Genomic DNA, 56,262 nt, shown 5'->3' with positions numbered 1-56,262 from the left:
TGGCCCGGTTGGTTCGGGGCGCAGGGCGATTTCCACGTGCGGCTGGATCCCGCCCGCGGCTGGGATGTGCGGGCCGACCTAGCTGGCCTTGACTTGGCGGCCCTGGCCGGTTCGGCGCGCCTGCCAATGGATTTGCCCGTGCATCTGGGGCAGGGCACGGCGGATCTCGCGCTGCACTGGCGTGAACGCGGGCGTTCCGAGGTCACCCTGACGGTGCATGATCTCGCATTCAGCGACGATCTGGGCCTGCAGGCTGGGGAAGAACTGGGCGGTCGGCTGCGCCTCGCGGGCGATGCCGACGGCTGGGATGTTGATCTGGCACTGACAGCGGGTGTGGTGTTCGTCGATCCCTGGTTTGTCGATCTGGATGCCGAGGGTCCGCTGGCCCTGGACGCCCGCGGGGTGGTGGTGGACGGCGAGAGCCGAGCGATGCGAGCGGAGTCGCTGTCACTGGATTATGGCGAGGCGGCCTCGCTGCAGGGACAGGGTCTCGCCTTCGCGCCCGAACGTGGTCTGGATGGCCAGTTCCGGGGTGAGGTCGGGGCACTTGGTGTGATCTACGAGACGGTGCTGTCGCCGTGGCTGGTGGGGACAGCCCTGGGCGAACTGGATGCCGCTGGGCGTATGACCGGCGAGGTCGAGGTGCAGGCCTCCGAGCCGCACTACGCCCGGCTCGAATGGTCCGGGGTCGAGGCCCAGGACCGGCGTGGGCGGTTTGGTGTGAGCGGTGCGCGGGGCGAGCTGGACTGGTCTGCCACCGTGCCGGGTGGTCCCGGCCGCATCGGCTTTGATGCCGCCCATCTGTACGGCCTGCCGTTCGACGGGTTTTCCGCCCGGGTGCGTGCGCGGCCGCAGGGGCTGGAGTTGCTGGAGGCGACCGAGATCCCGATCCTCGATGGCGGCCTGCGGGTCGGGGCCTTCAGCGTGCAGCAGACGGAGCCGGACGTGCAGTTCCAGGGCGGGATTCGGGCGATCAGTCTGGAGCCGCTGACCGAGGTCCTGGGCTGGCCCCGATTCTCCGGGCAGGTCGCCGGGATGATCCCGCGCGTGCGCCTGGAGGACGGTGATCTGAACGTGGATGGGCGGCTGCTGGTCCAGGTGTTCGATGGCGAGGTGGTGCTGCGCGATGTCTATATTCACGATCTGTTCGGGTACGCACCGGAGCTCGGGTTGTCGACGCAGATCCAGCGTCTGGACCTGGAACTGGTCACGCGGGCCTTCGATATCGGCCGGATCCAGGGACGGTTGTCGGGACACGTGAACGATCTGGTGATGGTGGACTGGTCGCCGGTGCACATGAACCTGGAGCTGATGACACCAATGGACGATCCGGGACGGCGGCGCATCAGCCAGCGGGCGGTGGAGAACATCACCGAGCTGGGTGGCGGTCTGCAGGCGGCGGCCTCGTCGATCTTCCTGCGCTTTTTCGAGAACTTCAGCTATCGCCGCCTGGGCTTTCGCTGCGAACTGCGCGGGGACGTGTGCACGGCCTCCGGGGTGGCAGATCGCCCGGACGGCGGGTTCGTGCTGGTACAGGGCGGTGGCCTGCCGCAGATCGAGGTGATCGGCTACAACCGCCGGGTGGACTGGCCGGAACTGATCGACCGCCTGGCGCAGATTCAGGGCGGCGAGGGGCCGGTCGTGCAATGAGTCAGCCGCGGTGTTTGGTTACGGTTCAGGATGATGGTGTAGATTGGACACATGCGGGGTTCACCCGCCCGAACAAGGGATGACAGGCATGAAGGCTTTGTGGAGTGTTCCGGGACTGGCTCTGATGTTCGCGCTGCTCGCGGGCTGCGTGACCATCAATATCTACTTCCCCACCGCAGCGGCGGAGGAGGCGGCGCGCGCCATCGTGCGGGATGCGCTGCAGGTGCCCGAGGCGGAGCCGGCACCGGAGCCCGAGTCCGGTGTGCAGCTGCCGCCGTCGGAGCCGCGCCACACGGGCACGGCGAGCGCCGCGCCGGTGCTGGTGTGGGTGCTGGAACGCCTGGTGAGCCCGGCCGCCGCGCAGAGCCCGGACCTGCAGATCGAGACCCCGGCCATTAACCGCATCCGGGCCTCGCTGCGCGAGCGGGGGCCGCAGCTGGCACCGCATTTCCGCAGCGGTGCGATCGGATTCGGCAACAATGCGGATGTGGTGATCCGTGATCTCTCCGAGGTTCCTCTGCGCGATCGCAGCACCGTGCAGCGACTGATCAGCGAGGAGAACTCGGATCGGGATTCGCTCTACCGCGAGATCGCCCGGGCCAATGACCGTCCGGACTGGGAACGCCAGATCCGCGAGACCTTTGCCCGCGTCTGGGTGGAAGAGGCCCCCTCGGGTTACTGGTACCAGGACGGCAACGGCCAGTGGCAGCAGAAGTAACGGCGCGTGAGGGAACCCCCCATCCACGGGAGTGATGCGTGGCCGGCATAGCCTGGGCCGAGCGCCTGGATGCCCGGCGCCGCCAGTTGACCGAGCTGGTGAATGACACGGATCTTTCGGCGTTGCCGCGCTGGAAGGCCGTTCCGCTCGGGATGGTACGCGGTGTCTTCGCGTTGGTGCGCGAGGTCTCCGAGGGGCAGCTGACGCTGCGCGCGATGAGCCTGGTGTTCACCACCCTGTTGTCGATGGTGCCGCTGCTGGCGCTGTCATTCTCGGTGCTCAAGGCCTTTGGTGCCCACAACGCGGTGGAGCCATTCTTGCTGGGCGTGCTCGAGCCCCTGGGCGAGCAGGGGGTGGAGATTGCCCACAATGTGCTCGAGTTTGTCGACAATATGCGCGTGGGCGTGCTCGGGTTCGTGGGTCTGCTGTTCCTGGTCTACACGGTCATCGCACTGGTGCAGAAGATCGAGCTGGCCTTCAACGCCATCTGGCGGGTGGAGAACAACCGCAGCCTGGCCCAGCGCTTCTCCAACTACCTGTCGGTGATCCTGATCGGTCCGGTCCTGGTGGTCTCCGCTCTGGGGGTGACCGCCACCGTGATGTCGTCGGCGGCGATGCAGACGGTCGCCGGGATCGGGCCCGTCGGTATGCTGATCACCGAGATCTCGCGGCTGGTGCCCTATCTCCTGATCATCGCCGCCTTTGCCTTTATCTATGTGTTTGTGCCGAACACCCGGGTGAAGGTGATCCCGGCGCTGCTCGGGGCCGTGGTGGCCGGGTTGCTGTGGCAGAGCGTTGGCTGGGTGTTCGCTAACATGGTGGCGGGTTCGACCCGCTATGCGGCGATCTACTCCAGCTTCGCGATCATGATCATGCTGCTGATCTGGCTCTATCTCGCCTGGCTGATCCTGCTGATCGGCGCGAACGTCGCCTTCTTCGTGCAGCACCCGGAATACATGAACGTGCGCGGTATCCGCCTGCGCTTGTCCGGCGCGGGGCGCGAGCGCATGGGCCTGCACCTGATGCAGCAGGTCGGACAGCGCTTCCATGACGGGCATCCGGCGCCGACGCTGGACGAGGTCGCCGCGGCGCTGGCCGTCCCGGGCAATGCCCTGGGAGGCTCCGCGCGCCGGCTGGAGGAGGCCGGGCTGTTGCTGAAGGCGGGCGAGGACGGGCAGCAGCTGGTCCCGGCGCGGGATCTCGACGCCATCCGTGTGGACGAGATCCTGGAGGCCCTGCGCGCGGACACCGACGACCGCGCGATCCGCCGCTTGCGCGGCAGTACCGCGGTGGAAACGACCCTGAAGGAGGTCGATTCCGCGCGCCGCGAACGCCTGGATGGACGCACACTGCGCGATCTATTGAACGAGACTTCCGGCGATTCCGGGGCGGTGGAAACCGCCTGACGGCTCGCGTGAAGGGCCGTCAGGCGCGTGGCGCCTCGGCGTCCAGGCGCTGTTGGGCGCGGTCCATCAGCTGCCCCGATACGCGCTCCACCAGCGACTGGGCCACGCGTCGCACGGCGGCATCTAGGATCGGGTTCAGCTTGTACTCCAGTTCGAAGTCCACCCGGGTATGGCCCTCGCCATCAGGGGTCAGCCGGTAACTGCCGCGATTGTGAATCCCGCGGATGGAGCGCCAGGCGAAGTGTTCGGGGGCGATGGCGCTGCAGACTTCGACGTCGAAGCCCATGCGCATGCCGGCGGCGCGAATGGTCCAGCGGTAGCAGTCATCGCCCAGCGGCTCGATATGTTCCACGTGGTCGCACAGGTCCACGAAATTGGGGACGTGGCTCAGGAGCTCGAAGACCCGATCCGGCTCGGCGCGCAGGGAGGTGGAGTGGCTGATCGTTCGCATGGCGGATTCGTCTTCGCTGGCGGCTCTTTGGACTAAGAGCCTGGCGCGGGTTCGGGGTTCCACGCAAGTGTGGGTCGGATCGGTTTCCACCGGCTTGTCGCATCCGGGGTGGGGGCCTACGATGTTTGCTTATGCTGGCGACCCCCGGATGCCCTTGATGTCCACCGCGCAACAATGTCCCGAACCCGACTTCCTGCAACGATTCGAGGCCGGTTCCACCGGCATCCTGTACTGGGAGCAGCTGGATCAACTGTGGGAGCGTCTGCGCGAGCGCGCGGACGCCGGATGGTATGTCTATGCGGTGGGCGACGACGTCCCGGATCAGCCGGTGCCGGAGGAGACCTTCCGGCGTTTCGTCGACGAGGTCGACGCCCTGCTGCGGCGTGATCACGACGAGGATTACTGCGGGATCGTGTACGTCGACGACCGCGAGCATCCGGAGTTCGTGAAGATCTTCGATCCCAACAACCTCGGCTCCAGCTGCGGCTCCTCCGGGCTCCGGGTCCTGCCGGGCTGGGTCGTGTCGCGGGTGCCGCCGGTGGACCTCGAGGTCGCGGTGCCGCCCACCGGCAGTCGTCGGCGCTGGTGGCAGCGGCTGTTCGGTGGTGCACAGTGAGACCCAGGGCCGGGTTGCTGGTGCGGTTCGTCCGGGCGCGGCTGGAAGCGTAGCGTGAGCGAGTCTGTCTGGCAGCGCCTGCGCGCCCAGTCCCGGTTGTTCATCGCCCTGGGCATTCTGATCCTCGTGGTGGTCTGGATCGTCTCCGGGATGCTCGCGCGCGAGACGGAGGAGGCGCCGCGGGCAAGCGATCCCCAGCCCATGGCGGTGGCGGTAACGGCGCTCACGGCCGAGCCGGTAGAGCGTTTGTTGGTGCTGCAGGGGCGGGTGGAACCGGACCTGCGCGTGATGGTTCGCGCGGAGACCGCCGGCCAGGTCGCCGAATGGGCCGTGGCCCTTGGGGCGCGGGTGGCTGTGGGGGATGAACTCGCGAACCTGCGCATGGATGATCGCGAGGCGCGGCGGCGCCAGGCAATTGCCCGGTTGCGCGGGGCGGAGGAGGTGCGGTTCGTTTCGCGCGTGGCCGAACCGGGCACGCAGACCTTTCGCGTCGAGATCGCGGTGCCGAACCCGGACGAGGCCCTGCCGTCGGGTATCAGTGCCGGCGTCGAGATCCCGACCGCCGTGGTGCAGGCGCACAAGCTGTCCCCGGCCTGGATGGGGCTGGATGACGCCGGGCGCGTGGGGGTGAAGACGGTCGACGCGGCGGATCGGGTGGTGTTCCACGCCGTGGAGGTGATCCGGGCCGCGGTCGATGGCGTCTGGGTGACCGGTCTGCCCGAAACGGCACGGGTGATCACCATCGGCCACGGTTTCGTGACCGATGGCGAGCGGGTGCGCCCGCAAGCGACGCAGGCGGACCCCGGGGCGATGGTGCCGGAATCGGTGGACGAGGCGGCGCCGTGAGGTCCCTGATCGCCTGGGCGGTGGCACATGCCCGGACGGTACTGCTTTTTCTTCTGTTGATCCTGGTGCTGGGGGCGACCGCCTACCACATCGTGCCCAAGGAGGCGGCACCGGAGATCGATGTGCCGATCTTCTTTGTCTCGGTGCCGTATCCCGGGGTCAGCCCGGAAGACGCCGAGCGCTTGATGCTGCGGCCGCTGGAGCGCGAACTGCAGGCACTGCCCGGGGTGGACGAGATGCAGTCCTGGGCGGGTGAGGGTTTTGCCCTGGTGCGTCTGGATTTCGAGCCGGGCTGGGACAATCGCCGGGCGCTGTCGGACCTGCGCGAGGAGGTCGACCAGGTGCGCCCCGAGCTGCCGGCGGGTGCGGAGGAGCCGAGCGTCTCCGAGGTCGATCTGTCGCTGTTTCCGGTGCTGACGCTGAATCTCTCCGGGCCGCTGGACGAGCGGGCGCTGGTGCGCCTGGCGCGCGAGCTGCGCGATCGGGTCGAGGCGATCCCCGGGGTGCTGGAGGCGGATGTCGGCGGGGATCGCGAGGAGCAGATGGAGGTCCTGGTCGATCCGCTGGTGCTGGAGACCTATGAACTGTCCTTCAGCGAATTGACCCGCGCGATCGAGCGCAACAACCGGCTGGTGGCGGCCGGCGCGCTGGACACCGGGGCCGGACGTATTCCGCTACGCGTGCCGGGCACCATTGATGATGTCGACGACGTGCTGGACACCGCGATCCGTGTGGAGGGCGATGCGGTGGTGCGGGTGCGCGATGTCGCGGAGGTGCGTCAGACCTACCGCGACCCCGAGGGCTTCACCCGCATCGATGGTCAGCCTTCGGTGTCCCTGGAAATCCGCAAGGCGTCGGAGGCCAATGTCCTCGAGGTGGTCGCGGCCGCCCGCGCGACCATCGAGGCTGCCCGCGCCGACTGGCCGGAAGCCGTGGAGGTGACCTATCTGCAGGACATGGCGCGGGATGTAGGTGACCTGTTGGGGGACCTGGAGAACAGCGTGATCACGGCGATGCTGATCGTGGCGCTGGTGATTCTGGCGATGATGGGGGCGCGGGCGGCGCTGCTGGTAGGAATGGCGATTCCCGGGGCCTTCCTCGGCGGCATCCTGGTGATCTACCTGATGGGTTTCACACTGAACGTGGTGGTGCTGTTCGGCCTGATCCTGGTCGTGGGCATGCTGGTGGACGGTGCCGTGGTGGTCGTGGAGCTGGCGGATCGCTATGTGGCCGAGGGCATGGCCCGGGCAGATGCGTTCCGCGCGGCTGCCCAGCGCATGGCCTGGCCCATCACCACGGCCATTGGGACCACGCTGGCGGTGTTCGCGCCCATGCTGCTGTGGCCCGGCATGGTCGGCGAGTTCATCGTCTACCTGCCGGCCACCGTGATTGTGACCCTGATCGCCTCGCTGGCGATGGCACTGGTCTTTATCCCGGCGCTGGGTGCCGTGATCGGGCAGAGCCGGCCAATCAACGCCGCGCAGACGCGCTACGTGCGCGCGGCAGAGGAGGGACGCTACGACGAACTGCAGGGGATTACGCGCGCCTATATCCACCTGCTGCAATCCCTGGTGCGGCATCCCGGCTGGACGCTGGCCGGGACGGTCGCGGTGGTCGTGGTGGCCTACGCGCTGTATGCCACGCAGGGCCGGGGTGTGGAGTTCTTCCCGCAGGTCGAGCCCGACTTCGTGCAGGTCCAGGTGCAGGCACGCGGCGATCTCTCGGTATGGGAGGCGGATGTCCTGGTCCGCCAGGTGGAGGGCACTCTGCACGGCGTACCCGAGATCCGCCACGTCTACGCGCGCACCATCGGGACCCAGCTGGGTCGTCTGCAGGGCGACTACGCCGAGGACGTCATCGGGGTGATCCAGCTGGAACTGATTGGCTGGCGGCAGCGGCCACCGGCGGAGTCGATCATCGAAGATCTCCGCCGGCGGACCGCGGACCTGCCGGGGATTCGCCTGCAGTTCCGGGCCCAGGAACGTGGACCGAGCGAGGGTCGTCCGATCGTGCTCGAGGCCGCCAGCGCTGACCCCGAGCGGATCGCACCCGTGATCCGGCAGCTGCGCGCCGAGATGGACGCCCTCGGCGGGTTCGTGGACGTGACCGACGACCTGCCCTTGCCCGGGGTGGAGCTGGAGGTGCGCTTTGACCGTGAACAGGCGGCTCGCTTCGGGGTTGATGTCCCGTTGCTGGGCGAGGGCGTGCAACTGCTTACCAGCGGGATCTTGCTGGGAACCTACCGTCCGGACTACAGCGACGAGGAGGTTGATATCCGCTTGCGCTTGCCGGCCGCGCAGCGGCATCTTCAGCAGCTGGCGGGCCTGAACCTGCCGGGGGCCACCGGGCTGGTTCCGCTGGCCCATTTCGCCGAGCTGGTGCCGGTGCCGGCGACCGGTCTGATCAAGCGCCGCGATGGCCAGCGTGCGTACACCCTGGAGGCGGATGCGGGCCCCGGCTATCTGGTAGACGAGCGCCAGCGTGCGCTCGAAGGCCGGATGGCCGACCTGGAGCTGGACCCCGAGGTGCAGCTGCGCTTTCGCGGTCAGGCCGAGGAGCAGGCCGAGGCCACGAACTTCCTGCTGGGGGCGTTCGGGCTCTCGCTGTTCCTGATGCTCGCGATGATGGTGACCCAGTTCAATCGCTTCTCCCAGGCCTTTCTGGTGCTCTCGGGGATCGTGTTTTCCACCGCCGGGGTGCTGCTGGCGTTGCTTCTGCGCGGGGAGCCCTTCGGTATCGTGATGAGCGGGATCGGCGTGCTGGCGCTGGCGGGGATCGTGGTGAACAACAACATCGTGCTGATCGATACCTACAACGAGCAGCGCAGGCTTGGGCTGGATGCGATGGAGGCGGCCCTGCGCGCGGCCGCGCAGCGGATGCGGCCGGTGCTGTTGACGGCGATCACGACCATCCTCGGCCTGTTGCCGATGGTGCTGGCGTGGACGGTGGACTTTGCCGGCCGGGACTTCTACGTGGGTGCGCCGGTCACCGGGTTCTGGGTCCAGCTGGCGACGGCCATCGCCGGAGGGCTGTTGTTTGCGACTCCGCTGACCCTGCTGTTTACGCCCGCCATGCTGGTTTTGCTGGACCGTTGGGGTCTGGACCGACGGCCGGTATCGGTGGGCGGGTCGGCTTCCGCGGTCAGCGGCTCGCCAGGCGCTTGATGCACTCGAGGTAGGCGTTCTCGTCCGGCGCGGCGTTGCTGCGCTGGGCTTCCCACAGGATCTGGCCCAGGCATTCCATCATCCGGTGCTCGGCATCCATGACGCCAAAGCGGGCGCACAGCCCCTGGTGCAGCTGGCGGGTGCCGGCCGGGCGGTCGGTGCGCGCCTGGTCGCGCAGGCTCAGGTGCATCGCCATGTGCAGGAACGGGTTGGAGGTGCCGAGCTCGGGCGGGAATTCGCCGGTCAGCGCGGTCTCGCGGTCTTTCAGGTAGTCGTGGTACTCGGGGTGTTCCGAGATCACGTCCACCAGTTGCTGCTCCAGATCGGTCAGGGCCTCGCCGGCCTGCGCCTTCTGCCAGGCGTCGACGAACTGGGTGCGGATCTGGTCGCGGTTGCCGTACATGGGAGGTTCCTTGAAGGGGGTAGGTTCGTTCAGGCGCCGACAGGGGGAGGTGTCTTTGCCTTGTATTCGCACAGGTCCGCGATCGGGCAGCGCCAGCACTCCGGCTTGCGCGCCTTGCAGACGTAGCGCCCGTGCAGGATCAGCCAGTGGTGGGCGTCCTGCAAGTAGGCCTTCGGGGTCAGGCGCATCAGGCGCTTCTCCACCTCCAGTACGGTCTTGCCCGGAGCCAGGCCGGTGCGGTTGGCGACCCGGAAGATGTGGGTGTCCACCGCGATGGTGGGGACGCCGAAGGCGGTGTTGAGGATGACGTTCGCGGTCTTGCGCCCGACGCCGGGCAGGGCCTCCAGCGATTCGCGGTCACGGGGGACCTCGCCGCCGTGGCGCTCGACCAGCATGCGGCAGGTCTTCATTACGTTCTCGGCCTTGGCGTTATACAGGCCGATGGTCTTGATGTGTTCCTTGAGGCCGTCGAGGCCCAGCTCGAGGATCGCCTCGGGCGTGTTGGCGACCGGGTAGAGGCGGCGCGTGGCCTTGTTGACGCCGACATCCGTGGCCTGGGCGGACAGGATGACCGCGATCAGCAGTTCAAACGGGGTGGCGTAGTCGAGCTCGGTGGTCGGCTCGGGGTTTGCCGCCTTCAGGCGTTCGAAGATGGCTTCACGATTCGCGGCATTCATGGATGCGGAGGCTCCAAACAAACCGGCCCCGCTTCGCGGGGCCGGCAACTCGCGTAGTGACGTTGCTCAGACGTGGCGGAAGAGGCCGACATCCGGCGCGGCGTCGCGCGGGTTGGACTCGGCTTCCTTCTCCAGGTCCTTGATCAGCTTGGCGTGCTTCTCTTCGATGCCGTGCATCGCCTTTTCGTCCATCTTCGGGAAGATGACGTCACGGATGAACGAGCCCAGCTCGTCCAGGCAGCTCGGCCAGTACTTGTCGTTCAAGTGGAACGCATGGTGGGCATGGGTGCCCATCGGGTAGCTGTCGAACTTGCGGATCATGGTGTAGGACAGGTCGCTGTCCTTCTCGACAAAGTCCTTGGCGAAGTCGTACCACCACTTGTAGTACTTCTCCTGGAGCTCGTCGTTGAACCCGTGATTCTCGAAAAAGGCGGCGATCGTGCCGCGCGGGGCGAGGCCGTAGCGCGTGCCGCGCTTGCCAGCAAACGGGAAGTGTCCAGCCATGCCAATCTCCTGGGACGTTTGAATGTCCGGGGCGGTGGCCCCGGTAGAACGGATTCGTGGCGCCGGAAGTTTACCGGCTGACAGCCAGGAATCAAGGCCGGAGCCGATCAGGCGTTGTCGGGGCTCGCCTCGGTTGCGGTCGCGGTCTCGTCGCCGGTGGGGTTCGGTTCTGCTTCAAACTGGCTGTCAATCCAGTTCTTGGCGGCGATCAGCAGGCCCATGGCCATGAAGGCGCCGGGGGGCAGCAGGGCCAGCAGGAAGCCGTGCTCGGACGGGTAGAGCTGCAGGGTCATGCCGTGGCCCCAGTCGCCGAACAGCAGGTGGGCGTTGGCCATCAGGGTGCCCTGGCCGAGGACTTCGCGTAGGGCACCCAGGGCAATCAGTACGCCGGTGAAGCCCAGCCCCATCATCAGCCCATCCAGCGCGGCGCGCGGGACCGAGTTGCGCGAGGCGAAGGCCTCGGCGCGGCCGATGATGGCGCAGTTGGTCACGATCAGTGGGATGAAGATGCCGAGGATCAGGTACAGCCCGTGAAACCAGGCGTTCATCGCCAGTTCGATGGCGGTGACGATGGAGGCGATGATCAGCACGTACACCGGGATGCGGATCTCCGGGCGCGCATGGTCGCGGATCAGCGACACCAGCACGTTCGACAGCAGCAGGGTCAGGGTGGTCGCGATGCCGAGGCCAATCGCGTTGACCATGGTGCCGGAGATCGCCAGCAGCGGGCACAGTCCCAGCAGCTGCACCAGCCCGGGGTTGTTGTGCCACAGGCCGTCGCGAATGATGTCGGTCAGGGTCGGGTTCATCGGTTTGCCTCGTCGTCCCCGTTGATCTCGCTGGTCGGGAGCGGTTCCGTGACGGAGCCGGTGTCCTCGGGCCGGGTCGCCAGCAATTCGTCACGGTGATGGTCGAAGTATTCCAGCGTGCGATAGACCGCGCGAACCACCGCACGCGGGGTAATGGTGGCCCCGGTGAACTGGTCGAAGACTCCGCCGTCCTTGCGCACGTGCCAGCCCTCGGCCGGCGGGTCGCCCAGCGAGCGCCCGTCAAAGCCGCGGATCCAGTCGGAGCGCTCGGCCTCGATGGCATCGCCCAGGCCCGGGGTCTCGCGGTGCGCGGAGACCCGCACGCCCTGGAGTTCGCCGTCGCGGTCGATGCCGATCAGCAGGTGGATGTTGCCACTGTAGCCGTCGGGGGCGACCGCGGAGAAGACGATACCCACCACTTCGTCGTCCGCATCGCGGGCGAACCAGGCGGGCAGGTGGGCGCCGCCCAGCAGATCGTGGTCCAGGTTGATGGTGTCGTGGACCGGGTCGTTGCGGTAGTCGAGTTCCCCGGTCAGCTCCGCGATGCGGTTGCGGTTGACCGCCATGCGGTTCTCCGCGATGCGCGCCTCGGTCGAGTCCTGGACCAGGGCGACGATGCCGGCCCCGGCGGCGGCAAACCCAGCGAGCAGGGCGGTCGCCAGCAGGATGTCCCGTGGCTTCAGGTTACCCATGGCCGTCCCCCGGTGGCGGTCCGCGGCGCTCGCGCCCGAAGATGCGCGGGCGCGTCAGGTGGTCCAGCGTCGGGGCGACCATGTTCATCAACAGTACGGCGAAGGCGACCGCATCCGGGTAGCCGCCCCAGGTGCGGATGACGAAGATCAGCACGCCGATGCCGGCCCCGTAGAGGATGCGCCCCAGCGGAGTGGTGGAGGCGGACACCGGGTCGGTGGCGATGAAAAAGGCGCCGATGATCACCGCGCCGCTGAATACATGGAAGGCCGGCGAGGCGAAGGAGTCCGGGTCCAGCATCCAGAAGAAGCCGGCCGGGATCGCCACGCCCAGGATCACCGCCGCCGGGATGTGCCAGTGGATGATCCGCCGGAACAACAGGTACAGCCCGCCGAGCAGGAAGAAATTGCCGATCCACTCCCAGCTGGTTTCGCTGAAGCTGCCGAACAGCGGGCTGGTGGTGACCTCGTTGACCGTGCGCCCGGCGCCCAGGCCCTCGCGCATCGCATCCAGCGGTGTGGCGCGGGTGATGGCATCCCAGTCCATGGCGGCCGGGAGGCTGCCGGTGAGGACCGTCTGCAGCGTCTGCCCGAGGCTCAGCGACATCTCGGACAGGGTGTCCGGGGCTGGCCACAGGGCCATTTCGCGCGGGAACGAGACCAGTACCACCACGTAGCCGACCATCGCCGGGTTGAACGGGTTGTAGCCCAGGCCGCCATACAGGTGCTTGGCGACGATGATGGCGAAGGCGATGCCGATCAGGGTGACCCAGACGGGTGTGAGCGGCGGTACCGCCAGCGCGAACAGCCAGCCGGTGACGATCGCCGAGTTGTCGCCCAGCGTGGCCATCACCGGGCGCTTGCGGGCAGCGACGATCGCGGCCTCGAAGGCCACCGCGAACAGCACCGCCAGGACCACATTGACTAGTACGCCCCAGCCGAAGAACCAGGCCATGGCGAGAGTGCCGGGCACCAGAGCCATCAGGACCTGCTGCATGACCCCGCCCACCGAGTGGGCCGGGATCATGTGTGGCGAGGATTCGGTGCGAAAGCGCATCAGCGGTTGCCCGTGTCCGTGGAATCGCGTTCGTCGGGTTTGGCGGTGGCCGCGTCCGGTTGTTCGGTCTTCGAGTCCTCGGTTGCCTCCCCGGCCTTGGCGGCCTTGCGCGCCCGGGCGCGCTCCAGCGCGGCCTGGATGGCGGCCTGCTTGTCGCTGTCGGCGTTACCGTCGCCATCGGCGCTGCTGTCTTTCTTCTTGAGCGCGGCCTTCTTTTTGGCCATGCGTTCGGCCTTTTCGCGTTCCTCGCGCTCGATGCGTTCCTGGCGGAACTCGTAGCGTTCGCGCGCGATGTCCGACTTCTGGCGCTCCTTCTCGCGCGCCCAGATCTCGTTCTTGGCATAGCGGTAGTACTGCACCAGCGGGATGTTGCTGGGGCAGACATGCGCGCAACAGCCACATTCGATGCAGTCGAACAGGCCATACTCCTGGGTCGCGTCGAAGTCCTTGGCCCTGGCCTGCCAGTAGAGCTGCTGCGGCAGCAGCTGCGCCGGGCAGACAGCCGCGCACTCGCCGCAGCGGATGCAGGGCATCAGCGGGCCGGGTGCGGGCGTGTCCTGCGGGCGGGTCGCCAGCAGGCAGTTGGTCCCCTTGATCACCGGGATGGCGTCGTCATGGACCGCGAAGCCCATCATCGGGCCGCCCATCACCAGGCGGTCCACGCCCTCGGCATAACCACCGGCGGCGGCGATCACATCGGCGAACGGGGTCCCCAGCAGGGCCTCGACATTGCGCGGATGCTGCACGCCCGGCCCGGTGACGGTGACGATGCGCGACAATAGCGGGCGACCCTGGATCACCGCATCGCAGACCGCCTTGAAGGTACCCGGGTTGTTGCAGATCATCCCGATATCGGCCGGCAGGCCGCCGCTGGGGACCTCCTGGCCGGTGAGGACCTTGATCAGCTGGCGCTCGCCGCCGGTGGGATAGATGGATGGGACCGAGACCAACTGGACCCGCTCGCGCAGTTCGCCGGGGAGGGTCTCGGTCAGTGCCCGCATGGCCTCCGGCATGTTGTCTTCTACCGCGAACAGTACGCGCTCCACACCCAGCAGGTGGGCGACGATGCGGATGCCCTCGAATACCGCCTCGGGGGCGCTGCGCAGCAGCGAGTCGTCGGCGCTGATGTAGGGTTCGCATTCGGCCCCGTTCACGATCAGCGTGTGGATGCGCTGGCCGGCCCGCGGATTGAGCTTGACCGCAGTAGGAAAGGCCGCCCCGCCCAGTCCGACGATCCCGGCATCGCGAATGCGCTGGCGCAGCTTGCGCGGGTCGCGGGTGTCCCAGTCCAGCCAGGGCTCCATGCGGGTTTCGCCCCAGTCGTCGCGGCCATCGCTCTGGATGGTTATGCAGGGGGCGCTGAGGCCCGAAGGGTGGGGTACCGCATGGTCGGCGATCTCCACCACCTCGCCGGAGGTGGGGGCATGCACGTGGGCTGCGATATAGCCCTTGGACTGGCCAATCCGCTGGCCCTTGGTCACACGGTCCCCGACCGCCACGCAGGGCTCCGCCGCCTCGCCGATATGCTGGCCCAGGGGGACGATCAGCCGGGACGGCACGCCCATCACCAGCACCGGGTCGCGGGTGCTGGCGTCGGTCTCTTCGGCCAGTTTCAGGCCCCCATGGAAGCGATGCAGCTGCATAAGCGTATTCTAACGGTTCGCGGGCAGCCGGCTCAGCCGGACTGCTGCGAACCGTCCGCGATGACGTGGATGGGCCGTTCAATCGGCGAAGGGTTCGGCTCCGACCAGCGCCATTCGGTGATGTCGGTGCCGACCGGGACCATGGTGATGCAGTCCACCGGGCAGGGCTCGATGCACAGCTCGCAGCCGGTGCATTCTTCCTCGATCACGGTGTGCATCTGCTTGGCAGCCCCGAGGATTGCGTCCACCGGGCAGGCCTGGATGCATAGGGTGCAGCCGATGCAGATGTTCTCGTCGATGATGGCGACGGCCTTCTCCTGCTCTTCTTCCTCCAGCGGTGTGGGCTCGCGGTCGAGCAGGTCCGCGAGGGCACGCACGGTCGCCTGGCCGCCGGGCGGGCAGCGGTTGATGTCCGCTTCGCCCGCGGCGATGGCCTCGGCGTACGGGCGGCAGCCGGGATACGAGCACTGGCCGCACTGGGTCTGCGGCAGCAGGGCATCGATCTGATCGACGACTGGATCCGCCTCCACGCGAAAGCGCTGCGCGGCGAAGCCCAGAATCACCCCGAACACGGCGGCCAGGCCGCCGATCGCGAGGATGGCGTACAGCACGCTCACAGCCGAACCAGCCCGGAGAAGCCCATGAATCCCAGCGACATCAGCCCGGCGGTGATCATGGCGATCGCGCTGCCGCGGAACATCACCGGCACGTCGGCCACCGCGATCCGCTCACGGATGGCGGAGAACAGGATCAGGACCAGCGAGAAACCGACCGCGGCGCCGAAGCCGTACAGGGCCGACTCGACGAAGTTGTGCGCCTCCTGGACGTTCAGCAGGGCGACGCCCAGCACCGCGCAATTGGTCGTGATCAGGGGCAGGAAGATGCCCAGCACGTTGTACAGCAGGGGCGAGGTCTTGCGCACCACCAGCTCGGTGAACTGCACCACGGCGGCGATGACCAGAATGAAGGCGATGGTGCGCAGGTACTCCAGTCCGAGCGGGAGCAGCAGGTACTCGTTGATCACGTAGGAGCTGACCGCGGACAGCGTCAGCACGAAGGTCGTGGCCAGGCCCATGCCGGTGGCCGTCTCGACCTTGCGTGAGACCCCCATGAACGGGCACAGGCCCAGAAACTTCACCAGTACGAAGTTGTTCACGAGGATCGTACTGATGAGTATCAGGACGTATTCCACGTTAAATCCGAGTCGTCAGGTCAACAATACAGTATCCGGGAGTGGTACAGCGTACTCAACCCCGAGGGCTTCGTGGGTACCCGCTTTCTGCGGGTTGACCCCGTCTTTGGGCGGGTTCCAGGTGTGCGGCGGACAACCTTCTTGTCAGCGGTCCTGAGTAAGAGACTAGCCGCCCTGCGCGCCCGCGGGCATGAGCGAGGTCAAGGACCGTACCGGATGCGCGTCCTGCGCATTCGGGTCGGCCTCGGGGCGGGCGGTCATTAGCCAGGCCTGGTGCGCGCAATCGAGCTCGTCGCCACGCGCGGACAGGACCAGCACCGTCTCGGGCGTGCGGCCGATCTCTTCCGCCAGACGGCGGTAACTGCCGGCATCCCGTCGGCCCCCGATCCGGGTATCGAACAGCCCGTCCAGGCACTCTTCCACTTCCGGGTGCGGGCTGTGGCGCAGCCAGTCGCGCTGCACCGGGGCCGGGGTTGCGCCGAAACTGTAGAGGGCGACGCCGGCCGCGTGCAGGCGCACCAGGGCTTCGGCTGTGGCCGCGTCCAGTCGCGGCTGCAGCGCGCCGGCCTCCAGCGCGTCCGCCCAGACCATGCCCTGCAGTTGGCGCACCGGAGTAATGTCCTGGCCGCCGCGAATCCAGGCGCGGATCTGGGCGAGCAGGCCATCCGCGTCCAGCTCGCGCCCGGAGTAGGCGAGGATATCCGCCAGGGTGCGCTGTACGGCGGTGGACTCCGCGTGACGCTCGAGGAAGCCGGGCAGCGCCTCCTGGGCATGTGGCTCCAGCGTCTCGCGCAGCACGCCGGATGGGGCAAGGATCCCTTCGAAGGCCAGGATGATGGCCTGAGGCGCCGAATGCGCGGCAGAGGCGGCCATTACACGACGAGCTGGCGGGCCAGCGTCTCGCATTCGAACATGAACTCGAAGGCTTCGGTTCGCTGCATCGCCAGTTCTACGGTCTGACCCCAGGTGTACAGGCCGTGTCCGTTGATCAGATACCCGGCGAGCTCCGGATTGCGCGTCATGGCGGCGTCGACCTGGGCGGCCAGCTGCTGCATGTCCGGGTGATTGGCAAACACCGGGATCTGGAGGCCGCGCGAGGGGTGTTCGCAACCCGGGAGTTCGCGCAGGGCCTCGTAATCGCGCAGCAGCAGCGTCCCGGCGACCTGGCGCGAAAGCACCGTGCCGTGGACGCTGTGCGTGTGCAGCACGGCTCCCAGCTTGGGGTCGTGGCGGTACATGATGATGTGCAGGAAGGTCTCGGGCCCGGGGTCTCCGCTGCCGGAGATCAGGTGGCCTTCCAGATCGACGACCATGAAGTCGTGCGCATCCAGCAGATCCTTGCCGCGCCCGGGAGCGGTAATGACAATGTGCTGGTCATCCAGGCGCGCGGAGAAGTGCCCGGTGCGCGCGGGGAGCCAGCCGCGTTCCGCGAGCTCGCGTCCGGCGTCGGCCAGCAGGCGGACCTGTGCTTTGAATTCGGGGCTTTGTTCCATGCGTCCGGGGACCGAGAAAAGAGCGGCAGCTTACGCGAGCAACGGGCGCAAATCCATGGGCCGCGGGTGTTCTGCGTAAATCGCGCCGCCGGGGGCGAGCACTACTTGACGCGCATGCCGGGCCGGGCGCCGTCATCCGGATTCAGGATGTACAGCTCCGAGCCGCCCGGGCCGGCGGCCAGCACCATGCCCTCGGAGACGCCGAAGCGCATCTTGCGCGGGGCCAGGTTGGCGACCATCACGGTATGCCGACCGATCAAGGCCTCCGGCGCGTAGGCGGACTTGATGCCGGCGAATACCTGGCGCGTCTCGTCGCCGATGTCCAGGGTCAGCTTCAGCAGCTTGTCTGCGCCCTCGACGTGTTCGGCGTTGGCGATGCGCGCGATGCGCAGATCCACCTGGGCGAAGGTGTCGAAGTCGATGGTCGCGGCGATCGGGTCCACGCTCGCCTCCGGGGCGGCATTGTCGGTGGCGCTGGATGCCTCGGTGGAGGCCAGGGTGGCCTTCGACGCCTCCAGCAGCTTGTCGATGGTCTCCGCTTCGATGCGGGTCATCAGCGGCTTGAATTTCTGGATGCTGTGTCCGACCAGCGGTCCACGGCTGGTCCAGCGGGTGTCTTCCAGATTCAGGAACTCGGCGGCGTCGGCCGCCAGTTTCGGCAGCACCGGGGCGAGATAGACGATCAGGATGCGGAACAGGTCGAGCCCCTGGGTGTTGATCGCCTGGACCTCGGCCTCGCGGCCCTCCTGCTTGGCCAGTACCCAGGGTTGGGCCTCGTCGATGTACTGGTTGGCCTGGTCGGCCAGGGCCATGATGCGGCGCATCGCCTGGGCGAATTCGCGCTTCTCGAATGCCTCGGCAATCGCCTCGCCCTCGGCCACGAAGGCCTCGTGCAGGTCCGGGCGCGGGAGTTCTGCAGCCAGTTCGCCGTTGAAGCGTTTGTTGATGAAGCCGGCGCAGCGGCTGGCGATGTTGACCACCTTGCCGACCAGGTCCGAGTTCACGCGCTGCACGAAGTCTTCGAAATTCAGGTCCAGGTCGTCGACGCTGTCGCCCAGCTTGGCGGCCAGGTAGTAGCGCAGGGATTCCGGGTTCAGATGTTCCAGGTAGTCGCGGGCGCGGATGAAGGTGCCGCGCGACTTGGACATCTTCTGCCCGTTGACGGTCAGGAAGCCGTGGCAGAACACCGCGGAGGGGGTGCGATAGCCCGCACCGTGCAGCATGGCCGGCCAGAACAGGGTGTGGAAGTAGGCAATGTCCTTGCCGATGAAGTGATACAGCTCGGCGTCGGAGTCCGCCCCCCACCAGGCGTCGAAGTCCAGGCCCTGCTGCGCGGCGTAGGCGCGAAAGCTCGCCATATAGCCGATCGGTGCGTCGAGCCAGACGTAGAAGTACTTGCCCGGCGCATCGGGGATCTCGAAGCCGAAGTAGGGTTTGTCGCGGGAGATGTCCCAGTCGCTGAGACCGGTGTCGAACCACTCGTCCAGCTTGTTGCGGATCGCGTCCTGCAGGCGTCCGGAGCGGGTCCATTCGCGCAGGAAGGCCTCGAAGTCGCCGAGCTTGAAGAAGTAGTGCTCGGAGGCGCGCGACTCCGGGCGCGCGCCGCTGATTGCGGAGACCGGGTCCTTCAGGTCCAGCGGGCTGTAGGTCGCGCCGCAGGCCTCGCAGGAATCGCCGTACTGTTCCGCGGCGCCGCATTTGGGGCAGGTGCCCTTGATGAAGCGATCGGGCAGGAACATCCCGGCCTCGGGGTCATAGGCCTGGTCGATGGTGCGGGTCTCGATATGTCCGGCATCGCGTAGCGCGGTGTAGATCTGCGCGGCCAGCTCGCGGTTCTCGTCCGAATGGGTGGAGTGGTAGTGGTCGAACCCGATGCGGAATTCGGCGAAGTCGGCCTCGTGCTCCTGGCGCACGCGGGCGATCAGTTCTTCCGGCTCGATGCCCTCGGCGCGTGCCTTGAGCATGATCGGCGTGCCGTGGGCGTCGTCCGCGCAGACATAGATAACCTCGTGACCGCGCGAACGCTGGAAGCGCACCCAGATATCGGTCTGGATGTACTCCACCAGGTGGCCCAGGTGGATCGGGCCGTTGGCGTAGGGCAGGGCGCTGGTGACGAGGATCTTGCGCGGGGTATCGGTCATTGCTTGGCTCGTTTGGGTGGCACCGGGCGCGGGTGCAGGGGCGCTATTGTCGGGTTTGGCTCGCGGGTTGTCGAGGCGTGCCAAGGGCTCCGGCATGTTGTCCACAGAAGTTGTGGATAACTCTGTGGGCAACCCGGTGGAATCGGTCGCCAGGCCTTGCCACACAAGGCTGCATGACAAATTGGTTAAAAAACGACCAACACATAAGAAGGCTTGTAAAACAGTCTTTTGCAGAACAATTGTGCAGCGACTTAGATGCTTGTTCGCCTATCTTGGCCGATGTTCCCTATCTTCAGGTCCTTTGTGCATAAAACCGTCGCAAGGGCCTTGACACCTGCCTTGATTCGCGCCTGGGGGGCTTCGGAAAGGACGGGTGGCTCGTGGTGCCATTGGCGTGGTGCACCGAGGCCAGTAGAATCGCGCGATCACTCCCAACATCGGATGCCACGTACCCATGGCCGAACTCGCGCGAGAGCAGATCGAAAACGCCCTGAAGACCGTTCAGGACAAGTACCTCGAGCAGGACCTGGTCGCCGCCGGCGAGGTCCGGGACATCCGCGTGGACGGTGCCCGTGCCGCGATCGATATCCAGATGGGGTATTCCGCTGCTGGGTACCACGACGAGCTGCGCGCCGCCATCCAGGGTGCACTGGCGGGTGTGGCCGGGCTCGAGTCCTCCGAGGTCACCATCAGCACGAAGGTCACGACCCACGCGGTGCAGAAGAGCCTGAAGCCGATGGCGGGGATCAAGAACATCATCGCCGTGGCTTCCGGCAAGGGCGGGGTGGGCAAGTCCACGACCGCGGTCAACCTGGCGCTGGCCCTGGTCGCCGAGGGCGCGCAGGTCGGTATCCTGGATGCCGACATCTATGGCCCCAGCCAGCCGCGCATGCTGGGGATCAAGGACAAGCCGGAATCCAAGGACGGCAAGAGCATGGAGCCGCTGGAGCGCCATGGCGTGCAGGCGATGTCCATTGGTTTCCTGATCGACGAGGACACGCCAATGATCTGGCGTGGCCCGATGGTTACCCAGGCGCTGGAGCAGCTCCTGAACGAGACCAACTGGAAGGAGCTGGACTACCTGATCATCGACCTGCCGCCGGGCACCGGTGACATCCAGCTAACCCTGTCGCAGAAGATCCCGGTTTCCGGTTCGGTGATCGTGACCACGCCGCAGGACATCGCGTTGCTGGATGCGCGCAAGGGCCTGCGCATGTTCGAGAAGGTCGAGGTGCCGGTGCTCGGCATCATCGAGAACATGAGCATCCACATCTGCTCGAAGTGCGGCCACGAGGAATACATCTTTGGTCAGGGCGGCGCCGAGGGCATGGCGGAGGAATACGGCGTGGATCTGCTGGGCGCCCTGCCGCTGGACATCCGCATCCGCGAGCAGGCGGACGGTGGCGAACCCACCGTGGTCGCCGATCCGGAGGGCCGCATCACGGAGATCTACCGCGAGATCGCACGGCGCACGGGTGCCAAGCTGGCTGAGCAGTCCAAGGACTACAGCAGCAAATTCCCCAACATCGTGATCCAGGACAACTGATCCGGTGCGCCACCAGGGACAGGGCCAATGAGCATCAAGGCGGACCGCTGGATTCGGGAGATGGTCGAGACGAAGGGCATGATCGAGCCCTTCGAGCCCGGCCAGATCCGCTACCGCGACGAGCAGCGGATCGTGTCCTACGGGACCTCGAGCTACGGCTATGACGTGCGGTGCTCCGATCACTTCAAGATCTTCACCAACATCAACTCGAGCATCGTCGACCCCAAGGGCTTCGACGAGGGCAGTTTCGTGGACGTACAGTCGGACTGCTGCATTATCCCGCCAAACTCCTTTGCCCTGGCGCATACGGTCGAGTACTTCCGCATCCCGCGCGACGTGCTGACCATCTGTCTGGGCAAGTCGACCTACGCGCGCTGCGGCATCATCGTGAACGTGACCCCACTGGAGCCCGAGTGGGAGGGCCACGTGACGCTGGAGTTCTCCAACACCACGCCGCTGCCCGCCAAGATCTACGCCAACGAGGGCGTGGCGCAGATGCTGTTCCTGCAGTCCGACGAGGTCTGCGAGACCTCCTACAAGGACCGCGGTGGCAAATACCAGGGCCAGCGCGGCGTCACGCTCCCGCGCACCTGACCCAACCCTTCAAGTACGGAGTAGGCCCGCCATGCGTATCGTGATCGCGCTGGGCGGCAACGCCCTGCTGCAACGCGGCGAGACCCCCTCGGCCGAGGCCCAGCAGCACAACGCCCAGCGTGCGGCGGCAGCCATCGCGGCCGTGGCGCGCGAGCACGAGGTGGTCGTCACCCACGGCAACGGGCCGCAGGTGGGGTTGCTCGCCAATCAGGCGGAATGCGATCGCATCGCCTGGCCGCTGGATGTGGTCGGGGCCGAGAGCCACGGCATGATCGGCTACATCCTGGCGCGGGAGCTGCATAACGCGCTGGGTCATGATCGGGTGGCAAGCTTGCTCACCCAGACCGAGGTCGACCCGAACGATCCCGCCTTCGACCACCCGGAAAAGTTCATTGGCCCGACCTGGGGTGCGGCCCGCGCCCGCGGGCTGGCCAACGAGCGTGGCTGGGACGTGGCGCCAGACGGCGAGGGCTGGCGGCGGGTGGTGGCGTCGCCGGAGCCGCAACGCCTGCTGGGTATGGAGGCCGTCTGCAGTCTCGTGGATGGCGGGTCGGTGGCGATCTGTGCCGGGGGCGGCGGCGTACCGGTCGCGCGTGACGGCGACGGGCGTCTATACGGAATCGAGGCCGTGGTGGACAAGGACCTGACGGCCGCATGCCTGGCCGCGCATGTCGGGGCGGACTGGCTGTTGATGCTGACCGATGTCGACGGCGTCTACATGGACTGGGGCACGCCGGACGCCCGGCGCCTGAAGGCGCTTCTGGTTACGGCCGTGGATCCGGCGGCGTACCCGGGCGGTTCCATGGGGCCGAAGATGGAGGCTGCACGGCGCGCTGCCCAGGGCGGCATTCGGGTCGGGATCGGTTCGCTGGAGGACGCCGCGGCTATCCTGGCCGGGCAGGCGGGGACCCGAATCCTGCCGGTGGGCGCCGCCTGAAGCCCTTGCCGGAACCCCCGCCTGTTACACTCGATGTTGCGCGCCCGCCGCAGAGTTTGCAGGCTTCGAGTACACATGGATCAAGAGTGAAGATGATGCGAGAGATTCAGCGAGCCGCCCCCCTGGTGATCGGTCTGACGGCCGTGGGTCTGCTGGCGCTAGGCTGTGGCAGCGGCGAGCCGGAGGAGTCGGCCGGCCCCGCCCAGGGCCTGGAGCAGGGCGGGATCACGCCGCAGGACATGTCCAGTGACGAGGCGCGGCGCCCGCAGCAAAGCGGCATGCCCGCCGCGGACGTGAAGCGCGCAACGGACTGATTGGATCGCTGGCCTGCGGGGGTTCCCCTGCGGTCACCACATGAGGTCGTCGGGTACGACGTAGTCCTTGTATGGGTCGTCCGGGGCAGGTTCCGATCCGGTTTCGTCCTCGGCGGGGATGACCAGTGGCCATTCCGGATCGCGCTCGCGGATGCGGTCGGCGGTCTCGCGCGGGATGACCCGGAACCCCTTTTCCGGGCGCACATCCAGGCCGGCAAGCGCGGCGCGGCCGTCGGCCAGGCGCTTTTGCAGGTCGGCGGTCACCGGGAGGTGGCGGATCTGCCCGCCCTGCTGGAAGTGATAATCCAGCGCGGCATCGCCGGTGGGAATCGGCGCCAGGTGGGTGCTGACCAGTTCGCGGATTTGCGCGTGGCGTGCCCGGCGTTCGGTACGTTCCTGCTGTTCGCGGTTCTTCTGTCGCGAACGCTCGGCCTGTTCGGCCTTGCGCGCCTCGGCCACGCCCGGTTCCGGACCCGTGTTGCGGTCCTTCTTCTTCTTCGCGTTCCCTTTCTGGGCCTTGTGCTTTTGCGACTTGGCCTGGCGAACCTGTTTTTCGTCGACCAGCCCCGTTTTCAGGAGCTGACTGCGCAGATCATCCGACATGAATCCTGCCGTGTTCGGTCAATGTGCGGGGAGGATAGCCGGAATGCGGCCTTGCGTGCACCACGTGCTGTTCAGGCGGCCATGAACTCGCGCAATCCGTCGCGGATCTCGGCGTCCGGCAGATCGGGGAACAGGGTGTGCAATCGGCGCTGGCGGTCGATGGTGAATGTAGGGGTGGTCTGCGGCGCCAGGCGCCCGGCCTCCGCGAGCAGTTGCAGGCCGGCGAGCCGCTCGCTTTGAAGCTCCAGTGCCAGCACCGCGCGGTAGAGCGCGGTGCGCTCGGGGGTGTGGAGCCGCCGGCGCAGTGCGCGGAGGCGTTCGGTGGAGGATGACTGCCAGCGCCGGGCCGTTTGCCGCAGTACGCGCCATTGCGAGGGTCTGAGGGGCTGCGGGTACCACAGGGCAAACAACGCCAGCATCACGTCCACGCCATATTCGTCCTGCCAGCGCATCAGACGTTCGCGAGTGGTGGCATCGACCCACAGTGCGTCGGCGACTGCCCAGAAGGCGTCGAAGTCCGTGGCCGGCTCCGGGGTGACCCCGGCTTCAGGCACTGCTCGCGGCGGAAGTGAAGGTGACCCCGGCCGTGTTGCGCAGGCCGTCGGGCTGGAGGATCTCCAGGTCCCGGGTGTGCAGGTTGATTACGCCCTGGTTGCGCAGCTGAGTAAACAGCCGGCTGATGGTTTCCTGGGTCAGGCCCAGGTGGTTGGCGATGTCTGCCCGTGACATGGGCAGGTAGAACCGTTCGGGGGACAGGCCGCGGGCGCGATGACGCTCCGACAGGGCGATCAGGAAGGTCGCCAGACGCTGCTCCGCGGTACGTTGGCCGAGCAAGGCGTGCAGGCTTTCGTCCTGGGCCAGTTCCTGGCTCATCACGCTCATCATGTGCTGGCGGAAGGTCGGCAGGCGGCCGGCGAGGTCGTCGACATGGCCGTAGGGCACGGCGCAGACGCTGGTGGACTCCAGTGCAATGGCACTGACCGGGTGCTTGCCGGAATGGATCGCGTCCAGCCCCAGGAGGTCTCCGGCCAGCGCGAAACCGGTGATCTGTTCGGTCCCGTCATCCGAGATCAGCACCGTTTTCAGTGCCCCGGTGCGGACCGCGTACAGCGCTTCGAACTTGGTCCCCATGGTGAAGAGGGGAGCACCCTTGGCGATCGGCCGGCGTTGCTGGACGATTTGGTCGAGTTGCCAGAGTTCATCCTGGGGCAGGCCCATAGGCAGGCAGAGCTGGCGGAGGGTGCAGTGCTGGCAGGCTTGGGTGGGTCGTAGCGTCATGGGTGCAGGGTAGCCGTTTTTTCGACGTTGGGGAAAGCGATTTTCGGGGTATGCCATCGGGGGCGGGAATGCGGTACTGTCCCCAAGAGTTGTAGGCGATTACAGAAGGTTTTGCCGTCGGGCAGGGGGCCGCGCCCCGAGATGAGTCGGGGTCCCCTCCCTCCGACGGCTGCGTGGACAATGTGGGCCATCGGTAATTAGACTGAGTCTAAAATCTGCGGCATGGTCAGGGTCGGCATTACGCGTGGGGGCTGAGAGACCCGACCGTCAGAACAAGGACAGGTGTAGCGATGATCGAGCGGTTACTGGAGCAATACATACGCTACGGGACCTTCGTGCTGCGGCATCCGGATGGCCGTGAGCAGCGTTTCGGGAACGGCGCTCCGGAAGTCACCATGCAGGTGCATGACAAGGCGGCGTTACGCAAGATTGGGCGCGACCCGGGCTTCCAGCTGGGCGAGACCTACATGGATGGCCTGTGGTCGCCCGGCCCCGAGGGCCTGCAGGTGTTCCTCGACGTGGCCATGCGCAACTTCGCGCCGATGTTCAAGCAGCGGGTTAACCCCGCAGTGCGCATGTTGCGGGCCCTGATCGAGCAGGGCAACAAGGTGGCACGCTGCTACCAGAACATCGCCCATCACTACGACGTCGATGAGTGGCTTTATCGTCAGTTCCTGGACGAGGGCATGTTCTACAGCTGCGCCTATTTCGAGCGCCCGGATATGACGCTGGAAGAGGCGCAGCAGGCCAAGTGCGCGATGCTGCGCAAGAAGCTGATGCTGGAGCCGGGGATGCGCGTGCTCGACATCGGTTGCGGCTGGGGCGGTCTGGCCTTCCATCTCGCCGAGCATGCCGACGTGCAGGTAGACGGTGTGACGCTGTCGAAGGAGCAGCTGCGGGTTGCCCGTGACGAGACCAAGCGTCGGGGGCTCGAGGATCGGGTGCGATTCCTCTATCAGGACTACCGCGAACACGACGACCAGTACGACCGCATCGTCAGCGTCGGCATGTTCGAGCATGTGGGCACGCCCAACTACGAGACGTTCTTCCGGCGCGTGCATGATCTGCTGAAGCCGGAAGGCATCGCGGTGCTGCACACCATCGGGCGCCAGGAGCCGCCTGGCACCTCCAACCCGTGGTTGAGCAAGTACATCTTCCCGGGCGGGTATACGCCGGCCCTGTCCGAGGTGATGGGCGCGCTGGAGCCCACGCCGCTGTACACCACCGATATCGAGTTCTGGCGCCTGCATTACGCCGAGACTCTGGCCGAGTGGTATCGCCGCTTCCAGAAGGTGCGGGCCGAGGCCGTCGAACGCTTCGATGAGCGTTTCTGCCGCATGTGGGAGTTCTACCTGGCCAGCTGTGAGGGCACCTTCCGCTGGTGGGATCAGGTGGTCTTCCACGTGCAGATGGCCAAGCAGCAGGATGCGGTGCCGCTGACCCGCGATTACCTCTATCGGGACGATGCCCCCGAAGTGATCTCCACACCGCCCGGGGAGGCCCGGGGCGGGCGTAGCGACGCGGCCTGACCGCACCCGCGCTGCGTGCGCCAACCGCGCGAACTGAACCCGCTTTCCCTACACTAAGGGTCACTCCGTACCCACGTCGGGTGCGTTGACACGTTCTGGAGCAGGGCGGGTGTTCGGTCGGATTCGCAAACGCAGGGAGCAGCAGGGCCAGGACGCGCCGGAGGCGACCGGACCGTCACAGGAGCACGTCCTGATCGAGGCGGCCGGGCGCAGCCGCATTACCGAGGTGGCTGCCACCGCACGGCGCGTACCCTGGTCGCTGAACTTCCTGCAGTTGCTGTGGGCCGCCGGGCCGGTCACGTTCCTGGCGATGCAGGGCGGCTACTTCCTCGGTTTTGGCCACGCCGCCCCGGCACAGAACTTCATCTTCTTTGCCGTTTACACCCTGCTGTTCGGGGTCATCGGCCTGGTCGCGCGCTTCGTCGCGGATGCCACACGGGGCAAGCGCCAGGAGCGCTCGCGCGATCAGCTGCGCAACACCATCGACTTGCTGCCGGATCTGCTGTTCGTCACCCGCGACCTGGCGATGGGAGAGATGACCCCGGACATGCGTCGGCGCAAGGCAGCCCAAGTCCTTCTGCACGAAGTGGATATCGCCCCCGAGGCCGTGGCGGTCGCGGTGCGCGAGATGACCGGCGATGCCAGCCTGGCTGCCGCCGCGGAGCAGATCGAAATCTATCGCCGCCTGGGTCTGCGCGCGCGCGTGGGCGATCTGGTGGATGCGACCGAGGATTCGAGACTCGCGGCACTGGAGAAGCTGCACCACGAGGCCCCGGAGGTCGCCGACCTGCTGCGTGATCGCCTGCGGGGCATGGCGCCGACCCAGGAGGACGGCGTGCGGCGCGTGGACCAGTTCCTCGACCGGCTGTTCTCCGCGGCGGATGCGGACGACCTGGCGCGCTGCACGCTTGAGGACGTGCAGGCGATCTTCGTGCTGGCGTTCGAACTGGTGAACGGGCGCCAGATCAAGCGACTGAGCTTCGAGTGGTCCGGTGGATGGCAGCTGGGCGCGGCGCTGGACCGCCTGGAATCGCAGGGCAATCGCTTTCGGGTGGCGCAGGCGGGGGTGGTCAGCCGCCTGCGCTCTCTGGGCATGCTGCTGGCACAGAGCGAGGCCTCCGGCCTGGAACCTCAGGCCCTGCGCGAGCCGGTGGTGAGTCTTGGACGTCAGGTGCTCGAGGCACTGCAGCGGCTGGAAGACCTCGAACCCGGGGAGCATTCGTCCGAGGGCCAGTTGCTGGGGCTCGCCCTGCGGCGCGTGGAGGATCTGCGCGAGGCGCGCGACCAGCTGATGCAGGCCCAGAGCCGCTATACGAACGCAGTGGAGCGCTGGGAAGCCCTGCGGCGAGCACAGGTCGAGAAGAAGGGCGAGAAGGGCTGGTTCAAGCGCAGCGTGCGGGGTATTCGGGTCAGCGAAGAGCTGATCGAACTGAGCGACGATCAGAAGCTCAAGCTGGCGAATGCCTTCTGCAACTATCTCAGCGAATTGAAGATCGAGCGACAGGGAGAGCTTTTCTACCTGGGCGGGTCTGTGCTGGACGCGGAAACCGCCAAGCGTATCGGCATCCAGCTGGCGCTGATCCTGGAACCGCTGGTGGACCTGACCAACCCGAGTATCCAGCGCGCCATCTATGCCAACCCCGCCGCCTACCTCGGGGGCTTGTACGTGGGCATGAGCGCGGATGCCAAGGCCGGTCTGGGCTCCGCCATGGTGCGCAAGGTGCGCCAGGACCTGGGACGCATGGCCGAATGGCTGGCGATGCGGCTGACCCGTATCTATCACCTGCCGCTGAGCGATTCCATGCGCGACTTCCTGGTTGCTCGCTACGGCGCCAACCGCGAGCGGATGGATATGCTGGCCACCCACCCCGGCGACGACTCACATCCGGTCGCACTGCGGGCCGAGCGCTCCCCGGAGTTCGACGCCATGCTGCAGGACAAGACCTGGGGGCGGCTCCTCAAGCGAGGCGCACGCTACCTGCATGCCGAGGAGCGTCGGCGGCGTTGATCGGAAAGGCGGGGCCACCCAGCGCCCTCTCGACTGGTAATTTTGCGCCCAACTGTGTAAGGTTCGCGCCGTTCCTTGGTGCCCGGTCGGCGTTTGCTGGTCGGGTTAAACGGGAAGATCGGTGAGCCCATGTTGATGGGCGAGTCCGACGCTGCCCCCGCAACGGTGATCGAGCGAGAGACCAAGGTCTCTGATGGTCGCGGCATATGTCACTGAGCAAACGCTCGGGAAGGCGCCGCACCGGAACGCTCGTCAGCCCGGAGACCGGCCAGGGAATGATCGCGCGGCATGCGGAGGGCATGCGAGGCGGATGATCGAGCCCAGCCGTTCGCCGGCCCTGGCCGATCCCCCTCGTGTCTGTTTCCTCCTGTCTGCGCGATCCCGACGAATCAACGGCGTGCGGGCGGCTCGCCGGGAGACACGGACGACATGAAACGCACAGCACTTTCCTCGGCCATTCTGCTGGCCATGACCCCCGCCCTGGCACACGCCCAGGACGCCCCCGAAACCGAAGCCCAGACCCTCGACACCGTCCAGGTGACGGCGAGTCGCATCGCTCAGACCGTCGACGAGACGCTGGCATCGGTCACCATAATCGACCGTGAAGAGATCGAGCGGCTGCAACCCAAACAGTTCACCGATCTGCTCGAAGGTCGCGCCGGGATCGAGACCTCCCAGAACAGCGCCTTCGGCAAGACCACTTCGGTCTTCACCCGTGGGGCGAGCTCTGGACACACCCTGCTGCTGGTCGATGGAGTTCGAATGGGGCCTGCGACGGGAGGTGGGGCAAGTTGGCAGTTCCTGCCGCCCGAAGAGATTGAGCGCGTGGAGATCGTTCGCGGGCCCCGCACCAGTATCTACGGCTCCGACGCCATCGGTGGCGTGGTGCAAGTGTTTACCCGCGAGGGGCGCAAGGGTCCGCCGAAGGTCAACGCGTTTGTCGGCGGCGGCAGCTTCAACACCTGGGAGACGGGTGTCGGCGTGGCCGGAGGCAACGATAATACGAGTTATAGCTTCTCAGTCAGCCACTTCAACACAGACGGAATCAATGTCCAGGATGGCGTGGGCGACGAAGACCGCGATGGCTATGAAAATACCTCGCTGGCTACCAAGGTCTCGCACCGCCTGGGTAATGGGGTGGAGGTTTTCGGTAGCGTGCTGTACTCAGAAGGTAGGACCGAATTCGATGGTTCCGAGGATGAAACCGATTTTCGGCATGCCGGGCTTCGTGCTGGCTTGCGCGTGCCCGTGACCCCGCTTTGGGATACCGAGGTCAGTGTCAGTCACAGTCGCGACGAGAACGATAACTTTAGCGAGGGTGTCTTTTCGTCGCGCTTCGATACGAAACGCGATGCCGTGGAGTGGCGCAACGATATCGAGATAACGGACCATGTTTACTTGATTGCCGGGATCGATGCGTACGAAGACCGGGTGGATAGCACCACCGACTATGTTGAAAATTCGCGGTACAACGTTGGCGCATACTCAGTGACGCAGGTTGGAGTGGGCCGTCATGACCTCGAGGGAAGCTTGCGTTATGACGACAATGAGCAGTTCGGCGACAAGGTAACAGGGCAGTTGGCTTGGGGTATGCAGGCAACAGATACCATACGTCTTCGAGCCACTTACGGTACCGCTTTTAATGCGCCTACATTTAATCAACTTTATTGGCCAGGGGCGGGCGATCCGGAACTTCAAGCAGAAGAGTCTGAAACGGTTGAAATAGGCCTACGAGCCAGTTTTTCGCAAGGGTATCTGGACGCAGCAATCTTCCAGTCCCGAGTGGAAAAAATGATTCCAGTTTGGCCGCCTGAGAATGTTGACCAAGCGAGGATTTCCGGACTTGAGCTGGAGGGTGGTTATGAACGTGAAGGTTGGATTTCGCGCGCTTCGTTGACCCTTTTGGATGCAGAGGATCGCGCCACAGGCAATGAACTTCCTCGTCGGTCCCCGGTAACTGCCCGTTTCGATCTGGATAGGCAGATCCAAAGCTTTTCGTTTGGGGGCTCCATCATTGCAAAAAGCCGTTCATACAACGACAGCGCCAATGATGAGCGGCTCTCTGGTTACGGTTTGGTGAATTTGCGCGCTGGGTACCAGATTAATTCGGAGTGGCGAGTCGAGGCCTCGATTGACAACGTGTTCGACCGGGATTACGTGGTCGCGAGAAATTCGTTTGATGGAGTTGACTACAACCAGCCGGGGCGGGCCGCGTTTGTGAAGCTCCGCTACCAGCAGAGGTAAGACCATGGGAAATCGACTGTCGAAGATTGCGACGCGTACCGGCGACGAGGGCCGCACTGGCCTGGGTGATGGCTCGCGGGTGGACAAGGACAGCCACCGGGTCGAGGCCTTCGGTGATGTGGACGAGTTGAACAGTGTCGTGGGCCGGGTTCTGGTCCACGATCTGCCCGAGGAAGTGCGTCGTTCGCTGGCCCTGGTGCAGCACGAGCTGTTCGATCTCGGGGCGGAGCTGGCGGTGCCGGGCCATGAGGCACTTCCGGAGGCCTCGGTCGAGCGGCTGGATGTCGAGCTCGAGAGCTTCAACGCCGATCTTCCGGCGTTGAAGGAGTTCATCCTGCCCGGTGGTGGTCCGGCCACGGCCGACTGCCATATCGCGCGGACGGTGTGCCGCCGTGCCGAGCGACGGCTGGTGGCGCTCAACCACCACGAGGCGCTGCGGCCAAATTCCCTGGCCTACATCAACCGCCTGTCGGATCTGCTGTTCGTGCTCTGCCGCGTGCTCGCGCGTCACGAGAACGGCGCGGAAGTCCTCTGGCAGCCGGCCAATCAGCGCGGCTGAATCCGGCCCGTACCCCCAAATTCAGTCTGTTCTTAACCGGCATGTCGGGAAGCGCTGAAGGTTCAGCGTTTCCCGACCGCTTGCCTGTTGTGCAGCGGTCTGTAGTTTCTCCGGAGTCATCCGTATGTCCATCTGGAAACGCACCCTATTATTGCTTGCCGCCTGCCTGTGGGCGGGGTCGGCGTGGGCCGGTCCACAGATCACCGGCATCGTGTCGGATCGCTCGGCGGCCGAGGTTGCCGCCGGCGCCCATCGCTTTCTCGAGGCCCATCCCAACGCGGAAGTCGTTCTGCGCACACCGGAGCAGCTGGCCGACAAGGACGACGCCGCCGTTGCGGCCCTGTGGGCCGAGGCCGATGCAGTACTGGTGGCCGCCGTGTTCGGCGACCAGGCCGGGCGCCTGGAGCGCCTGTTGCGCGAGCAGCCGCCAGCCGACGGCGCGGCGGTGCTGGCGATCAATAGCGAACGCCGCCTGACCGCACTGTCGCGCCTGGATGGCGAGTTCGTGCTGGCGGGCCTGGAAGACGATGCGCGCACCGAGCTGGCGGAGAACCCCGAACCCGGAGTGGACCCGCGGGAACATCTGACGACTCAGAAGGAGCGCTTTGCGGAGCAGGTGGACTGGCTGACAGGCCGTGCCTTCTATCAGGGCCGTACCCCGGAGAGCATGGAAGGGCTGATGCGCTGGCTGGCGGCGGCCGGTGGCCATGTGATCGAGGTCCCCGAACCGGACCCGCGCGAGACGATCCGCTATTACCGGGATGGGGTCTCGAGAGCCGATCCCGGGGATCTTGGACTCGACGCTGGGCCGGCTGTCGCGCTGCTGGACCTGGATACCGGCGACCGGCCCGGTGATCGGGCGCTGCTGGATGCGAGCTGCGAGGCGCTGGAACAACGCGGCCTGCAGTGCTTTGCCGTGCTGGCGCGCTGGGGTGGCGCCAGCCGCGAGGCGGTGGAGCAGCTGGCCGAACGCGCGGCCCCGGCCGAGCTGGCCGGGATCGTGAGCCTGCAGGACTTTGTCGTCGGCGGGGGCGGCAACCGCGAGGCCGTGGCCGCGGCCTTTGGCGAGCTGGACGTGCCGGTGGTCAAGGGGATCCGTCTGGCGGACGTCAGCACGCTGCAGTGGCAGCTGTCGCATGAAGGGATCCCCTGGGACAAGGTGCATTACCACGTGGCCATGCCCGAGTTGCAGGGGATGAGCCAGCCGATGGTACTGGCCACCGCCGGCGAGCCGGCGATCGACGCGCGCACCGGGGTGCGCCTGCGGCTGTCGGAGCCAGAGGACGAACGGGTCAAGGCCCTGGCCGAGCGCATGGCGGCCTGGCAGCGCCTGCGCGCCAAGGACAACGCGGACAAGCGCGTGGCGGTGGTGTACTACAACCATCCGCCGGGGCGGCAGAACATCGGTGCGGACAAGCTCGACGTGCCCGAGTCGTTGCTGGAGATGCTGCAGCGGCTGGAGGCCGCGGGATACGACCTCGGGGATGACGTGCCCGAGGATACCGATGCGCTGATGGACATGATCCAGGATCGCGCAGTGAACCTGCCGGAGCAGGCGGATGCGCTGGATGCGATCGCCGGGCGAGTGCCTTCGCTGGATCGCGAACAGTACCAGGCCTATTTCGAACGCCTGCCCGAGTCCGTGCAGGCGGAGCTGGTGGATGGTCCGATCGGCTATCTGCAGGCCCGCCTGGAGACGGCCTGGAAGGCCGACAAGACCGAGCTGGCCCAGGCCGCGCTGGACAGCGGGGTCGGCGATCTGCGCCACATGCTGGAGAGCTACCCGCACGATGCGCAGGAGCGGGCGCTGGACCTGCTTGCACAGTACGAGGCGGCCTGGAAGGCCACGCTCTCCAGTGCGGATGAACACGCAACCACCGAGAGCCTGCGCAAGGCGCTGGTGCGTACCGGAATCCCGGGCCTCACGGGCTGGGGCGAGGCGCCCGGCGAGGCGATGACCCGCGACGGCGAGATGCTGTTCCCGGGGATCGAGTTCGGCAACGTGTTCATCGGCCCGCAGCCGCCGCGCGGCTGGGAGGTCAGCGAGCGCCTGCTGCACGCCAACACCACCTTCCCGCCGACCCACCAGTATGTCGGCTTCTACCACTGGATCCGGGATCACTTCGAGGCCGATGCGCTGGTCTATGTCGGGCGCCATTCGACCCGCGAGTTCCTGCCGCGCCGGCGCGCCGGCATGACGCCGGATGACTATCCGGAGATCCTGGGCGCCGAGCTGCCGATCATCTATCCCTACATCGTCGACGGCGTGGGCGAGGGCATCCAGGCCAAGCGCCGTGCCATGGGCGTGATGATCAGCCACCTGACCCCGCCGCTGGCGGCCACCGAGCTGTACGACAGCCTGCTCGAGCTGCGTCAGCTGGTGGAGACCTACGAGTCCGCCGCGCAACCCGACGCAGCCACCCGTTCGCGCGCGGCGCAGACGTTGCGTGAACGCATCGACGATCTGGGTCTGACCGAGACCATCGAGCGTGAACTGGCGCGCGGCCATCACCATGACCACGGGCACCACCACGACGCGCACGGAGATCATCACGACCATCACGAAGGCGATGACCACCACGAGGTGTCCGAGTCAGCCCATAACGACGCGCGCCATGAGGAGGAGCACGGCGAGCATCACCGGGACGACCACCATGGGGAACATGGTCACGACGAACACGAACATGCTCACAAGCACGACCATGAGGACGAGCACGGTGACGAGCATGGCGAGGAACACGGCGACAGTCGCCTCGCCGAGATGGACGAGGAGCTGCTGGTCCACGAGATCGGTCACTACCTGACCGACATGCAGGAGGACCAGATGCCGCTGGGCCTGCATGTGTTCGGTCGTGACTGGAGCGACGAGGCAGTGGACACCATGCTCGCGTCGATGGCCGGCGATGACGAGATCGGCGACGACTGGGACGCGAAGCTGCGCGGCTCACCGGCCAGCGAGCGCGAGCACCTGCTGGCGGCGCTGGAAGGACGCTTTGTCCCGCCCGGCCAGGGCAACGACCCGATCCGGACCCCGGAAGTCCTGCCGACCGGGCGCAACTTCCATGCCCTGGCCGCGGACCTGGTGCCGACCCGGGTGGCTTGGGCCATTGGCCAGGAACTGGCGGCCGACGCTCGCGAACACGGCGACCCGGAGGCGGATGGCAGCGAGGCCATTATCCTCTGGGCCTCGGACACGGTGCGCGACGAGGGCGTGATGGTCGCCTTCGGGCTCGACATGCTGGGCGTGCGTCCGGCCTGGAACAGCCGCGGCATCGTCGAGGGCCTGGAGCGCATGGATCTCGACGAGATCGAACGCGATCGCCGTCGCGACGCCCTGTTCACCACCTCGGGCCTGTTCCGCGACCTCTACGAGGATCAGCTGGTCTGGTTGGACCGGGCGGCGCGCCTGGCGCTGGATGGCGCCTCGGAGACCATCCTCGAACAGCACCCCGAGCTGGAAGATGCCCTGCAAGCGGCCCTGGCCCCGCTCGGCGAGGATCTGCGTGATCCGGGCGAGGAGCCGCTTGCGCGCAATGACGTGGCGGCGCAGTGGGTGGAGGACACCCTGGCTCTGCGCGCAGCCGGGCTCGACGGCGCGACTGCCGGCGAACAGGCCGCCCTGCGGGTGTTCGGTACTGCGCCGGGTGCCTACGGGGCCGGGGTGAACCGGCTGGCCGACCGCTCCGGTGCCTGGGAGGACCGCGCCGAGCTGGGGGCGGCCTACCTGCGCCGCATGGGCCACGCCTACGGGGTCGAGCAGTCGGGCGAGTCGGCCCATCAGGCCTTCGAGGCCCGTTTGGGGCGCGTCGGACGCACCTACCTGGGGCGTGCTTCGCATCTCTACGGCCTGCTGGACAACGATGACGGCTTCGATTTCCAGGGCGGTCTGTCCACCGCCGTGGAGTCGATCCGCGGCGCGGTGCCGGACAACCGCGTGCTGCAGCACGCCGACCCGGACGACCCGCGGGTGGAGACCCTGGGTCGTGCGCTGATGCGCGAGCTGCAGGGGCAGAACCTGAACCCGCAGTGGATCGAGCCGCTGATGGACCACGGCTATGCCGGGGCGCGGACCATGGCCCGCGATTTCGTCGACAACCTCTGGGGTTGGCAGGTGACCAACCCCGAGATCGTCCGCTCCTGGGTCTGGGACGAGGTGCATGACGTGTACCTGCAGGATCGCCACGACCTCGGCCTGGACAAATTCCTGGCCGACGGCCACAACGTGCACGTGAAGACGCACCTGCAGGCCGTGCACCTGGTGGCCGCGAGCCACGGCTTCTGGGAGGCCGACCCGGAGGTGCTGCAGGCGCTGTCGGAGCGCTTTGCCGAGCTGGTGGCCGAGCATGGCCTGCCGGGTAGTGGGCACACCCGGCCTGATCACCCGATGCTCGACGAGGTTGCCGCGCGGCTGGACGACCCGGAACTGCGCGAGGCCTTCGAGGCGGTGCGCGCGGCGGCCCAGATCGAACGGGCCGAGCCGGAGTCGGACCCGAGCCGGGTGACCGAGATCCAGCCGCTGGAAGACCTGACCGCCCGGGAGATGCAGGAAGCCCCGGAACCGGCCGAGGGCGGTGAGGAGAGCGGCGACGAGGCGGCCGGTATGCCCTGGGTCCCGTGGCTGGTCGCCGGGGTGCTCATCCTGCTGCTGCTCGGTGGCATCGCCGCCGGCCGCCGCCGATAACGACCGTCGTGGATATTTGACCTGTAGGAGCCTGCTTGCAGGCGAACCGCCCCTGCCCCGGTTGGGCTCTGGCGGGTGCTTCGCCTGCGAGCAGGCTCCTACAGGGCTAGGGCATGACTGAACGAAGGATAACGAGGTAATCCGAATGTCTTTCTCGATCACGATGAATCTGATGGACACGGTGGTCAGCTGGTTGCTGCAGCCCGTGATCGTCGGGCTGCTGGTCCTGGTCGCCGTGGCGGTCTGGGAGCTGGGCCTGGCCCTGGGCGAACGCTCGGGTGGAGTGCGCCGGCTGGAGCTGCGCGGCGATGCCGAACGCCTGGCCTGGCTGGCGCGGCGGCGGATCGACCGCGCCGACCTGCTGGCGCGGATCGGCCCGATGCTGGGGCTGATGGGCACGCTGATCCCGCTGGGCCCGGGCCTGGCCGCCATGGGCCGAGGAGAACTGGAAATCCTCGCCCAGGCCGTTACGGTGGCCTTCAATACCACGGTGCTGGGGTTGCTGGTCGGGATCCTCGGCTTCCTGCTCGGACGGCTGCGGCGACGCTGGTACGACGCCGCGATGGAGCGCATGGAGGCGGGGACATGAGGGTGCCGCACTACCGCGCCTCGCGCTTCGACGCGCCCGACGAGGAGCCGATGGGCCCGCTGGCCAACTTGGCCGACATTATGCTGGTGTTCGCGGTCGGCCTGATGGTGGTGATGGCCGCTTCGGGCAGCGGGCTGGAACCGGCCAGCGGCGGTGCCGAGATCGAGCCGGGGCGTGAAATCCCCGACCCACCCGAGGGCGCCGGCGAGGCCGGCTCCGGGTACGAATCCATGGGGCAGGTGTACCGCGACCCGGAGACCGGTCGCATGATCCTGATCGGCGAATGAGCACGTTTCCGTGTCGTGTTCGCCTGCCGGCAATCAACAAGTAGGGGTTCCGATGATTACTCAGGTCTGCCGACGTACTCGCGTCTCCGGGCGCAGATGGCCATGCTCCCCCAGGACCGGATTTCTGGTCCTTGTCCTGACCGCGGCGTTGGCCTTCCCGGTAACAGCGACGGCGGAGGACTGTCCGCGGATTGTTAGCCAGTCGCCATACATTACGCACTCGCTGGAGTATCTGGGGCTGGCATCCTGCATCGTAGGGGCGAGCCGCTACGACGATCTCGAGGTGGCGGATACCGGCGGCATCCTGGACCCGGACGCGGAGGCGATTGCTCGCCTCGAGCCCGAGCTGGCGTTCACCTCGAGCTGGGTCGAGCCCGAGGACTGGGCCGATACCGTGCCGGCGCGGACCCGGGCCATCGTGCTGGGTGGCTTCGAAGGGATGGATGCCGTGCGGGAAAATCTCGAACGCATTGCGGATGCTGCGGGCCTGGACGACGGTGCGGCGCGCGCCGCTGCATTCGAGGATGCGTGGCAGGACGCGGCCGATGCCGTGGGGGCCTCCGGCGAGCGCGCGGTCCTGATGTCCTCGTGCAGCGCGCAGGCCTACGTGTACGGCCCGCAGACTTGGCTGCACGATGCCTTCACCCGGGCGGGATTCGAGGTGGTCGCGACCCAGACCGGCGTACATCACCTGCGGCTGTCGGAGGAGACCGACGAACTGGCCGATCTGATTAATGCGCATGACCCCGACGTGGTGTTCACCTTTTACGGGGCAGATACACGCAGCTGTCGTGCGGTGGTGGCATCGGGGCCGGTGCGGGTGGTGAACCTGCCACCCGGGTATTTCTCGCACCCGGCACCGGTGATCCTGGAGGGGCTGGCCGAACTGCATACGCGGCGCGCCGAGTGGGCGGTAGAACCGTAGCCGGTCCGGCGAGACCCGTGCGCATTTTCTCTATTACGAACTGCAGGAGTGTAGCGACATGACCAACGATACCGATGCGGCCAGGGCCGAACGCCACGCGCAGCGCATGGCGCGCAAGAAGGAAGTGATCGATCGCCGGATCGCCGAGGCGCAGGAAGAGCGCGGCGTATTCCTGGTGCTGACCGGCAACGGCAAGGGCAAGAGTTCCTCCGGCTTCGGCATGGTGGCCCGCGCGCTGGGCCACGGTATGCAGGTGGGCATCGTGCAGTTCATCAAGGGCCAGTTCGCCACCGGCGAGGAGGCCTTCTTCCGCGGTCAGGACAACGTGCAGTACCACGTGATGGGCGAGGGCTACACCTGGGAGACCCAGGACCGCGACAAGGATGTCGCTGCCGCGCAGGAGGCCTGGGCCCATGCCCGTGACATGCTCACCGATCCAGCCGTGAACATGGTGCTGCTGGACGAGCTGCACATCGCCCTGAAGTACCAGTATCTGGACGTGGACGAGGTCCTGCAGGTGCTGGCCGCGCGCCCGGAGATGCAGCACGTGATCACCACCGGCCGCGCCGCGCCGCAGGCCCTGGTCGACGCCGCGGATACCGTTAGCGACATCCAGATGGTGAAGCATGCCTTCAAGGCCGGCATCAAGGCGCAAAAGGGGGTCGAGCTGTGAGCGTAAGCTGCCCCGCGGCGTTCGTCGCGGCCCCGGCATCCGGCCAGGGCAAGACGACGGTCACCGCAGCGATGGCCCGTTATCACCGCAACCGGGGGTTGCGCGTGCGGGTGTTCAAGACCGGACCGGACTTCCTCGATCCGATGATCCTGGAACAGGCCTCCGGGCATACGGTGGACCCGCTGCACCTGTGGATGGTGGGCGAGGAGGCCTGTCGCCAGATGCTCTTCGAGGCCGCGCAGGAGGCCGATCTGATCCTGGTCGAGGGCTCCATGGGCCTGTTCGACGGCGATCCCTCGGGGGCGGACCTGGCGGTCAAGTTTGGCCTGCCGGTCCTGGCGCTGGTGGATGCCAGCGGCATGGCCCACACCTTCGGCGCCATCGTGCACGGGTTGTCCACCTGGCGCCCGGAGATGCCGTTTGTCGGGGTGATCGCCAACCGCACCGGCAGCCCCGGGCACGGGCGCATGCTGCGCGATGCCATGCCGGAGGGGGTGCATTTCTTCGGTGCCATCCAGCGGAACGAGGCCCTCAGCGTGCCGGACCGCCATCTGGGGCTGGTGCAGGCCGGGGAAGTCGAGGATCTGGACGCGCGCCTGGAGGCGGCCGCGGCGGCGATCGCCGAGGCCGGCGTAACCGAGCTGCCGGCGCCGGTGACCTTCACCGCCGCGGCCGGCGCCGACGAGACCCCCGCCCCGGCGGCGCAGCTGGACGGGCTGCGCATCGGCATCGCGCGCGACGCCGCGTTCGCCTTTACCTATCCCGGCAATCTGGCATTCCTGCAGGAACAGGGGGCGCAGCTGGAGTTCTTCTCCCCGGTGGCCGGCGACGGCCTGCCGGCGGTGGACGCGGTCTGGCTGCCGGGCGGCTATCCCGAGCTGCACCTGGATGCGCTGGCGGCCAATACCCGCCTGCAGGCGGACCTGGCCGCGCATCACGCCGCCGGGCGGCCGATCCTGGCCGAGTGCGGTGGCTTCCTCTATCTGCTGGAGCAACTGGCGGATCGCGACGGCCACGGCGCGGCGATGGCCGGCCTGATCCCCGGCCACGCGCAGCTGGAGGACAAGCTGCAGGGCCTCGGCCTGCAGGCGGCGCCGCTGCCGGAGGGCGAGCTGCGTGGGCACACCTTCCACCACACCCGCGCCGAGGTCGGGCTGGAACCGATCGCTCACTGCACCCGGGCGCGCGGGACCGGTTCCACCGGCGAGGCGGTGTACCGCGATGGCCGCCTGACCGCGACCTACCTGCACGCCTGGTTCCCCTCCAACCCGGAGGCGGCGGCGGCCCTGTTCGCGTCATGAGCCGGGCGTTTCCGCACGACATCCCGGCCGCCGCCGGTCGCGTGGATCTGGTGGGCGCCGGTCCGGGCGATCCCGGCCTGCTGACGCTGGATGCGGCCGCGGCGCTGCGCGATGCCGAGGTGCTGCTGCATGACCGTCTGATCCCCGAGGCCATCCTCGACATGGCCAACCCCGGCGCCGAACGTTGCTACGTGGGCAAGGCCCGCTCCAACCACAGCCTGCGCCAGGAGGACCTGAACGCGCTGATGGTCGCGCGCGCCCGCGAGGGCCGCTACGTGGTGCGACTGAAGGGCGGGGACCCGTACGTCTTCGGCCGCGGCGGCGAAGAGGCGGCGGCGCTGGCGGCGGCCGGCATCCCGGTGCGGGTGATCCCGGGGATCACGGCGGCGGGCGGCTGCGCGGCCTTTGCCGGCATCCCGCTGACCCATCGCGATCATGCCCACCGCTGCCAGTTCGTGACTGCACACCGGCGCAATGGCAGTACCGGGCTGGACTGGGATGCGCTGGCCGCCCCGCGGCAGACGGTGGTGATCTACATGGGGCTGAACCCGCTGCGGGAGATTTGCGCCGGCCTGATCGAGGCCGGGGCGCCGGCCGAGCGCCCGGCCGCGATCGTGGAACACGGCACCTGGCCGGGGCAGCGGGTGGTTACCGGGACCCTCGGCGACCTGCCGCGGCGCACCGCAGATCTGACGCTGCAGTCGCCCAGCCTGCTGATCGTCGGCGACGTGGTGAGCGAACGCCGGAACATCGCCGCCTTCCTGAACCAGGAAGCGGTGGACACCCCGGAGCATTCGGCCGAAGTGGCCAATGGTTGAACCGGCCGCCCAACCCGGGGCGATGCGCGCCGAGAGCCGCGACGGCTCCGGACCGTTGCGCACCGGCCTGACCACCGGCACCAGCGCTACGGCCGCCGCCCTGGGCGCGGCGCGCCTGGCGCTGGCCGGCGAGCGGAGTGCGGCGGCCGAGGTGGTGCTGCCGCGCGGCCAGGTGGTCAGCCTCGCGCTGGCGGCGCTGGAACTGGTACCCGGTGGCGCCGAGGCCGCGGTGATCAAGGATGCCGGGGATGACCCGGACGCGACCCACGGGGCATGGATCCGGACCCGGGTCGAGCCGCAGGAGACCGCGGGCATCACCTTCGTCGCCGGGCCCGGGGTGGGCACGGTGACCCGCACCGGGCTGATGCTGCCGCCGGGCGAACCGGCAATCAACCCGGTGCCGCGGCAGATGATCAGCGACCATCTGGAGCGTCTGGCCCGCGAGCTCGGGCACCCGGGCGGCTTCCGCGTGACCGTCAGCGTGGACGGGGGCGAGCATATTGCCCGGCGCACCATGAACCCGCGTCTGGGCATCCTCGGCGGGATCTCCATCCTCGGGACCACCGGGATCGTGCGGCCCTTCTCCTGCAGCGCCTATATCGCCTCCATCCACCAGGCGGTCGACGTCGCCCGCGCCAACGGCCTGACGCAGGTGGCCTGCTGCACCGGCGGGACCAGCGAGCGCGTCGCGCGCGAGCGCTACGGGCTGGACGAGATGGGGCTGGTGGAGATGGGTGACTTCTTCGGCGCCGTTCTCAAGTACCTCCGGCGCCAGCCGCTGCCCCGGGTCAGTCTGGTGGCGGGCTTCGGCAAGCTGAGCAAGTTCGCCGCCGGGCACCCGGACACCCACAGCCGCAGCAGCGCCATCGATCTCGATTTCATCGCCGCCAGCGCCGAGGCGGTGGGGGCGGATGCCGCGCTGGCGCGGCACATCCGCGGCTGCAACACCAGCATCGAAGCCCTGGCCGCCTGCGAGGAGGCCGGCGTGGCGCTGGGGGATCGTATCGCGGCCCTGGCGCTGGAACAGGCGCGGGGCTACCGCCTGTCCGATAGTGTGCTGGACGTGGTCGCGGTGGATCGCCAGGGCCGGGTGGTGGGCACGGCCGGCGACGAGGGTCGGGCATGACGGTCCCGGCCATCGCCATCGACGACCTCGCCAAGACCTACGCCGGCGGCCGGGTGGGCCTGGACGGGGTGAGCCTGCGGGTGGACGAGGGGGCGTTCTTCGGCCTGCTGGGGCCCAATGGCGCCGGCAAGACCACCCTGATCGGCCTGCTGACCTCGCTGCTGCGGCTGGAACGCGGCCGGGTGCAGGTCTTCGGCCATGACCTCGCGCGCGAGCCGGTGGCCGCCAAGCGCCTGGTCGGTTTGGTGCCGCAGGAGGTCAATTTCAACAGTTTCGAGCCGGTCGGCGAGATCATCGAGACCCAGGGCGCCTACTACGGGCTGTCCCCGCGCGAGGCGCGCCGGCGCACCGGCGAACTGTGCGAGCGCCTGGGCCTGGCCGATCGCCGCCGGCAGACCGCCTGGGGGCTGTCCGGCGGCTTCAAGCGGCGCCTGCTGATCGCCCGGGCGCTGGTACACCGGCCGCGCCTGCTGGTGCTGGACGAGCCCACCGCCGGGGTGGACCTGGAGGCGCGCCACGACCTCTGGGCCCTGCTGCAGGAGCTGAACGCGGATGGCGTGACCATCCTGCTGACCACGCATTACCTGGAGGAGGCCGAGCGGTTGTGCCGTCAGCTCGCCATCATCGACGGGGGGCGGTTCATCGCCGAGGGCAGCACGGCCGAGCTGCTGCGCGGGCTGCGTTTCCAGACCCTGGTGGTCGAGCTGGCCGAGCCGGTGGCACAGCCGGAAGCCCTGGATGGCGCGCTGAGCCGGGGCACGCTGCGTTCGGTGGATGCGCACACCCTGGAGGTGGATGTCCCGCGCGGCGCGGAGCTGAACCCGGTGTTTGCCGAGCTGACCGCCGCCGGGGTGCGCATTGCCGGCCTGCGCGAGAAGGGCAATCGCCTGGAATCGCGTTTCCTCGAGCTCTTGCGCGAGCGCGGCAGCGGGGAGGGGGCGGCATGAAGGGTCCGGAGAACGCCGTGCTGTACTGGTATGCCTGGCGCGGGCTGGTGGTGAAGCAGATGCGCCGCTTCCTGCGCGGTTGGCTGCAGAACCTGCTGCCGTCGCTGGTCACCGCGGTGCTGTTCCTCGCGGTGCTGGGGCATCTGGTGGGGCGCGAGATCGGGACCATGGGCGGGGTGGCCTATGCCGACTTCATCCTGCCCGGGCTGATCATGCTGGCGGTGGTGACCAACGCCTACTCCAACACCACGCTGGCGATGTTCGGCGCGCGCCTGCAGCGCCACATCGAGGAGATCCTGGTGGCGCCGATGCCGCCGTGGCTGATCGTGGCCGGGTTCGCCACCGGCGGGATGCTGCGCGGCCTGCTGGCCGGCGCCCTGGTGCTGGCGATCGCGCTGCCGTTCAGCGATCTGCAGCTGCACCACGCCGGGGCCGTGCTGGGCATCGCGCTGCTGACCGCGGTGCTGTTCTCGCTGGCGGGGCTGATCAACGGCCTGTTCGCGCGCAGTTTCGACCACACCTCGGTGATCAGCACCTTCGTGCTGACGCCGCTGATCTATCTCGGCGGGCTGTTCTATCCGATCGAGCGCCTGGCCGATCCCTGGCAGGGCGTGGCGCAGCTGAACCCGCTGTATTACGTGATCGAGGGCTTCCGCCACGGCCTGCTGGGCCACAGTGCGGTGGACTGGACCACCACCTTCGCGGTGCTGGCCGGGGCCTCGCTGGCGGTCGCGGTCCTCGCCTGGTGGTTGGTGGCGCGCGGCACGAGGATCCGCGCGTGAGCGCCGCGGGCACCCCCGAGCCGTGGCGGGTGCGCGGCGCCTGCCCCGGCGTGGCCGCGCCCATGGCCACCGGCGATGGCTACCTGCTGCGGGTGCGCCACCCGATCGGCGGCCTGAGCGCGGCCGCGGCGCGGGTGCTGGCGGCCACCGCGCGGCGCCTGGGCAATGGCGAACTGGAACTGACCCTGCGCGGCAACCTGCAGCTGCGCGGCGTGGCGGCGGCGGATCTGGACGCCGCGCGCGCGGCCCTGGCCCCCACCGGGCTGGTGGATGCGCAGGCGGAACGCGAGGCCCGGCGCAACGTGCTGGCGGCGCCGGCCCCGGATCTCGATCCGGCGGCGGTGGACGTGCTGCCGCTGGCAAGCGCGGTGACCGCCGCGATCCTCGACGAGCCCGCGTTGCAGGACCTGCCGGCCAAGGTGGGCGTGGTGGTCGACGGCGGCGGGGATGCCTCGCTGCGCGGGGTGCCGGCGGACCTGCGCCTGGATCCGGTGTGCGCCAGCGGGGGCACCCGCTTCCGCCTCGCGGCCGGGGGCACCGCGGCGGCGGCGACCCCGCTGGGCGAGGTGCCGGCGGAGCGCGCCCCGGCAGCCGTGGTGCGCACGTTGCGCGCGTTCCTGGAGCAGCGCGCCGCGCTGGATCCGCCGCCGGGGCGGCTGCGCGATGCCCTGGGCATGCCCGGGGCCCAGGCGCTGCGCCTGCCGGGTGCGGACGCGGAGGCAACGGGCGCGGTGGTGGATGCCGGCTCGCCGGTGCGTGCCGGGGACTGCCTTGGTGCGCCGGCCGGCGGCGTCTGGGTGGGCGCGGCCTTTGCGTTCGGCGTGATCGACGCCGCACGGCTGGAGGCCCTGGCCACCTGGCTGGAGGGCTTTGGCGGGGGCCTGCGCGTGACCCCCTGGCGGGCGCTGCTGCTCACCGGCGTGCCCCCGGAGGCCGCCGCGGAACTGCAGCGCCGGCTGGCGCAAATGGGGGCCGTGACCGACCCCGCGGACCGGCGCCTGGGCGCGGATGCCTGCGCGGGACAGCCGGGCTGTGCGGCGGCGTGGATCCCGGCGCGCACCGAGGCCGCCGCGCTGGTGGAATGCATGCCGGCCCTGGTCGCGAGCGGGATGCGGCTGCATGTCTCCGCCTGCGAGAAACGCTGCGCGGTGCCGGAGCAGGGGGTTGTCGACGTGACCGCGCGCGCGGATGGCCATGCCCTCGCGCTGCGCCTGCCGGACGGGCAGGCCCGCGAGTGGACGGGGCTGACCCCGGCGCAGGTGCGCGCCCGGGTCGCGGCGCTGGAGCGGGCGTTCGTGCGTCAACGAAATTCTGGAGAGGAGTTGCAAGCCATGCTGGAACGGATCGGGCCGGCGGCCTGGATCGAGGCCGCGCAAGCGGCGAACCACGAGGAGGAAGAGCGTGACGGAAACTGAGGCCTGGAGCTACGAGCGCAGCGGGGCCGCGATCTATGCGGAATCCTTCGCGATCATCCGCGCGGAGGCGGATCTGGAGCGCTTTCCGCCTGACCTGGTGGCGGCGGTGGAGCGCATGATCCACAGCTGCGGCATGCCCGATCTGGCGCAGGACATCCGGTACTCCGCCGGGGTCGGGGCCGCGATCCGCGCGGCGCTGGAGGCGGGCGCCCCGGTGCTGTGCGACAGCGAGATGGTGGCCCACGGCATCACCCGCGCACGCCTGCCGGCGGACAACCCGGTGCGCTGCACCCTGCGCGACCCGCGCGTGCCGGAACTGGCGCAGGAGCTGGGCAATACCCGCAGTGCGGCGGCGATGGAGCTGTGGCGTCCGGAGCTTGCGGGCGCGGTGGTCGCGATCGGCAATGCGCCCACCGCGCTGTTCCGCCTGCTGGAGATGCTGCGCGACGGCGCGCCGCGCCCGGCCGCGGTGATCGGCATCCCGGTGGGGTTTGTTGGTGCGGTGGAGAGCAAGCAGGCGCTGGAGGACAACCCGTTCGGACTGGAATACCTGACCGTGGCCGGGCGCCGCGGCGGCAGCGCGATCACCGCCGGGGCGGTCAACGGCCTCGGGAGGGAGCCGGCATGAGTGCGCCCGGAACCCACGAGCCCGGAACGATCGAACCCGGAACCATCGAACCCGGGGTGCTCTGCGGCGTGGGCACCGGTCCGGGGGATCCCGAACTGATGACCTTCCGCGCCGCGCGGCGCATCGGCGAGGCGCCGGTGGTGGCGTATTTCTGCAAGCGCGGGACCACGGGACAGGCGCGACGCATCGCCGACGCGCATATTCGGCCCGGGCAGATCGAGGAGGCGCTGGTGTATCCGGTGACCAACGAGATCGCCCACGAGGAGGACAGCTACCGCGAGCGGATCGAGGCGTTCTTCGACGAAGCGGCCGCGCGCCTGGCGACGCATCTGGAGGCCGGGCGTTCGGTCTGCGTGCTCAACGAGGGTGATCCGTACTTCTACGGCTCGTTCATGCACGTGCACCTGCGCCTGCGCGAGCGCTTTCGCAGCGAGGTGGTGCCGGGGGTGATCTCGCCGCTCGCCGCGGCCGCGCAACTGCCGACCCCGCTGGTGATGCGCGACGACACCCTGAGTATCGTGCCGGGGACATTGCCGGAGGCGGAGCTGGAGGCCGCGCTCAGGCCCGCGCAGGCGGCGGTGATCATGAAGCTGGGCAAGCAGCTGCCGAAGATCCGCCGCGTGCTGGATCGCCTGGGGCTGAGTGCGCGCGCCTGGTACATCGAACGCGCGAGCTTCGACGAGGAACGGGTGCGGCCGCTGGCCGAGGCGCCCGAGGTGGCGCCGTATTTCTCCCTGCTGGTGATCCACGGCGAGGGGGTGCGGCGATGAGCGGGCGACTGACCGTGGTCGGGGTCGGCCCGGCCGGGCCGGAATGGATCACCCCGGAGGTGACCGCGATCCTCGAGCGCGCCAGCGACCTGGTGGGCTACGGGCCGTATCTGGAGCGGGTGGCCGGGGCGCAGCACCGCGTGCATGCCTCGGACAACCGCGAGGAACTGGCGCGCGCGGCGCATGCCCTGGACATGGCCGCCGAGGGGCGCGACGTGGCGGTGATCTCCGGTGGCGACCCCGGCGTGTTCGCGATGGCGGCCGCGATCTTCGAGGCCCTGGACGGCGCCGAGCCGGGGCGCTGGGACGCGGTCGAGGTGGAGGTGGCCCCGGGGCTGTCGGCGATGCAGGCGGCCGCCGCGCAGCTGGGGGCGCCGCTGGGCAACGACTTCTGCGCGATCTCGCTGTCGGACAACCTCAAGCCGTGGCCGCTGATCGAGCGCCGGGTGCGGCTGGCGGCCGAGGCCGATTTCGCCATGGCCTTCTACAACCCGATCTCGCGTGCGCGGCCCTGGCAGCTGGGCGCGGCGCTGGACATCGTGCGCGAGGTCCAGGGACCGGACACCCTGGTGGTGCTGGCCACCGCGGTGGGCCGCGGCGAACGCGAAGAGGTGCAGGTGTCCAGCCTCGGCGCGGTGGACCCGGCCGCGGCCAACATGAGCACGCTGGTGATCGTCGGCGCCGCGTCCACCCGGGTGGTGGAACGCCCGTCGGGCCGGCGGCACGTGTACACCCCGCGCTATGTCGAGGCGCCGGACGCGCCGTGAGTGAGCGGCAGGTCCTGCAGCCAGTCGAGGACCGCCTGCGGGGTGTGCAAGCGGGGCACGCCGGGGGCATCCGGCGGGCGCTCCACCATCACCACCGGGATGCCGCGTTCGCGGGCCGCCTGCAGCTTGGCGGCGGTGGCCGCGCCGCCGCTGTCCTTGGTCACCAGCACGTCGATGGCGTGTTCGTCCAGCAGGCGGCGTTCGTCGGCCACGGTGAACGGGCCGCGGGTGTGGAGCCAGGTGACCCGGGGCAGGGCCGGCGGCGGCTCGGGCGGGTCGATGGTGCGGATCACGTAGTCCAGCGCGGGCGCGGCCTCGAACGCCTCCAGATGCTGGCGGCCGGTGGTCAGCAGCACGCGCCGGCCGAGCGGCGGCAGGGCGCGCGCGGCGGCCTCCAGATCGGGCACGCGCACCCAGTGGTCCCCGGGCCCCGCCTCCCACGCGGGCCGGGTCAGGCGGGCCAGGGGCACGCCGGCCTGGCGCGTGGCGGCGGCCGCGTTGGCCGAGATCTGCCGCGCGAACGGGTGGGTGGCGTCCACCAGGGCGTCGATCGCGTGTTCGCGCAGGTACGCGGCCAGGCCGTCGGCGCCGCCGAACCCGCCGCTGCGCCGTGGCAGCCGCGAGGGCGCCGGCTTGCGCGTGCGCCCGGCCAGCGAGACGGTGGCCTGCCACCGCGGGTGGCCGTCCAGCAGCGGTTCCAGTGCCGCGGCCTCGGTGGTGCCGCCCAGCACCAGCACCCGCCGCGGGCGCGGTTCGTGCGTGGAAGGGGATGAACGGGAGGTCATGAGGATGACAAGTGTAGCGAGGCCGAGCGCACGGACGCCATGGCTGAACATCGTCGGCGTGGGTGCGGACGGGCTGTCGGGGCTGGCGCCGGAGGCCCACGAGGCGGTGGCGCGGGCGACCACGGTGATCGGGGGTGCGCGGCATCTGGAGATGCTGCCGGAGCAGCCGGAGCAGGAGCGCCTGGTGTGGCCGTCGCCGCTGGAGACCGCGCTGGACTGGATCGAGGCGCGCGCCGGGCGGCCGCTGTGCGTGCTCGCCAGCGGCGACCCCTTCTGGTTCGGGGTGGGCGCGACCCTGATGCGGCGGTTTCCGGTGGAGGCCACGCGGGTGTTCCCGGCACCGTCGGCGTTCAGCCTGGCCGCCGCGCATATGGGCTGGCCGCTGCAGCAGACCCGGTGCCTGTCGGTGCACGGGCGGCCGATGGAGGCGCTGAGGCCCTGGCTGCACGACGGCGCACGCCTGCTGATCCTGAGTCGCGACGGCGAGACCCCCGGGGAGCTGGCGCGCTGGCTGTGCGAGCTGGGCTTCGGCGCCTCGACCCTGACCGTGCTGGAGCAGCTGGGCGCGGCGGCCGAGGGCGAGGTGAGCGCCACCGCGCAGGATTGGCCCGAGGTCGCGGTGGATCCCCTGAATACCATCGCCCTGGAATGCCGCGCGGCGCCGAGCGCCGCGGTGATCGCGGCCAGCGCCGGACGCCCGGAGGCGCAGTTCGAGCAGGACGGCCAGATCACCAAGCGCGAGGTGCGCGCGGTGACCCTGGCCCTGCTGGCCCCCGGTCGCGGCGAGCGGCTGTGGGATATCGGCGCCGGTTCCGGCTCCATCGGCATCGAGTGGACGCTGGCGGATGCGGACAACCGCGCCGTGGCCATCGAACCGCGTGCGGAGCGTCTGGAACGGATCGGGCGCAATGCCAGCGCGCTGGGGGTGCCGGCCCTGCAATGTGTTCACGGGCGCGCGCCGGAGGCCCTGGACGGCCTGGCGCCGCCCGACGCGATCTTCATCGGCGGGGGCCTGACCACGCCGGGGCTGGTGGAACACTGCGTGGAGAGCCTGCGCCCGGGCGGCCGTCTGGTGGCCAACAGCGTGACCGTCGAGGGCGATGCGGTGCTGGCGGCGGCGCAGGAGCGCCACGGCGGCGAACTGACCCGCATCAACGTGAGCCGCGCGGAACCGCTGGGCGGGATGACGGGCTGGAAGCCGCTGCGGCCGGTGACGCTGTGGTCGCTGCGCGTCACCTGAATACGGCCGGGGTTCGGCTGGTGCCCGGTGTCGGCTTCGCCTCGGCTTGTGCCGCCGAGGAGCTGGAGGGCCTGATCCGCGAGACGCTGGCCGCGGCCCGCGCCGTGCTGCCGGCGCAGCGCGTCGCGGGGATCGAGGCCCGGCAGCTGGCGGCGCCGGCGCACAAGCGCGACAGCCACATGCTGGCGACAGTGGCACGAGGGCTGGAGCTGGCGCTGGTGTTCCCGTCGGCGGCGGCGCTGACGGATTGCGACGGCGCATTGCGCACGGAGTCGGCGCGCGCGCGGGCCGTCGCCGGGGTCGGCTCGGCGGCCGAGGCGGCGGCGCTGGCGGCGGCCGGCAAGGGCGCGCGGCTGCTGCTGCCGCGCCGTCTGTCGCCGCGGGCCAGCTGTGCCGTGGCCGTGGTGGAAACGTTTGGTGAATTCGAGGAGCAGTGATGACGGTTCATTTTGTCGGAGCGGGCCCCGGTGCGGCGGATCTGCTGACCCTGCGCGGGCGCGATCGCATCGCCGCCTGCCCGGTGTGCCTGTACGCCGGTTCGCTGGTGCCGGAGGCGGTGCTGGAACATGCCCCGGAGGGGGCGCGGGTGGTCAACACCGCGCCGCTGACGCTGGACGCGATCATGGAGGAGATCGAACGCGCCCACGCGGCGGGTCAGGATGTGGCGCGCCTGCACTCCGGCGACCTGTCGGTGTACAGCGCGCTGGGCGAGCAGATTCGCCGTCTGGAGGCGGCGGGGATCGACTACAGCATCACGCCCGGCGTGCCGGCGTTCTCCGCCGCGGCCGCGACCCTGGGGCGCGAGCTGACCGTGCCGGAGGTGGCGCAATCGGTGGTGCTGACGCGCACGCCGGGGCGGGCGTCGTCGATGCCGGAACGCGAGCAATTGACGAGCTTCGCGGCGACCGGGGCCACCCTGGCGATCCACCTGTCGCTGCACAACCTGCAGGCAGTGGTGGACGACCTGCGGCCGCACTATGGCTGCGACTGCCCGGTGGCGATCGTGTTTCGCGCCAGCTGGCCGGACGAGACCGTGGTGCGCGGTTCGCTGGGCAACATCGTGGAACGGGCGGAGACACTGACGACGCGGCGTTCGGCGCTGATCCTGGTGGGGCCGGCGCTGGACCCGGACGATTTCCGTGACAGCGCCCTGTACGACCCGGCGCACGTGCGCCGCTATCGCGGCATGGATTGCGACTGAGGGGCAGGGTGTTCGCCTGCAAGCAGGCTCCTACGGTTTCTTGCCACGTAGGAGCCTGCTTGCAGGCGAAGGGGCCGCCACGCGGCGGCCCCGTAGTGGTCGCGGGAATCAGCGGCGTCGGAAGTTGTCGTGGCAGGCCAGGCAATGGTGGCGTACGCCGTTCAGCGCCTCGGTAGCGCGGAGCTGGAACGCCGGGTCCTCCAGGTCTTCAGCCGCATCCACCTTCCTTTGTAGCTCGGTCGCCGCCTCGCGGTAAGACACCTTGTATTCGGCGAACTCCGGGTCCCCCCAGGCTGCGGGCAGAGCGCCGGGTTCGCCGTCCCGCGCCGGGGTCTCGCGCGCGAACCAGGTGCCGATGTCGTCGGCCCGCCGCGCCAGTTCGTCGGCCAGCTCGGGCAGGCGCTCGGCGAACGGTGCGTCATAACGCAGGATCTGCTCGATGCTGCGGTAGGTGGCCGAGGTGCCCTGCATGCTTTGCTGGCGGAAGCGCTGGAAGGCCTCGGTGGCGTCCACCGTGGCCGGGTCGTCCAGGGTCTCGCTGTAGTCGTCGCCCCAGGGCCCGGGCACCGGGACCGTGACCTCGCCGTCGCTGGCGGAGCCAGTTCCGGCGAACAGGATCAGGGCAAGGCCGGTCACCCACAGGGCCGGTGTAAAGGTGGTTCGAGTCATGTCGGATCTCCTTTCCGGTGTCAGAAGCGGAACTGGTGCTGGAGGTGCAGTTCCCAGGCCGAGGTGTCGGCATCGCGGTCCAGCCACATCAATTGGGTCTTCTGTCGCTGGCCGCGGTGATACCAGTTAAGGCCGGCGCCCCACTCGCGCTGCCAGCGCTCGTCGGTGCCGAGGTCGTCGCCGGCGTCGTGGCGCAGCACAGCGTGGCGTGCGGCGACCTCGATCCCCTCCCAGGGCAGTGCCTGGGCCAGCTCGAGTTCGGCGCCCAGGTCGTGGTAGGAGGGTCCGTGATCGGGCGATACGTCGCGGCGGAAGGCGGCAAATGAGATCGCGGTGCGGGCAAACTTGACGACGCTGTCGGCCGTTGCGGTGACCCAGTCGGCGCGCTGCTGGTCCACCCGGTCTTCCCGCCCGCGAGTCCAGTCGCGCAGGTGGTTGCGATTCGCCGCCTGCAGGCCGGCGCCCAGGGCCAGCGTGCGCTCCACGGGCTTGCCGACCGTGGTGTTGTCGCGCGGGACCGCACCCACGGGTGCCCAGGCCCCGCGGGCGCTGAACAGGTGGCCGGAGGTGGATGGGCGGTCGTCCCGCTGGTCCAGGCGGCCGCGGCCATCGAACACGCCGACGGCCCATGCCCGGTCCTCGCCATTACCCCCCAGAAGCGTGACACCGGTATCCCGTCCGGCCGGAACCTCGAACTGGTTCCCTGCGATGCTCAGTTCGGTGAACAGGCGGTTGGGTCCCCCAATGTCCCGCGGCAGGCCGAAGGGTACGGTGAACTGGCCGGCGCGCAGGTTGAGGGACTCGGTCAGCGAGTATTGGAGCCAGATATCGCGCATTGAGAGCTCGCCGCTACTGAAGTCGGGCTGCAGGCGGAAGCTCAGATCGGGATGGAAGAGAGTGCCCGTGGTATCCAGCCAGGCGCGGCGAAAGTCGAATTCGCTGGTGGCGTCCTCCTCGCCACGCTCGATGGCGTAGCGGCCCTGGATGAGCGGGTCCAGTGTGACGGCGAGCCCGTCGGCTTCACTGCCGAGTTCGAACTGTGCCTGGAGGGGGGAAGCCCCGCCACTGGCGATCAACAGGCCGAGAAGGGTCGGGGCCGGAGCCAGGAGTGGCAATCGGCCGGGTCGTCGAGTCGGTTTGTTCAAGGTTTGTCTCCCTGGGACGCACACCCCGTGCGTCGTGGATGGAACGACGCAGGGTCAGCCAGGGGAGGTCGGGGAGTAGACACAGAAGCCCGACCCGCCCGCTTGCCCACCGCAGCGTCGGGTTCCCTCCTGGCCGGTCTCCGGACTCGTGAAGCGGGCGGGGTGCCCGGGCGGATCGCCTTCCCACGCCGGGTCGCGGCGCAGTGGTTCTCGATCCGTTGTCTTCACCTACCGTTGCGGGGGCAGTGCCGGCATTGCGAAAGGGTGTTCGCGCACCGGCTTCCCGATTATCCCCGGCGATGGAACGCCAGGGCACCTGGAGGCGGGGCGCAGGTTACTGGGGGCCAACGAGGCTGGCAAGAGGCGCGCTTCATGAACGACGAACCGGGTTGATTGATCTGGATCAACGGTGGGGGCGATTTCGCTGGTCGATCGAATCCCGGGTCGATAGGGTGGGATTCAGGTGGTTTGGACCGAGTCTATATCGGTCTTCGCCGATGCTGATCCAATCTCAGGGAGACCCGCCATGATCCGACGTTCCTATCTGCGCAGCGCCATCCTTTCGGCCTGCACCGCCCTGGCACTGGGCGTGGCCGCACCCGCCGTCGCGGATACCGATTACTCCCAGTACCGGGATGTGTTCGAGCCGCTGCCGGCGTTGCCGCCGATCCCTGCCGATAACTCCATGACCAAGGAGAAGATCGAGTTGGGCAAGATGCTGTTCTTCGAGCCGCGCATCTCCAGCTCCGGTGTGATCTCCTGCGCGACCTGCCACAACCCGGCGCTGGGCTGGGCGGACCGGATTCCGCGCGCGGTGGGCCATGACGGCCAGGTGGGCGAACGCAACACCCCGACCGTGCTGAACTCCGGGTTCTTCACCGCGCAGTTCTGGGATGGCCGTGAGGACGACCTGGAAGGCCAGGCGCTGGGCCCGATCCAGGATGCGATCGAGATGGCGATGCCTCTGGAAGAGGCGATCGAACGGCTGGAAGAATTCAACGAGTATCAGGAGAAGTTCGAGGCCGCCTATCCGGATTATGATGGCGACAACGTGATCAACAGCGATCACGTGGCCAAGGCCCTGGCGACCTTCCAGCGCACCCTGAACACGCCGAATTCGCCGCTGGATCGTTGGCTGGTGGGTGACGAGGGCGCAATGTCCGAGCAGCAGATGCGCGGAATGAAACTCTTCGCCGATAACGGCTGTGTGGCTTGTCACCGTGGCCCAGCGCTGACCGACAGCAACTTCCATCGCATCCAGGTGCCGGGCTCCGAGGACGAGGGCCGCTACCTGGTCACCGGCGAGGAGAGCGACCGCTTCGCGTTCAAGACCCCGACCCTGCGCAATGTGGCGCTGACCTATCCCTACATGAACAACGGCGAGACCGCTACGCTGGACGAGGCGATCCGCATCATGGGGCAGGAGATGCTGGGCATGGAGTTCAGCGACGATGAAGTTGCGGACCTGGAGGCCTTCATGCATGCGCTGACCGGTGACATGCCGCAGTTCGAGATCCCGTCACTGCCGTAAGCGACCGGTCGCCACTGGCGATGCCAAGCCCCCTCCGGGTCCGGAGGGGGCTTTTTTGTGTCGCCTATTCGACGGTGATGGTGATCTTGTCGGAGGTCACTGGCGGGTCGAAGCTGAGGTGGCGGTAGTCCATGAAGAGCAATTGCAGGGTGTGAGTACCCGGCTCCAGTTCGATCTCGCCTTCGGTCTGACCGCCTCCGAAGTGGCGCTTGTGGTCGGAGAAGGGGAGCGAGGCATCCAGGTCGACCTCGTCCAGCGGCTGGTTCACCAACAGGTGGTGATGCCCGGTGTTGTCGGCCTCGACGCCGGCCGGGGCCACGCCCATGCCGCGCAGGCCCATCTGGATCCGCACGGGACTCTCGATGGTGTCGCCATCCTGCGGGCTGATGAAGTACACCTTGGCTCCTTCGGGCGCCGGAACGCGGTCCGTGCTGGCCGCACTGCTTGCGGCTAGGGCGAATCCTCCAGTGACCAGAGCGATGGTCGCGAGGCGGGTGAGCGAAACGGATTTCATCACGACTCCTTCGGGCGATAGGGGCCCGTGTGTTGGCCTGTCTCGAGTATAGCCGGTGGAAACCGCGCTACCGGGTTATCGCCCTGTAGGGTTCTGCTACCCTAGGCGCCTTTGCTCACTACCCGTAATCGAGTGTCCCGCGCATGAGTTTCCGTACCCGTTTTGCCCCCAGTCCCACCGGTTATCTGCACATTGGTGGTGCCCGTACCGCATTGTTCTCCTGGTTGTACACCCGTCATCACGGCGGCGACTTCGTGCTCCGCATCGAGGACACCGATCTGGAGCGCAGCACTGCGGAGTCGGTGAACGCGATCCTGGAGGGCATGAACTGGCTCGGTCTGACCTACGACCACGGCCCCTTCTACCAGACCGAGCGCTTCGACCGGTACCGGGAGGTGATCGACCAGCTGATGGCCGCCGGCCACGCCTATCGCTGTTACTGCTCGAAGGATGAGCTGGACGCCATGCGCGAGGAGCAGAAGGCGCGCAAGGAGAAGCCGCGCTACGACGGTCGCTGCCGCGCCCGTACCGAGCCGCGCGAGGGCGTGGAGCCGGTCATTCGCTTTCGCACGCCGGACGAGGGCGTGACGGTCGTTGACGACATGGTGCGCGGCAAGGTCGCGTTCCAGAATCACGAGCTGGATGATCTCATCATCGCCCGCTCGGATGGCTCGCCGACCTACAACCTGACGGTGGTGGTGGACGACATGGACATGGGCATCACCCACGTGGTGCGCGGGGATGACCACCTGAACAACACGCCGCGCCAGATCAACATCCTCAAGGCGCTGGGCGTGGAGCCGCCGCGCTATGGCCACCTGCCGATGATCATGGGGCCCGACGGCGCCAAGCTGTCCAAACGCCACGGCGCGGTGTCGGTCATGCAGTACCGTGACGAGGGCTACCTGCCGGAGGCCCTGCTCAACTATCTGGTGCGCCTGGGCTGGGCGCATGGCGACCAGGAGATCTTCGGACTGGACGAACTGGTTCGCCTGTTCGATATCAAGGACGTGAACCAGTCCGCCTCCGCCATCAACCCGGACAAGCTCCTGTGGCTGAACCAGCACTACATCAAGACGCTGGACCCGGACCACGTCGCGCTGGAACTGGGCTGGCACCTGGGACAGCTGGGGATCGATCCCTCCGAAGGGCCGGAACTGCGCGACGTGGTCATCGCACAGCGCGAGCGGGCGCGTACCCTGCGCGAGATGGCCGAAAACAGTGTGTATTTCTATCGTGAGTTCGAGGACTACGACGAGAAGGCGGCGCGCAAGCAGCTGACCGCCGAGGCGCAGCCCGTGCTGCAAACCCTGCACGATGGCTTCAGCGCTCTCGGGGCGTGGGAGAAGGAGGCGCTGCACGAGGTGGTGGTGCACACCGGCGAGCGCCTGGAGCTCAAGCTCGGCAAGGTGGCGCAGCCCCTGCGCGTGGCCCTGACCGGCGGTACGGTGTCCCCGCCCATCGATGACACGTTGGTGCTCATTGGTCGCGAGCGCGTTCTGGCCCGTATCGACCGTGCGTTGCAGAAAATTTCCGCCGCAGCGGGTTGACACATTTGGGGGTGCTGGCTACAGTACGCGCTCGCCTGACACGGGGCCATAGCTCAGCTGGGAGAGCGCCTGCATGGCATGCAGGAGGTCGGCGGTTCGATCCCGCCTGGCTCCACCACTCAGGGGTACTGCGAGTTCATTAATGCATCGTTTTGGAGTCATATCGCTCTACGTTGGATTGGTGCTGGCAGTGATCGGATTGATCGGCGGATTCGGGCTGATGCTCACCGGGGAACAGACCTGGTCGAAGCCCCTCATCGCGCTGGTACCGGTCGGGTTTTTGCTGGTGTTCAACGGTCTGGTGACGACGCTTCTGCATCGCGCACCAGGTAGCGAGGAAGACCGGCCCAAGGGCCCACCCGAGTAAGACGAAAGTAAGAAGAAGACGTTGCCTCTACGTCCCCATCGTCTAGAGGCCTAGGACACCGCCCTTTCACGGCGGCGACCGGGGTTCGAATCCCCGTGGGGACGCCATATCCCGAAAAGGCCCGAACCGCAAGGTTCGGGCCTTTTTTTGGTTCATCGAAGGATACCGGGGAGGTGTTCGACCGCTGAAGGGCATCGTAGTCTCACGTGGAGCCAGGAAGGACACGGGAGAGAGCGATGCTGGACAAGAAGACGTTGCAGAAGCTGGGCGGCTGGGAAGGCTATCGGCTGGAGCGTGCAGTTTGGCCGGAGGAGGCCGGCGGCACGCTGGAGCTGCACCTGAAGCCGACGCGGCAGTGGATGCACTGCGAACGCTGCGGTCATCGGACCCGGCAGGTGCACGAGACGACGCTGCGGCGGGTGCGGGATCTTCCTCTGTTTGAGTACCGGGTGGTACTGGTGGTGCCGCGTCGCCGCGTGT

General features: G+C 68.1%; 55 protein-coding genes, 2 tRNA genes and 2 riboswitches (1 of these 59 only partly in view). Of the genes, 37 read left to right on the top strand and 20 right to left on the bottom strand.

The features are described from left to right. The 3 genes from F816_RS0104935 to F816_RS0104925 form a co-directional block, all read left to right on the top strand. Positions 1-1,650 carry the 3' portion of a hypothetical protein gene (locus F816_RS0104935; protein WP_019593777.1) on the top strand. 423 nt of this gene lie to the left of the window's left edge, so only the last 1,650 of its 2,073 coding nucleotides appear in the window; its start codon lies off the left edge, out of view; it ends in the stop codon at positions 1,648-1,650. An 88-nt stretch (positions 1,651-1,738) separates the two neighbouring features. After that, on the top strand, positions 1,739-2,368 hold the full coding sequence (locus tag F816_RS0104930; RefSeq protein ID WP_038085394.1) for a YdbL family protein: 630 nt from the start codon (positions 1,739-1,741) through the stop codon (positions 2,366-2,368). 38 nt (positions 2,369-2,406) lie between these two features. Further along, positions 2,407-3,774, top strand: coding sequence for a YihY/virulence factor BrkB family protein (locus tag F816_RS0104925; RefSeq protein ID WP_019593775.1), 1,368 nt, complete (start codon positions 2,407-2,409; stop codon positions 3,772-3,774). Between the two features lie 19 nt (positions 3,775-3,793). Here F816_RS0104925 and F816_RS0104920 read toward each other — a convergent pair whose 3' ends face one another. Beyond that, positions 3,794-4,225: an SRPBCC family protein gene (locus tag F816_RS0104920; protein ID WP_019593774.1), complete on the bottom strand. Its 432-nt coding sequence runs from the start codon at positions 4,223-4,225 to the stop codon at positions 3,794-3,796. Positions 4,226-4,382: 157 nt separating this feature from the next. Between F816_RS0104920 and F816_RS0104915 the strand changes: the two genes are divergently transcribed. The 3 genes from F816_RS0104915 to F816_RS0104905 are packed head-to-tail and all read left to right on the top strand — an operon-like array spanning position 4,383 to position 8,851. Then, positions 4,383-4,841, top strand: a complete 459-nt coding sequence (locus F816_RS0104915) for a hypothetical protein (RefSeq protein ID WP_019593773.1) — start codon at positions 4,383-4,385, stop codon at positions 4,839-4,841. A gap of 54 nt (positions 4,842-4,895) precedes the next feature. Beyond that, positions 4,896-5,687: a hypothetical protein gene (locus tag F816_RS0104910; protein ID WP_019593772.1), complete on the top strand. Its 792-nt coding sequence runs from the start codon at positions 4,896-4,898 to the stop codon at positions 5,685-5,687. Then, positions 5,684-8,851 carry an efflux RND transporter permease subunit gene (locus tag F816_RS0104905; RefSeq protein ID WP_019593771.1) on the top strand — a complete coding sequence of 1,056 codons (3,168 nt, stop codon included), beginning with the start codon at positions 5,684-5,686 and terminating at the stop codon, positions 8,849-8,851. Before F816_RS0104910 ends, F816_RS0104905 begins: the two co-directional genes overlap by 4 nt. Here the strand turns inward: F816_RS0104905 and F816_RS0104900 are convergent. From F816_RS0104900 to metG, 12 genes are all read right to left on the bottom strand, one after another. Next, on the bottom strand, positions 8,829-9,254 hold the full coding sequence (locus F816_RS0104900; RefSeq protein ID WP_018146044.1) for a DUF1841 family protein: 426 nt from the start codon (positions 9,252-9,254) through the stop codon (positions 8,829-8,831). The genes F816_RS0104905 and F816_RS0104900 overlap by 23 nt on opposite strands. Before the next feature lie 29 nt (positions 9,255-9,283). Next, on the bottom strand, positions 9,284-9,931 hold the full coding sequence (gene nth / locus F816_RS0104895; RefSeq protein WP_019593770.1) for an endonuclease III: 648 nt from the start codon (positions 9,929-9,931) through the stop codon (positions 9,284-9,286). Positions 9,932-9,997: 66 nt separating this feature from the next. Then, positions 9,998-10,435: a hypothetical protein gene (locus F816_RS0104890; protein ID WP_019593769.1), complete on the bottom strand. Its 438-nt coding sequence runs from the start codon at positions 10,433-10,435 to the stop codon at positions 9,998-10,000. 107 nt (positions 10,436-10,542) lie between these two features. Continuing rightward, the gene (locus tag F816_RS0104885; RefSeq protein ID WP_019593768.1) at positions 10,543-11,244 is read right to left on the bottom strand and encodes an electron transport complex subunit E; all 702 of its coding nucleotides are present in this window, start codon (positions 11,242-11,244) and stop codon (positions 10,543-10,545) included. Then, entirely contained in the window at positions 11,241-11,936 is a 696-nt protein-coding gene (gene rsxG / locus F816_RS0104880; RefSeq protein ID WP_019593767.1) for an electron transport complex subunit RsxG, read from the bottom strand. Before rsxG ends, F816_RS0104885 begins: the two co-directional genes overlap by 4 nt. Then, positions 11,929-12,990 (bottom strand): electron transport complex subunit RsxD, encoded by a 1,062-nt coding sequence (gene rsxD / locus F816_RS0104875; RefSeq protein ID WP_019593766.1) that lies wholly within the window; start codon positions 12,988-12,990, stop codon positions 11,929-11,931. The genes rsxG and rsxD overlap by 8 nt, the downstream gene beginning before the upstream one ends. Continuing rightward, on the bottom strand, positions 12,990-14,633 hold the full coding sequence (gene rsxC, locus F816_RS0104870; protein WP_019593765.1) for an electron transport complex subunit RsxC: 1,644 nt from the start codon (positions 14,631-14,633) through the stop codon (positions 12,990-12,992). The genes rsxD and rsxC overlap by 1 nt, the downstream gene beginning before the upstream one ends. A 32-nt stretch (positions 14,634-14,665) precedes the next feature. Further along, complete coding sequence (rsxB, locus tag F816_RS0104865) at positions 14,666-15,250, bottom strand: electron transport complex subunit RsxB (RefSeq protein ID WP_019593764.1); 585 nt, start codon at positions 15,248-15,250, stop codon at positions 14,666-14,668. Further along, the gene (gene rsxA, locus F816_RS0104860; RefSeq protein WP_018146036.1) at positions 15,247-15,825 is read right to left on the bottom strand and encodes an electron transport complex subunit RsxA; all 579 of its coding nucleotides are present in this window, start codon (positions 15,823-15,825) and stop codon (positions 15,247-15,249) included. Before rsxA ends, rsxB begins: the two co-directional genes overlap by 4 nt. A gap of 165 nt (positions 15,826-15,990) precedes the next feature. Next, positions 15,991-16,698 (bottom strand): hypothetical protein, encoded by a 708-nt coding sequence (locus F816_RS0104855; protein WP_019593763.1) that lies wholly within the window; start codon positions 16,696-16,698, stop codon positions 15,991-15,993. Continuing rightward, positions 16,698-17,318, bottom strand: coding sequence for a methylthioribulose 1-phosphate dehydratase (mtnB, locus tag F816_RS0104850; RefSeq protein WP_018938699.1), 621 nt, complete (start codon positions 17,316-17,318; stop codon positions 16,698-16,700). The genes F816_RS0104855 and mtnB overlap by 1 nt, the downstream gene beginning before the upstream one ends. A gap of 101 nt (positions 17,319-17,419) precedes the next feature. Beyond that, positions 17,420-19,459, bottom strand: coding sequence for a methionine--tRNA ligase (gene metG, locus F816_RS0104845; protein ID WP_019593762.1), 2,040 nt, complete (start codon positions 19,457-19,459; stop codon positions 17,420-17,422). Positions 19,460-19,913: 454 nt separating this feature from the next. Between metG and apbC the strand changes: the two genes are divergently transcribed. The 4 genes from apbC to F816_RS0104825 all read left to right on the top strand — a co-directional run bounded on the left by apbC (position 19,914) and on the right by F816_RS0104825 (position 22,850). Continuing rightward, positions 19,914-21,005, top strand: coding sequence for an iron-sulfur cluster carrier protein ApbC (gene apbC, locus F816_RS0104840; RefSeq protein WP_018146032.1), 1,092 nt, complete (start codon positions 19,914-19,916; stop codon positions 21,003-21,005). Between the two features lie 27 nt (positions 21,006-21,032). Further along, positions 21,033-21,599: a dCTP deaminase gene (gene dcd / locus F816_RS0104835; RefSeq protein WP_019593761.1), complete on the top strand. Its 567-nt coding sequence runs from the start codon at positions 21,033-21,035 to the stop codon at positions 21,597-21,599. 31 nt (positions 21,600-21,630) lie between these two features. After that, positions 21,631-22,536 (top strand): carbamate kinase, encoded by a 906-nt coding sequence (locus tag F816_RS0104830; protein ID WP_019593760.1) that lies wholly within the window; start codon positions 21,631-21,633, stop codon positions 22,534-22,536. A gap of 95 nt (positions 22,537-22,631) precedes the next feature. Then, entirely contained in the window at positions 22,632-22,850 is a 219-nt protein-coding gene (locus F816_RS0104825) for a hypothetical protein (protein ID WP_026287977.1), read from the top strand. Between the two features lie 33 nt (positions 22,851-22,883). On the opposite strand, the gene F816_RS0104815 is transcribed toward F816_RS0104825, so the two are convergent. The 3 genes from F816_RS0104815 to fnr all read right to left on the bottom strand — a co-directional run bounded on the left by F816_RS0104815 (position 22,884) and on the right by fnr (position 24,731). Then, positions 22,884-23,453 carry a DUF2058 domain-containing protein gene (locus F816_RS0104815; RefSeq protein WP_019593758.1) on the bottom strand — a complete coding sequence of 190 codons (570 nt, stop codon included), beginning with the start codon at positions 23,451-23,453 and terminating at the stop codon, positions 22,884-22,886. A 71-nt stretch (positions 23,454-23,524) separates the two neighbouring features. Then, positions 23,525-24,007: a DUF2390 domain-containing protein gene (locus F816_RS0104810; RefSeq protein WP_019593757.1), complete on the bottom strand. Its 483-nt coding sequence runs from the start codon at positions 24,005-24,007 to the stop codon at positions 23,525-23,527. Then, positions 24,000-24,731 carry a fumarate/nitrate reduction transcriptional regulator Fnr gene (gene fnr / locus F816_RS0104805; protein WP_038034789.1) on the bottom strand — a complete coding sequence of 244 codons (732 nt, stop codon included), beginning with the start codon at positions 24,729-24,731 and terminating at the stop codon, positions 24,000-24,002. The genes F816_RS0104810 and fnr overlap by 8 nt, the downstream gene beginning before the upstream one ends. Positions 24,732-25,021: 290 nt before the next feature. Here fnr and F816_RS0104800 point away from each other — a divergent pair, with 290 nt between their 5' ends. The 18 genes from F816_RS0104800 to cobJ all read left to right on the top strand — a co-directional run bounded on the left by F816_RS0104800 (position 25,022) and on the right by cobJ (position 46,780). After that, positions 25,022-26,260, top strand: a complete 1,239-nt coding sequence (locus tag F816_RS0104800; RefSeq protein ID WP_019593756.1) for a cyclopropane-fatty-acyl-phospholipid synthase family protein — start codon at positions 25,022-25,024, stop codon at positions 26,258-26,260. A 109-nt stretch (positions 26,261-26,369) separates the two neighbouring features. Further along, positions 26,370-28,268, top strand: coding sequence for a hypothetical protein (locus F816_RS0104795; protein WP_019593755.1), 1,899 nt, complete (start codon positions 26,370-26,372; stop codon positions 28,266-28,268). Between the two features lie 59 nt (positions 28,269-28,327). After that, a riboswitch (cobalamin riboswitch) is annotated at positions 28,328-28,556 on the top strand. A 141-nt stretch (positions 28,557-28,697) separates the two neighbouring features. After that, the gene (locus F816_RS0104790) at positions 28,698-30,512 is read left to right on the top strand and encodes a TonB-dependent receptor domain-containing protein (protein WP_019593754.1); all 1,815 of its coding nucleotides are present in this window, start codon (positions 28,698-28,700) and stop codon (positions 30,510-30,512) included. A 4-nt stretch (positions 30,513-30,516) separates the two neighbouring features. Next, positions 30,517-31,071, top strand: a complete 555-nt coding sequence (locus F816_RS0104785) for a cob(I)yrinic acid a,c-diamide adenosyltransferase (RefSeq protein WP_019593753.1) — start codon at positions 30,517-30,519, stop codon at positions 31,069-31,071. Positions 31,072-31,195: 124 nt separating this feature from the next. Beyond that, positions 31,196-35,752 (top strand): cobaltochelatase subunit CobN, encoded by a 4,557-nt coding sequence (locus tag F816_RS0104780; protein ID WP_019593752.1) that lies wholly within the window; start codon positions 31,196-31,198, stop codon positions 35,750-35,752. A gap of 145 nt (positions 35,753-35,897) precedes the next feature. Continuing rightward, positions 35,898-36,341: a MotA/TolQ/ExbB proton channel family protein gene (locus F816_RS0104775; RefSeq protein ID WP_019593751.1), complete on the top strand. Its 444-nt coding sequence runs from the start codon at positions 35,898-35,900 to the stop codon at positions 36,339-36,341. Further along, the gene (locus F816_RS0104770; RefSeq protein WP_018146020.1) at positions 36,338-36,628 is read left to right on the top strand and encodes a DUF2149 domain-containing protein; all 291 of its coding nucleotides are present in this window, start codon (positions 36,338-36,340) and stop codon (positions 36,626-36,628) included. Before F816_RS0104775 ends, F816_RS0104770 begins: the two co-directional genes overlap by 4 nt. A 52-nt stretch (positions 36,629-36,680) precedes the next feature. After that, positions 36,681-37,553 (top strand): hypothetical protein, encoded by an 873-nt coding sequence (locus F816_RS0104765; protein WP_026333132.1) that lies wholly within the window; start codon positions 36,681-36,683, stop codon positions 37,551-37,553. 58 nt (positions 37,554-37,611) lie between these two features. Next, a complete protein-coding gene (gene cobO / locus F816_RS0104760; protein WP_019593749.1) occupies positions 37,612-38,226 on the top strand; it encodes a cob(I)yrinic acid a,c-diamide adenosyltransferase in 615 nt (204 codons plus the stop codon). Then, complete coding sequence (locus tag F816_RS0104755) at positions 38,223-39,527, top strand: cobyrinate a,c-diamide synthase (protein WP_019593748.1); 1,305 nt, start codon at positions 38,223-38,225, stop codon at positions 39,525-39,527. The genes cobO and F816_RS0104755 overlap by 4 nt, the downstream gene beginning before the upstream one ends. Then, positions 39,524-40,345 (top strand): uroporphyrinogen-III C-methyltransferase, encoded by an 822-nt coding sequence (gene cobA / locus F816_RS0104750; RefSeq protein ID WP_019593747.1) that lies wholly within the window; start codon positions 39,524-39,526, stop codon positions 40,343-40,345. Before F816_RS0104755 ends, cobA begins: the two co-directional genes overlap by 4 nt. Positions 40,346-40,367: 22 nt before the next feature. Continuing rightward, positions 40,368-41,471, top strand: a complete 1,104-nt coding sequence (locus F816_RS0104745) for a cobalt-precorrin-5B (C(1))-methyltransferase (RefSeq protein ID WP_026333131.1) — start codon at positions 40,368-40,370, stop codon at positions 41,469-41,471. Continuing rightward, positions 41,468-42,418 carry an ABC transporter ATP-binding protein gene (locus tag F816_RS0104740; RefSeq protein ID WP_019593745.1) on the top strand — a complete coding sequence of 317 codons (951 nt, stop codon included), beginning with the start codon at positions 41,468-41,470 and terminating at the stop codon, positions 42,416-42,418. The genes F816_RS0104745 and F816_RS0104740 overlap by 4 nt, the downstream gene beginning before the upstream one ends. Continuing rightward, on the top strand, positions 42,415-43,200 hold the full coding sequence (locus F816_RS0104735; protein WP_019593744.1) for an ABC transporter permease: 786 nt from the start codon (positions 42,415-42,417) through the stop codon (positions 43,198-43,200). The genes F816_RS0104740 and F816_RS0104735 overlap by 4 nt, the downstream gene beginning before the upstream one ends. Then, positions 43,197-44,615, top strand: a complete 1,419-nt coding sequence (gene cobG / locus F816_RS0104730) for a precorrin-3B synthase (RefSeq protein WP_019593743.1) — start codon at positions 43,197-43,199, stop codon at positions 44,613-44,615. The genes F816_RS0104735 and cobG overlap by 4 nt, the downstream gene beginning before the upstream one ends. After that, positions 44,602-45,243 carry a precorrin-8X methylmutase gene (locus F816_RS0104725; RefSeq protein WP_019593742.1) on the top strand — a complete coding sequence of 214 codons (642 nt, stop codon included), beginning with the start codon at positions 44,602-44,604 and terminating at the stop codon, positions 45,241-45,243. Before cobG ends, F816_RS0104725 begins: the two co-directional genes overlap by 14 nt. Continuing rightward, positions 45,240-46,013: a precorrin-2 C(20)-methyltransferase gene (locus F816_RS0104720; RefSeq protein ID WP_019593741.1), complete on the top strand. Its 774-nt coding sequence runs from the start codon at positions 45,240-45,242 to the stop codon at positions 46,011-46,013. The genes F816_RS0104725 and F816_RS0104720 overlap by 4 nt, the downstream gene beginning before the upstream one ends. Beyond that, positions 46,010-46,780, top strand: coding sequence for a precorrin-3B C(17)-methyltransferase (cobJ, locus tag F816_RS0104715; protein ID WP_019593740.1), 771 nt, complete (start codon positions 46,010-46,012; stop codon positions 46,778-46,780). The genes F816_RS0104720 and cobJ overlap by 4 nt, the downstream gene beginning before the upstream one ends. Here cobJ and F816_RS0104710 read toward each other — a convergent pair. Further along, positions 46,753-47,565: a cobalt-precorrin-6A reductase gene (locus F816_RS0104710; RefSeq protein ID WP_026333127.1), complete on the bottom strand. Its 813-nt coding sequence runs from the start codon at positions 47,563-47,565 to the stop codon at positions 46,753-46,755. The genes cobJ and F816_RS0104710 overlap by 28 nt on opposite strands. A 4-nt stretch (positions 47,566-47,569) precedes the next feature. Here F816_RS0104710 and F816_RS0104705 point away from each other — a divergent pair, with 4 nt between their 5' ends. From F816_RS0104705 to cobM, 3 genes are read left to right on the top strand one after another with little or no spacing between them, the layout of a single operon-like run. Continuing rightward, positions 47,570-48,805 carry a bifunctional cobalt-precorrin-7 (C(5))-methyltransferase/cobalt-precorrin-6B (C(15))-methyltransferase gene (locus F816_RS0104705; RefSeq protein WP_026333126.1) on the top strand — a complete coding sequence of 412 codons (1,236 nt, stop codon included), beginning with the start codon at positions 47,570-47,572 and terminating at the stop codon, positions 48,803-48,805. Beyond that, positions 48,784-49,242, top strand: a complete 459-nt coding sequence (locus tag F816_RS0104700) for a cobalamin biosynthesis protein (RefSeq protein ID WP_019593737.1) — start codon at positions 48,784-48,786, stop codon at positions 49,240-49,242. Before F816_RS0104705 ends, F816_RS0104700 begins: the two co-directional genes overlap by 22 nt. Beyond that, positions 49,242-50,006: a precorrin-4 C(11)-methyltransferase gene (cobM, locus tag F816_RS0104695; RefSeq protein WP_019593736.1), complete on the top strand. Its 765-nt coding sequence runs from the start codon at positions 49,242-49,244 to the stop codon at positions 50,004-50,006. The genes F816_RS0104700 and cobM overlap by 1 nt, the downstream gene beginning before the upstream one ends. A 108-nt stretch (positions 50,007-50,114) precedes the next feature. Here the strand turns inward: cobM and F816_RS0104690 are convergent, their stop codons facing one another. Together F816_RS0104690 and F816_RS0104685 are read right to left on the bottom strand one after the other, a co-directional pair. Further along, the gene (locus tag F816_RS0104690) at positions 50,115-50,675 is read right to left on the bottom strand and encodes a cytochrome c (RefSeq protein ID WP_019593735.1); all 561 of its coding nucleotides are present in this window, start codon (positions 50,673-50,675) and stop codon (positions 50,115-50,117) included. A gap of 20 nt (positions 50,676-50,695) precedes the next feature. Then, complete coding sequence (locus tag F816_RS0104685; RefSeq protein ID WP_038085375.1) at positions 50,696-51,820, bottom strand: porin; 1,125 nt, start codon at positions 51,818-51,820, stop codon at positions 50,696-50,698. Between the two features lie 113 nt (positions 51,821-51,933). Then, positions 51,934-52,147: riboswitch (cobalamin riboswitch) on the bottom strand. A gap of 199 nt (positions 52,148-52,346) precedes the next feature. On the opposite strand from F816_RS0104685, the gene F816_RS0104680 reads away from it, so the two are divergent. Next, positions 52,347-53,351 (top strand): cytochrome-c peroxidase, encoded by a 1,005-nt coding sequence (locus tag F816_RS0104680; protein ID WP_019593733.1) that lies wholly within the window; start codon positions 52,347-52,349, stop codon positions 53,349-53,351. A gap of 64 nt (positions 53,352-53,415) precedes the next feature. On the opposite strand, the gene F816_RS0104675 is transcribed toward F816_RS0104680, so the two are convergent. Continuing rightward, entirely contained in the window at positions 53,416-53,865 is a 450-nt protein-coding gene (locus F816_RS0104675) for a DUF4399 domain-containing protein (RefSeq protein WP_019593732.1), read from the bottom strand. A 143-nt stretch (positions 53,866-54,008) separates the two neighbouring features. On the opposite strand from F816_RS0104675, the gene gltX reads away from it, so the two are divergent. The 5 genes from gltX to F816_RS0104650 form a co-directional block, all read left to right on the top strand. Next, entirely contained in the window at positions 54,009-55,415 is a 1,407-nt protein-coding gene (gltX, locus tag F816_RS0104670; protein WP_019593731.1) for a glutamate--tRNA ligase, read from the top strand. Positions 55,416-55,457: 42 nt separating this feature from the next. Continuing rightward, positions 55,458-55,533: transfer RNA gene (locus tag F816_RS0104665), tRNA-Ala, on the top strand. 24 nt (positions 55,534-55,557) lie between these two features. Continuing rightward, on the top strand, positions 55,558-55,782 hold the full coding sequence (locus F816_RS0104660) for a hypothetical protein (RefSeq protein ID WP_019568239.1): 225 nt from the start codon (positions 55,558-55,560) through the stop codon (positions 55,780-55,782). Between the two features lie 31 nt (positions 55,783-55,813). After that, a tRNA-Glu gene (locus F816_RS0104655) sits at positions 55,814-55,889 on the top strand. Positions 55,890-56,018: 129 nt separating this feature from the next. After that, the coding region (locus F816_RS0104650) for a transposase family protein (RefSeq protein ID WP_019593730.1) at positions 56,019-56,262 on the top strand (244 nt) is incomplete at its 3' end.

This window comes from Thioalkalivibrio sp. ALM2T (genome assembly GCF_000381505.1).
In the GTDB taxonomy this organism is placed as follows: Bacteria; Pseudomonadota; Gammaproteobacteria; order Ectothiorhodospirales; family Ectothiorhodospiraceae; genus Thioalkalivibrio; species Thioalkalivibrio versutus.
This window is presented reverse-complemented; position numbering and strand designations above follow the sequence as displayed.

Coding starts and splice junctions, on each gene's coding strand:
- F816_RS0104780 (WP_019593752.1), top strand. CDS start 31,196: ATGTCCATCTGGAAACGCACCCTATTATTGCTTGCCGCCTGCCTGTGG.
- F816_RS0104735 (WP_019593744.1), top strand. CDS start 42,415: ATGAAGGGTCCGGAGAACGCCGTGCTGTACTGGTATGCCTGGCGCGGG.
- F816_RS0104740 (WP_019593745.1), top strand. CDS start 41,468: ATGACGGTCCCGGCCATCGCCATCGACGACCTCGCCAAGACCTACGCC.
- F816_RS0104900 (WP_018146044.1), bottom strand. CDS start 9,254: ATGTACGGCAACCGCGACCAGATCCGCACCCAGTTCGTCGACGCCTGG.
- fnr (WP_038034789.1), bottom strand. CDS start 24,731: ATGACGCTACGACCCACCCAAGCCTGCCAGCACTGCACCCTCCGCCAG.
- F816_RS0104815 (WP_019593758.1), bottom strand. CDS start 23,453: ATGTCGGATGATCTGCGCAGTCAGCTCCTGAAAACGGGGCTGGTCGAC.
- cobJ (WP_019593740.1), top strand. CDS start 46,010: ATGAGCGGGCGACTGACCGTGGTCGGGGTCGGCCCGGCCGGGCCGGAA.
- F816_RS0104720 (WP_019593741.1), top strand. CDS start 45,240: ATGAGTGCGCCCGGAACCCACGAGCCCGGAACGATCGAACCCGGAACC.
- rsxD (WP_019593766.1), bottom strand. CDS start 12,990: ATGCGCTTTCGCACCGAATCCTCGCCACACATGATCCCGGCCCACTCG.
- F816_RS0104920 (WP_019593774.1), bottom strand. CDS start 4,225: ATGCGAACGATCAGCCACTCCACCTCCCTGCGCGCCGAGCCGGATCGG.
- F816_RS0104930 (WP_038085394.1), top strand. CDS start 1,739: ATGAAGGCTTTGTGGAGTGTTCCGGGACTGGCTCTGATGTTCGCGCTG.
- F816_RS0104765 (WP_026333132.1), top strand. CDS start 36,681: ATGATTACTCAGGTCTGCCGACGTACTCGCGTCTCCGGGCGCAGATGG.
- F816_RS0104915 (WP_019593773.1), top strand. CDS start 4,383: ATGTCCACCGCGCAACAATGTCCCGAACCCGACTTCCTGCAACGATTC.
- F816_RS0104800 (WP_019593756.1), top strand. CDS start 25,022: ATGATCGAGCGGTTACTGGAGCAATACATACGCTACGGGACCTTCGTG.
- cobO (WP_019593749.1), top strand. CDS start 37,612: ATGACCAACGATACCGATGCGGCCAGGGCCGAACGCCACGCGCAGCGC.
- F816_RS0104890 (WP_019593769.1), bottom strand. CDS start 10,435: ATGGCTGGACACTTCCCGTTTGCTGGCAAGCGCGGCACGCGCTACGGC.
- F816_RS0104690 (WP_019593735.1), bottom strand. CDS start 50,675: ATGACTCGAACCACCTTTACACCGGCCCTGTGGGTGACCGGCCTTGCC.
- F816_RS0104745 (WP_026333131.1), top strand. CDS start 40,368: ATGCGCGCCGAGAGCCGCGACGGCTCCGGACCGTTGCGCACCGGCCTG.
- rsxC (WP_019593765.1), bottom strand. CDS start 14,633: ATGCAGCTGCATCGCTTCCATGGGGGCCTGAAACTGGCCGAAGAGACC.
- rsxG (WP_019593767.1), bottom strand. CDS start 11,936: ATGGGTAACCTGAAGCCACGGGACATCCTGCTGGCGACCGCCCTGCTC.
- F816_RS0104770 (WP_018146020.1), top strand. CDS start 36,338: ATGAGGGTGCCGCACTACCGCGCCTCGCGCTTCGACGCGCCCGACGAG.
- F816_RS0104705 (WP_026333126.1), top strand. CDS start 47,570: ATGACAAGTGTAGCGAGGCCGAGCGCACGGACGCCATGGCTGAACATC.
- F816_RS0104825 (WP_026287977.1), top strand. CDS start 22,632: ATGCGAGAGATTCAGCGAGCCGCCCCCCTGGTGATCGGTCTGACGGCC.
- F816_RS0104675 (WP_019593732.1), bottom strand. CDS start 53,865: ATGAAATCCGTTTCGCTCACCCGCCTCGCGACCATCGCTCTGGTCACT.
- F816_RS0104710 (WP_026333127.1), bottom strand. CDS start 47,565: ATGACCTCCCGTTCATCCCCTTCCACGCACGAACCGCGCCCGCGGCGG.
- F816_RS0104790 (WP_019593754.1), top strand. CDS start 28,698: ATGAAACGCACAGCACTTTCCTCGGCCATTCTGCTGGCCATGACCCCC.
- F816_RS0104885 (WP_019593768.1), bottom strand. CDS start 11,244: ATGAACCCGACCCTGACCGACATCATTCGCGACGGCCTGTGGCACAAC.
- cobM (WP_019593736.1), top strand. CDS start 49,242: ATGACGGTTCATTTTGTCGGAGCGGGCCCCGGTGCGGCGGATCTGCTG.
- F816_RS0104775 (WP_019593751.1), top strand. CDS start 35,898: ATGTCTTTCTCGATCACGATGAATCTGATGGACACGGTGGTCAGCTGG.
- nth (WP_019593770.1), bottom strand. CDS start 9,931: ATGAATGCCGCGAATCGTGAAGCCATCTTCGAACGCCTGAAGGCGGCA.
- F816_RS0104680 (WP_019593733.1), top strand. CDS start 52,347: ATGATCCGACGTTCCTATCTGCGCAGCGCCATCCTTTCGGCCTGCACC.
- dcd (WP_019593761.1), top strand. CDS start 21,033: ATGAGCATCAAGGCGGACCGCTGGATTCGGGAGATGGTCGAGACGAAG.
- F816_RS0104830 (WP_019593760.1), top strand. CDS start 21,631: ATGCGTATCGTGATCGCGCTGGGCGGCAACGCCCTGCTGCAACGCGGC.
- F816_RS0104785 (WP_019593753.1), top strand. CDS start 30,517: ATGGGAAATCGACTGTCGAAGATTGCGACGCGTACCGGCGACGAGGGC.
- cobA (WP_019593747.1), top strand. CDS start 39,524: ATGAGCCGGGCGTTTCCGCACGACATCCCGGCCGCCGCCGGTCGCGTG.
- apbC (WP_018146032.1), top strand. CDS start 19,914: ATGGCCGAACTCGCGCGAGAGCAGATCGAAAACGCCCTGAAGACCGTT.
- F816_RS0104660 (WP_019568239.1), top strand. CDS start 55,558: ATGCATCGTTTTGGAGTCATATCGCTCTACGTTGGATTGGTGCTGGCA.
- metG (WP_019593762.1), bottom strand. CDS start 19,459: ATGACCGATACCCCGCGCAAGATCCTCGTCACCAGCGCCCTGCCCTAC.
- F816_RS0104855 (WP_019593763.1), bottom strand. CDS start 16,698: ATGGCCGCCTCTGCCGCGCATTCGGCGCCTCAGGCCATCATCCTGGCC.
- gltX (WP_019593731.1), top strand. CDS start 54,009: ATGAGTTTCCGTACCCGTTTTGCCCCCAGTCCCACCGGTTATCTGCAC.
- mtnB (WP_018938699.1), bottom strand. CDS start 17,318: ATGGAACAAAGCCCCGAATTCAAAGCACAGGTCCGCCTGCTGGCCGAC.